The 57,339-nt window shown below is 69.6% G+C and carries 50 protein-coding genes (2 of these 50 cut by a window edge); 25 read left to right on the plus strand and 25 right to left on the minus strand.

Annotated features, from left to right (window positions below; genetic code table 11):
- The 10 genes from AB0M63_RS35955 to cimA all read left to right on the plus strand — a co-directional run.
- On the plus strand, nt 1–716 hold the 3' portion of the coding sequence (locus tag AB0M63_RS35955) for a hypothetical protein (RefSeq protein WP_355920799.1). The gene continues 355 nt to the left of window position 1, outside the view; only the last 716 of its 1,071 coding nucleotides appear in the window; its start codon lies off the left edge, out of view; the stop codon is at nt 714–716.
- Between the two features lie 15 nt (nt 717–731).
- On the plus strand, nt 732–2,033 hold the full coding sequence (locus AB0M63_RS35960; protein ID WP_366022303.1) for a lysine 2,3-aminomutase: 1,302 nt from the start codon (nt 732–734) through the stop codon (nt 2,031–2,033).
- A 1-nt stretch (nt 2,034) separates the two neighbouring features.
- Nucleotides 2,035–2,247 carry a hypothetical protein gene (locus AB0M63_RS35965; protein ID WP_366022305.1) on the plus strand — a complete coding sequence of 71 codons (213 nt, stop codon included), beginning with the start codon at nt 2,035–2,037 and terminating at the stop codon, nt 2,245–2,247.
- 301 nt (nt 2,248–2,548) lie between these two features.
- Entirely contained in the window at nt 2,549–3,253 is a 705-nt protein-coding gene (gene ureA / locus AB0M63_RS35970) for an urease subunit gamma (RefSeq protein WP_355920790.1), read from the plus strand.
- Nucleotides 3,254–3,566: 313 nt separating this feature from the next.
- Complete coding sequence (locus AB0M63_RS35975) at nt 3,567–5,276, plus strand: urease subunit alpha (RefSeq protein ID WP_366022306.1); 1,710 nt, start codon at nt 3,567–3,569, stop codon at nt 5,274–5,276.
- A 15-nt stretch (nt 5,277–5,291) separates the two neighbouring features.
- On the plus strand, nt 5,292–6,305 hold the full coding sequence (locus tag AB0M63_RS35980) for an agmatine deiminase family protein (RefSeq protein ID WP_366022307.1): 1,014 nt from the start codon (nt 5,292–5,294) through the stop codon (nt 6,303–6,305).
- 25 nt (nt 6,306–6,330) lie between these two features.
- Entirely contained in the window at nt 6,331–6,930 is a 600-nt protein-coding gene (locus tag AB0M63_RS35985; RefSeq protein ID WP_366022308.1) for a TetR/AcrR family transcriptional regulator, read from the plus strand.
- 115 nt (nt 6,931–7,045) lie between these two features.
- Nucleotides 7,046–7,327 (plus strand): hypothetical protein, encoded by a 282-nt coding sequence (locus AB0M63_RS35990; RefSeq protein WP_366022309.1) that lies wholly within the window; start codon nt 7,046–7,048, stop codon nt 7,325–7,327.
- 35 nt (nt 7,328–7,362) lie between these two features.
- A complete protein-coding gene (locus tag AB0M63_RS35995) occupies nt 7,363–8,625 on the plus strand; it encodes a hypothetical protein (RefSeq protein ID WP_366022310.1) in 1,263 nt (420 codons plus the stop codon).
- A gap of 333 nt (nt 8,626–8,958) precedes the next feature.
- Entirely contained in the window at nt 8,959–10,563 is a 1,605-nt protein-coding gene (gene cimA, locus AB0M63_RS36000) for a citramalate synthase (RefSeq protein ID WP_355920769.1), read from the plus strand.
- A 10-nt stretch (nt 10,564–10,573) separates the two neighbouring features.
- Here cimA and AB0M63_RS36005 read toward each other — a convergent pair whose 3' ends face one another.
- Complete coding sequence (locus tag AB0M63_RS36005) at nt 10,574–11,068, minus strand: hypothetical protein (RefSeq protein ID WP_366022311.1); 495 nt, start codon at nt 11,066–11,068, stop codon at nt 10,574–10,576.
- Nucleotides 11,069–11,075: 7 nt separating this feature from the next.
- Nucleotides 11,076–12,944, minus strand: coding sequence for a ricin-type beta-trefoil lectin domain protein (locus AB0M63_RS36010; protein ID WP_355920763.1), 1,869 nt, complete (start codon nt 12,942–12,944; stop codon nt 11,076–11,078).
- 133 nt (nt 12,945–13,077) lie between these two features.
- On the opposite strand from AB0M63_RS36010, the gene AB0M63_RS36015 reads away from it, so the two are divergent.
- Together AB0M63_RS36015 and AB0M63_RS36020 are read left to right on the plus strand one after the other, a co-directional pair.
- Nucleotides 13,078–16,089, plus strand: a complete 3,012-nt coding sequence (locus AB0M63_RS36015; protein ID WP_366022313.1) for a glycoside hydrolase family 3 N-terminal domain-containing protein — start codon at nt 13,078–13,080, stop codon at nt 16,087–16,089.
- Nucleotides 16,090–16,138: 49 nt separating this feature from the next.
- Nucleotides 16,139–17,485: a hypothetical protein gene (locus AB0M63_RS36020; RefSeq protein ID WP_366022314.1), complete on the plus strand. Its 1,347-nt coding sequence runs from the start codon at nt 16,139–16,141 to the stop codon at nt 17,483–17,485.
- A 14-nt stretch (nt 17,486–17,499) separates the two neighbouring features.
- On the opposite strand, the gene AB0M63_RS36025 is transcribed toward AB0M63_RS36020, so the two are convergent.
- Together AB0M63_RS36025 and AB0M63_RS36030 are read right to left on the minus strand one after the other, a co-directional pair.
- Nucleotides 17,500–18,237 (minus strand): class I SAM-dependent methyltransferase, encoded by a 738-nt coding sequence (locus tag AB0M63_RS36025; protein ID WP_366022315.1) that lies wholly within the window; start codon nt 18,235–18,237, stop codon nt 17,500–17,502.
- Nucleotides 18,238–18,377: 140 nt separating this feature from the next.
- Entirely contained in the window at nt 18,378–18,815 is a 438-nt protein-coding gene (locus AB0M63_RS36030; protein WP_355920751.1) for a MarR family transcriptional regulator, read from the minus strand.
- A gap of 107 nt (nt 18,816–18,922) precedes the next feature.
- Between AB0M63_RS36030 and AB0M63_RS36035 the strand changes: the two genes are divergently transcribed.
- Complete coding sequence (locus AB0M63_RS36035) at nt 18,923–19,939, plus strand: FUSC family protein (RefSeq protein WP_366022317.1); 1,017 nt, start codon at nt 18,923–18,925, stop codon at nt 19,937–19,939.
- On the opposite strand, the gene AB0M63_RS36040 is transcribed toward AB0M63_RS36035, so the two are convergent.
- Both AB0M63_RS36040 and AB0M63_RS36045 read right to left on the minus strand, forming a co-directional pair.
- Complete coding sequence (locus tag AB0M63_RS36040; protein WP_355920745.1) at nt 19,903–20,559, minus strand: response regulator transcription factor; 657 nt, start codon at nt 20,557–20,559, stop codon at nt 19,903–19,905. The genes AB0M63_RS36035 and AB0M63_RS36040 overlap by 37 nt on opposite strands.
- Nucleotides 20,556–21,743, minus strand: coding sequence for a sensor histidine kinase (locus AB0M63_RS36045; protein WP_355920742.1), 1,188 nt, complete (start codon nt 21,741–21,743; stop codon nt 20,556–20,558). The genes AB0M63_RS36040 and AB0M63_RS36045 overlap by 4 nt, the downstream gene beginning before the upstream one ends.
- Before the next feature lie 101 nt (nt 21,744–21,844).
- Here AB0M63_RS36045 and AB0M63_RS36050 point away from each other — a divergent pair, with 101 nt between their 5' ends.
- Genes AB0M63_RS36050 through AB0M63_RS36060 form a run of 3 tightly spaced genes read left to right on the plus strand, consistent with a single transcriptional unit; the run spans nt 21,845 to nt 25,109 of the window.
- Entirely contained in the window at nt 21,845–22,789 is a 945-nt protein-coding gene (locus tag AB0M63_RS36050) for an ATP-binding cassette domain-containing protein (protein ID WP_366022319.1), read from the plus strand.
- Nucleotides 22,789–24,327, plus strand: coding sequence for a hypothetical protein (locus tag AB0M63_RS36055; RefSeq protein WP_366022320.1), 1,539 nt, complete (start codon nt 22,789–22,791; stop codon nt 24,325–24,327). Before AB0M63_RS36050 ends, AB0M63_RS36055 begins: the two co-directional genes overlap by 1 nt.
- Nucleotides 24,324–25,109 (plus strand): ABC transporter permease, encoded by a 786-nt coding sequence (locus AB0M63_RS36060; RefSeq protein ID WP_366022321.1) that lies wholly within the window; start codon nt 24,324–24,326, stop codon nt 25,107–25,109. The genes AB0M63_RS36055 and AB0M63_RS36060 overlap by 4 nt, the downstream gene beginning before the upstream one ends.
- Here AB0M63_RS36060 and AB0M63_RS36065 read toward each other — a convergent pair.
- Both AB0M63_RS36065 and AB0M63_RS36070 read right to left on the minus strand, forming a co-directional pair.
- On the minus strand, nt 25,090–25,347 hold the full coding sequence (locus AB0M63_RS36065) for a DUF397 domain-containing protein (RefSeq protein WP_366022323.1): 258 nt from the start codon (nt 25,345–25,347) through the stop codon (nt 25,090–25,092). The genes AB0M63_RS36060 and AB0M63_RS36065 overlap by 20 nt on opposite strands.
- Complete coding sequence (locus tag AB0M63_RS36070; protein WP_366022325.1) at nt 25,347–26,165, minus strand: helix-turn-helix transcriptional regulator; 819 nt, start codon at nt 26,163–26,165, stop codon at nt 25,347–25,349. Before AB0M63_RS36070 ends, AB0M63_RS36065 begins: the two co-directional genes overlap by 1 nt.
- Before the next feature lie 112 nt (nt 26,166–26,277).
- Between AB0M63_RS36070 and AB0M63_RS36075 the strand changes: the two genes are divergently transcribed.
- Nucleotides 26,278–26,691: an ATP-binding protein gene (locus AB0M63_RS36075; protein WP_366022327.1), complete on the plus strand. Its 414-nt coding sequence runs from the start codon at nt 26,278–26,280 to the stop codon at nt 26,689–26,691.
- Between the two features lie 7 nt (nt 26,692–26,698).
- On the opposite strand, the gene AB0M63_RS36080 is transcribed toward AB0M63_RS36075, so the two are convergent.
- A complete protein-coding gene (locus tag AB0M63_RS36080; protein ID WP_366022329.1) occupies nt 26,699–27,322 on the minus strand; it encodes a LysE family translocator in 624 nt (207 codons plus the stop codon).
- 111 nt (nt 27,323–27,433) lie between these two features.
- Between AB0M63_RS36080 and AB0M63_RS36085 the strand changes: the two genes are divergently transcribed.
- Nucleotides 27,434–28,363, plus strand: a complete 930-nt coding sequence (locus AB0M63_RS36085) for a LysR family transcriptional regulator (RefSeq protein ID WP_366022330.1) — start codon at nt 27,434–27,436, stop codon at nt 28,361–28,363.
- Here AB0M63_RS36085 and AB0M63_RS36090 read toward each other — a convergent pair.
- The 6 genes from AB0M63_RS36090 to AB0M63_RS36115 all read right to left on the minus strand — a co-directional run bounded on the left by AB0M63_RS36090 (nt 28,338) and on the right by AB0M63_RS36115 (nt 35,911).
- A complete protein-coding gene (locus AB0M63_RS36090; RefSeq protein WP_366022332.1) occupies nt 28,338–29,039 on the minus strand; it encodes a toxin glutamine deamidase domain-containing protein in 702 nt (233 codons plus the stop codon). The two genes, AB0M63_RS36085 and AB0M63_RS36090, sit on opposite strands and share 26 nt — an antisense overlap.
- Nucleotides 29,039–30,127 carry an ADP-ribosylglycohydrolase family protein gene (locus tag AB0M63_RS36095; protein ID WP_366022461.1) on the minus strand — a complete coding sequence of 363 codons (1,089 nt, stop codon included), beginning with the start codon at nt 30,125–30,127 and terminating at the stop codon, nt 29,039–29,041. The genes AB0M63_RS36090 and AB0M63_RS36095 overlap by 1 nt, the downstream gene beginning before the upstream one ends.
- A 451-nt stretch (nt 30,128–30,578) precedes the next feature.
- Entirely contained in the window at nt 30,579–32,543 is a 1,965-nt protein-coding gene (locus AB0M63_RS36100; protein ID WP_366022333.1) for a putative T7SS-secreted protein, read from the minus strand.
- Nucleotides 32,543–33,202 carry a hypothetical protein gene (locus tag AB0M63_RS36105; protein WP_355920711.1) on the minus strand — a complete coding sequence of 220 codons (660 nt, stop codon included), beginning with the start codon at nt 33,200–33,202 and terminating at the stop codon, nt 32,543–32,545. The genes AB0M63_RS36100 and AB0M63_RS36105 overlap by 1 nt, the downstream gene beginning before the upstream one ends.
- Nucleotides 33,199–33,810 (minus strand): hypothetical protein, encoded by a 612-nt coding sequence (locus tag AB0M63_RS36110; protein ID WP_355920708.1) that lies wholly within the window; start codon nt 33,808–33,810, stop codon nt 33,199–33,201. Before AB0M63_RS36110 ends, AB0M63_RS36105 begins: the two co-directional genes overlap by 4 nt.
- 106 nt (nt 33,811–33,916) lie before the next feature.
- The gene (locus AB0M63_RS36115; RefSeq protein WP_366022335.1) at nt 33,917–35,911 is read right to left on the minus strand and encodes a tetratricopeptide repeat protein; all 1,995 of its coding nucleotides are present in this window, start codon (nt 35,909–35,911) and stop codon (nt 33,917–33,919) included.
- Nucleotides 35,912–36,142: 231 nt separating this feature from the next.
- Between AB0M63_RS36115 and AB0M63_RS36120 the strand changes: the two genes are divergently transcribed.
- Nucleotides 36,143–36,577 (plus strand): VOC family protein, encoded by a 435-nt coding sequence (locus tag AB0M63_RS36120; protein ID WP_355920702.1) that lies wholly within the window; start codon nt 36,143–36,145, stop codon nt 36,575–36,577.
- Between the two features lie 297 nt (nt 36,578–36,874).
- On the opposite strand, the gene AB0M63_RS36125 is transcribed toward AB0M63_RS36120, so the two are convergent.
- Nucleotides 36,875–37,483: a YceI family protein gene (locus AB0M63_RS36125; protein ID WP_366022336.1), complete on the minus strand. Its 609-nt coding sequence runs from the start codon at nt 37,481–37,483 to the stop codon at nt 36,875–36,877.
- 322 nt (nt 37,484–37,805) lie between these two features.
- On the opposite strand from AB0M63_RS36125, the gene AB0M63_RS36130 reads away from it, so the two are divergent.
- Together AB0M63_RS36130 and AB0M63_RS36135 are read left to right on the plus strand one after the other, a co-directional pair.
- Nucleotides 37,806–39,389 (plus strand): acyl-CoA carboxylase subunit beta, encoded by a 1,584-nt coding sequence (locus tag AB0M63_RS36130; protein ID WP_355925126.1) that lies wholly within the window; start codon nt 37,806–37,808, stop codon nt 39,387–39,389.
- A 35-nt stretch (nt 39,390–39,424) separates the two neighbouring features.
- Nucleotides 39,425–39,613: an acyl-CoA carboxylase subunit epsilon gene (locus AB0M63_RS36135; protein ID WP_355925123.1), complete on the plus strand. Its 189-nt coding sequence runs from the start codon at nt 39,425–39,427 to the stop codon at nt 39,611–39,613.
- A gap of 53 nt (nt 39,614–39,666) precedes the next feature.
- Here the strand turns inward: AB0M63_RS36135 and AB0M63_RS36140 are convergent, their stop codons facing one another.
- From AB0M63_RS36140 to AB0M63_RS36180, 9 genes are all read right to left on the minus strand, one after another.
- Nucleotides 39,667–42,765, minus strand: coding sequence for an NACHT domain-containing protein (locus tag AB0M63_RS36140; protein WP_366022338.1), 3,099 nt, complete (start codon nt 42,763–42,765; stop codon nt 39,667–39,669).
- A gap of 102 nt (nt 42,766–42,867) precedes the next feature.
- Nucleotides 42,868–43,449: an ATP/GTP-binding protein gene (locus tag AB0M63_RS36145; RefSeq protein WP_009314218.1), complete on the minus strand. Its 582-nt coding sequence runs from the start codon at nt 43,447–43,449 to the stop codon at nt 42,868–42,870.
- A complete protein-coding gene (locus AB0M63_RS36150) occupies nt 43,430–44,002 on the minus strand; it encodes a DUF742 domain-containing protein (RefSeq protein ID WP_355925118.1) in 573 nt (190 codons plus the stop codon). Before AB0M63_RS36150 ends, AB0M63_RS36145 begins: the two co-directional genes overlap by 20 nt.
- A 94-nt stretch (nt 44,003–44,096) precedes the next feature.
- Nucleotides 44,097–44,510 (minus strand): roadblock/LC7 domain-containing protein, encoded by a 414-nt coding sequence (locus tag AB0M63_RS36155; RefSeq protein ID WP_005479603.1) that lies wholly within the window; start codon nt 44,508–44,510, stop codon nt 44,097–44,099.
- A gap of 10 nt (nt 44,511–44,520) precedes the next feature.
- Nucleotides 44,521–47,826, minus strand: coding sequence for a nitrate- and nitrite sensing domain-containing protein (locus AB0M63_RS36160; RefSeq protein WP_366022340.1), 3,306 nt, complete (start codon nt 47,824–47,826; stop codon nt 44,521–44,523).
- A gap of 399 nt (nt 47,827–48,225) precedes the next feature.
- Nucleotides 48,226–48,801 carry an ATP/GTP-binding protein gene (locus tag AB0M63_RS36165; protein WP_006375318.1) on the minus strand — a complete coding sequence of 192 codons (576 nt, stop codon included), beginning with the start codon at nt 48,799–48,801 and terminating at the stop codon, nt 48,226–48,228.
- A complete protein-coding gene (locus AB0M63_RS36170; RefSeq protein ID WP_019058642.1) occupies nt 48,782–49,180 on the minus strand; it encodes a DUF742 domain-containing protein in 399 nt (132 codons plus the stop codon). The genes AB0M63_RS36165 and AB0M63_RS36170 overlap by 20 nt, the downstream gene beginning before the upstream one ends.
- Before the next feature lie 111 nt (nt 49,181–49,291).
- The gene (locus AB0M63_RS36175; RefSeq protein ID WP_005479910.1) at nt 49,292–49,705 is read right to left on the minus strand and encodes a roadblock/LC7 domain-containing protein; all 414 of its coding nucleotides are present in this window, start codon (nt 49,703–49,705) and stop codon (nt 49,292–49,294) included.
- A gap of 9 nt (nt 49,706–49,714) precedes the next feature.
- Nucleotides 49,715–53,608: a nitrate- and nitrite sensing domain-containing protein gene (locus tag AB0M63_RS36180; RefSeq protein WP_366022341.1), complete on the minus strand. Its 3,894-nt coding sequence runs from the start codon at nt 53,606–53,608 to the stop codon at nt 49,715–49,717.
- A gap of 572 nt (nt 53,609–54,180) precedes the next feature.
- Between AB0M63_RS36180 and AB0M63_RS36185 the strand changes: the two genes are divergently transcribed.
- From AB0M63_RS36185 to AB0M63_RS36200, 4 genes are all read left to right on the plus strand, one after another.
- Entirely contained in the window at nt 54,181–54,366 is a 186-nt protein-coding gene (locus AB0M63_RS36185) for a hypothetical protein (protein WP_355925110.1), read from the plus strand.
- Nucleotides 54,367–54,445: 79 nt separating this feature from the next.
- Nucleotides 54,446–55,222, plus strand: a complete 777-nt coding sequence (locus AB0M63_RS36190) for a fumarylacetoacetate hydrolase family protein (protein WP_355925108.1) — start codon at nt 54,446–54,448, stop codon at nt 55,220–55,222.
- Nucleotides 55,215–56,699 (plus strand): glutamate--tRNA ligase, encoded by a 1,485-nt coding sequence (gene gltX, locus AB0M63_RS36195; protein ID WP_366022342.1) that lies wholly within the window; start codon nt 55,215–55,217, stop codon nt 56,697–56,699. The genes AB0M63_RS36190 and gltX overlap by 8 nt, the downstream gene beginning before the upstream one ends.
- Before the next feature lie 113 nt (nt 56,700–56,812).
- On the plus strand, nt 56,813–57,339 hold the 5' portion of the coding sequence (locus AB0M63_RS36200) for a DUF4241 domain-containing protein (RefSeq protein ID WP_355925102.1). 133 nt of this gene lie beyond the right edge of the window; the window shows 527 of its 660 coding nt (coding positions 1–527); it begins with the start codon at nt 56,813–56,815; its stop codon lies beyond the right edge, outside the window.

Genomic DNA, 57,339 nt, shown 5'->3' on the forward strand with positions numbered 1-57,339 from the left:
CCGAGCGCCTCTTCCGCGGGGTCCGCTCGGCCACCGCACACGGCGCCCGGGTGCAGATCCTGCTCCTGGACCCCGACTCCCTCGCCGTGATCCTGCGCGGCCGTGAACTCGGCGAGCAGAGCGCCGACATCCGGCGCGACATCATGCGCAACCTGCGCACTCTCGACCGGTTCGCACAGCGGCTCGACGAGCACTCCCGGAGCCTGCTGGAAGTACGGCTGTGCTCGACCTCCCCCGGTGTCACCCTCTACCGCTGGGACGAGCGCTGTCTGGTCTCCTTCCTCACCGTCGGCCGACTCTCCGGCGAGGGCGTCCAGTTGGAGGTCGCCGTCCGTTCCCCGCTCGGCACCTTCGTCGAGCAGCGCTTCGACGAGCTGTGGCAGCAGGGCAAACCGATGGACCGCTTCACCCATCTGCCGGTGACCCTGGTCGACGCGGCCGACGGGAGACGGGAGTTCACCTGCCGCTTCGTCTACGTCGACGACCGCCTCTACGTCGAGGCCCCCGACCTCGTCACCTATCTGGCCCGCCGCCGCCTCGACCAACTCTCCGCGCACAGCGGGGCACTGAGCCGCAGCGAGGCGCACGAGGTCATCGTCGTGGACGACCGCAGCGAGCTGCACGGGCGGCTCATCCACCACTTCACGGAGAAGTACGATGCGCAGGCGGCGGCTTTCGTGGAACTACGGCCGCCTACGGTCCTGGTCACGGAATAGAGGGCCCCAGCACATATGAGTTCAGCGCACCACCCCCGTTTCCGCGCCTTCACGCCCCGTGACCTCGACGGTCTGCTCCAGCGCGTGTCCCTGTCGGCCGACGCCCGGCTCGCCCTCAGGGCGGTCTCCTCGGTCCTGCCCTTCCGTACGAACGCCTACGTCGTCGACGAGTTGATCGACTGGTCGGCGGTGCCGGACGACCCGATCTTCCGGCTCACGTTTCCGCAGGCCGGGATGTTGCCCGAGCCCGACCTCAAGCAGATGGCGGACCTGCTCTCCCAACAGGCGCCCAAGGCCGACGTGTTGCGCGCCGCCCACGAGATCCGGATGCGGCTCAACCCGCACCCCTCGGGCCAGCTCGACGCCAACGTGCCCACGCACGAGGGCGAACGCCTCGAAGGACTTCAGCACAAGTACCCCGAGACGGTGCTGATCTTCCCGCGCCAGGGCCAGACCTGCCACGCCTACTGCACCTACTGCTTCCGCTGGCCCCAGTTCGTCGGCGAGTCCGAACTCCGCATCGCCACCGACGACATCGCCACCACGTCCGCCTACCTCCGGGCCCACCCCGAGGTCACCAGCGCCCTGATCACGGGTGGCGACCCGCTGGTCATGAGCACCGACGTATTGAGCCGCTACGTCGACCCGCTCCTGGAGATCGACACGGTCCGCTCGATCCGCGTAGGTACCAAGTCGCTCGCCTTCTGGCCCTACCGCTTCACCACCGACCGGGACGCCGACGACCTGCTGCGCCTCTTCGAGAAGGTGGTGGCGAGCGGCCGTCATCTCGCCCTGATGGCGCACTTCACCCACCCGCAGGAGCTGCGCCCGCCCGTCGTCCGCGAGGCGATGCGCCGGGTGCGGGACACGGGCGCCGTCATCCGCTGCCAGGGTCCGCTGGTGGCCGGCATCAACGACAACGCCGAGGCCTGGGCCGAGTTGTGGGACGAGACGACCACGCTCGGCGCGGTGCCGTACTACCAGTTCGTGGAGCGCGACACCGGCCCTCAGGGCTACTTCGGCGTCCCGCTGGCCCGCGGCCACCGCATCTTCCGCGACGCTTACGCCCGCGTCTCCGGGCTGGCCCGCACGGTCCGCGGCCCGGTCATGTCGGCCATGCCCGGCAAGGTCTGCGTCGACGGCATCGCGGAGATCGCCGGTGAGAAGGTCTTCGTCCTGCACCTGATCCAGGCCCGCGACCCATCCTTGGTGGACCGACCGTTCTTCGCGGCCTACGACGAGAGCGCGACGTGGTTCACCGATCTGAAGCCCGCGTTCGGAGCGAGTGAGTTCCTTCCGGGCCTGGAGGTGGGCTGACATGAACAACTCGCCGACCCGGCCGGTGGCGACCGCCGCATGGCTCCTCGTGGCAGTGCTTTTCTCGCTGGTCGTCGCGCTGTTGGCGATGCTGCTGAAAGTGAGCGACGGCCAGGGCATGAGTCTGAGGGCGGCCGTGCCGACGGCGGCTGTCGCCTTCGCGGGCACCATGGCGTTGTTGGTGCCCACGCTCAGCGCAGTGGGACTTCTGTAGCGCCGATATCGGTCCCGGCACGGTCGGCGGCGGCGTCCGTGCCGGGTGTCGTCTTCGTCGTGAGCGCCAGGTACACGGCCCTGCCCACCGCCCCGACAACAAGAAGACGAGGTCGCACGGACCACCGGTGCGTTCCTCGTCGGGGATGTGTCGACTCCGCGCTGTCCTATCGGCATGGTGGGTCACCTCACTATTAGAGCGACGCTCAATGTGAGCCGGGAGGGTGTGGAGGGTGTGACGCGTCAACCTTCCCGCAAACGGGTTTGCCATTTAGAGTAGTGTTCTAAAGGAGGGATCCGGAATGAGACTGACCCCCACGGAACGCGACCGGCTGCTGCTGTTCTCGGCCGCCGAGCTGGCCCGCGCCCGCAAGGCGCGCGGCCTCCGGCTCAACGTGCCCGAGGCCACCGCACTCATCGCGGACACCGTCTGCGAGGCCGCCCGGGACGGGCACCGGCTCGCGGAGGCGATCGAGGCGGCGCGTTCCGTGCTCGGCCCCGACGACGTGCTGCCGGGTGTCGCCGATGTCGTCACCGAGGTGCATGTCGAGGCCGTCTTCGACGACGGCTCACGCCTCGCGGTGGTCTCCGACCCCATCGGCGGCGGACTCGGCGGCGACGCCCCGGGAGCCCTCCTCCCCGGCCCCGCGCACACCGAGCCCGAGCCGGTCCTCCGGCTCACGGTCACCAACACCGCGACCGTGCCCGTCTCCGTGACCTCTCACTTCCACTTCTTCGAGGCCAACCCACGCCTGGACTTCGACCGCGCGACCGCCTACGGGATGCGGCTGGCGGTGCCCGCCGGTTCCTCGGTGCGGTTCGGGCCGGGGGAGTCGGCGGAGGTCGGCCTGCTCCCGATCGGCGGCGCCCGAATCGCCATCGGCTTCGCCGGCCTCGTCGACGGCCCACTGGACGCGCCGGGCGCCCGCACGGAGGCACTGCGTCGCGCTGCCGCGTGCGGCTACCGGGGCGTCGGCGACGTAGACCCCGAGAAGGCCGACCGATGAGCCGCCCTGCCGAAGCTTGTGGGTTCACTCCATACGAGTACGGCGTCGTGCACGGCCCTCGTGTTCGCCTGGGCGGCTGGGGCCTGGCTGTTCGCGAAGGGGGGATGTGGCGGTCCGCTGTGTGCGGCTGTGTTGCTGCCGGTGCTGCCGGTGCTGCCGGTGCTGCCGGTGCTGCCGGTGCTGCCGGTGCTGCCGGTGGTGCCGGTGGCCAGGGCGCCGAGGCCGTGAGTCGTCTCGCCGAAGAGGCACCGCGCCGCGCAGCCGACTGCTGTTATGTGGCCGTCGGCGACATCCGTGACCAGGAGGCCAACCGATGAGCCGCCCTGGAGGCCACCCCGCCGAAGCGCGTCGGCTCACCCCGTACGAGTACGCGGCCGCGCACGGTCCCCGCGCCGGCGACCGCATCCGGCTCGGTGACTCGGGCCTGACCGTCCGCGTCGAGTCCGACTCTCAGCGCTACGGCGACGAGTTCCTCGCCGGCTTCGGCAAGACCGCTCGCGACGGGCTGCACCTCAAGGCCGCCGCCGTGCGGGAGACCTGTGATGTGGTCGTCAGCAATGTGGTCGTGATCGATGCCGTGCAGGGGATCCGCAAGGTGTCCATCGGGATCCGGGAAGGCCGGATCTGCTCCGTCGGGCGGGCCGGGAATCCCGACACCCTCGACGGGGTCGATGTCGTCGTCGGTACCGGGACCTCGATCGTGTCCGGCGAGGGGCTCATCGCCACGGCCGGTGCGGTGGACACGCACGTCCACCTGCTGTCGCCGCGGATCATGGAGGCCTCGCTCGCCTCCGGGGTCACCACGATCATCGGGCAGGAGTTCGGCCCGGTGTGGGGCGTCGGTGTCAACTCGCCCTGGGCGCTGCGCCACGCGTTCAACGCCTTCGACGCCTGGCCGGTCAACATCGGCTTCCTCGGGCGGGGTTCGTCCTCGCACGGCGCCCCGCTGGTCGAGGCTCTCGCCGAAGGGGGTGCCTCCGGTTTCAAGGTGCACGAGGACATGGGCGCACATACACGGGCGTTGGACACCGCCCTCCGTGTCGCCGAGGAACACGACGTCCAAGTGGCCCTGCACAGCGACGGGTTGAACGAGTGCCTGTCGGTCGAGGACACCCTGCGAGTGCTGGAGGGCCGGACGATCCACGCCTTCCACATCGAGGGCTGCGGCGGCGGACACGTGCCGAACGTGTTGAAAATGGCGGGAGTTCCGAATGTCATCGGCTCCTCCACCAATCCCACTCTCCCCTTCGGCCGGGACGCCGTCGCCGAGCACTACGGCATGATCGTCTCCGTCCACGACCTGAAGACCGACCTGCCCGGCGACGCCGCGATGGCCCGCGACCGTATCCGCGCCGGCACGATGGGCGCCGAGGACGTGCTGCACGACCTGGGCGCGATCGGCATCACCTCGTCCGACGCGCAGGGCATGGGCCGGGCCGGCGAGACCGTCCGCCGTACGTTCGCGATGGCCGGCAAGATGAAGGCCGAACTCGGCGCCCCGGACGACCACGACAACGAACGCGTCCTGCGCTACATCGCCAAGCTGACCATCAACCCCGCCATCGCACACGGCCTTTCGCACGAGGTGGGGTCGATCGAGGTCGGCAAACTGGCCGACCTTGTGCTCTGGCGGCCCGAGTACTTCGGCGCCAAACCGCAGCTCGTCCTCAAGTCGGGCTTCCCGGCCTACGGCGTGGTCGGCGACCCCAACGCGGCCACCGACACCTGCGAACCCCTCGTCCTGGGCCCGCAGTTCGGCGCGCACGGCACGACACCCGCCGACATCTCCGTGGCCTTCGTCGCGCAGGCCGCCCTCGACCAGGGCAACGACTCGATGCCGACTCGCCGCCGCCGCGTGGCAGTTCGCGGAACGCGCGGCATCGGCCCCGCCGACCTGCGCCTCAACTCCCGTACCGGAGCGGTCGATGTCGACGAACGCACCGGCCTGGTCACCCTCGACGGCGAACCCCTGCGCTCCGAACCGGCCGAGTCCGTCGCCCTCAACCGCCTCTACTTCCTCTAGGACCTGGGACTTCTGATGAGCTTCCGTATGCCCCCGGAATGGGCCCCGCACGAGCGCACCTGGATGGCCTGGCCAGGACCCAACCCGACCTTCTCCGACGACCAGGAACTGGCTCAGGCCCGTACCGCCTGGGCGTCCGTGGCCCGTGCCGTGCGCCGCTTCGAGCCGGTGACGATGGTGCACGGGCCGGGCCAGGGCGAGCTCGCGCGCGAACTGCTCGGCCCGGAGGTCGAGTTGGTCGAACGCGAGCTGGACGACGCGTGGATGCGGGACATCGGCCCCACGTTCGTCACCGACGGCCGTGAACTGGCCGCCGTGGACTGGGTGTTCAACGGCTGGGGCGCCCAGGACTGGGCCCGCTGGGAACACGACTCCAAGATCGCCCGCCAGGTCGCGGACCTGACCGGGGTGCCGGTGCTGAGCAGTCCCCTGGTCAACGAGGGCGGCGCGATCCACGTCGACGGCGAGGGCACCGTCCTGCTCACCGAGACGGTCCAGCTCGGCGCCGCCCGCAACCCCGGCTGGACACGCGAACGGGTCGAGGCGGAGATTCACGCCAAACTCGGTACCACCAAGGCCATTTGGCTCCCGCACGGCCTCAGCGGCGACTACGGCGTCTACGGCACCCAGGGCCACGTCGACATCGTCGCCGCCTTCGCCGCACCCGGCACCGTACTGGTCCACACCCAACGCGACCCGGCCCATCCGGACCACGCCCGCTCCCAGGAGTACCTCGCTCTCCTGCGCGCCGAGACCGACGCCAAGGGCCGCCCCCTGGAGGTCGTGGAGGTCCCTGCCCCCACGGTCCTGGAGACCGAGGGCCACTGGGTCGACTACTCCTACATCAACCACTACCTCTGCAACGGCGGGGTCGTGCTCTGCGCCTTCGACGACCCGAACGACGAGATCGCGGCCGGGATCTTCCGACGCCTCTTCCCCGAGCGGGCGGTGACCCTGGTGGACGCCCGTACGATCTTCGCGGGCGGTGGCGGCATCCACTGCATCACCCAGCAGCAGCCGAAGGTCTGAGGACCCGGGGAGAGAGGGACGGGCGATGGCCGGTGTACGCAAGAACGCCCCGCCGCGCGAGGACGTGCTCGCGGCCGCCATGCGCATGATCGCCGAACGTGGTCTGGAGCAGCTCACCATGGCGGCGCTCGGCCGCGAGGTCGGCATGAGCAGCGGCCACCTCCTCTACTACTTCCACTCCAAGGACGAACTGCTCCTCCAGACCCTGGAGTGGAGCGAGGGCAGACTCGGTGCCGAGCGGGGACGGTTGCTCACTCGCTCCGCCTCCGCCCGCAAACGCCTCGACGCGTACGTCGACCTGTACGTCCCCGACGGCCACCGCGACCCGCACTGGACCCTGTGGCTGGAGGTCTGGAACCGCTCACAGAACGCCGACGACGAGGCTCGCGACCGACAGGCCGCCATCGAGGGCATCTGGCACCGCGACCTCGTCGCCCTGATCGCGGAGGGCGTCTCGCGCCGCGAGTTCCGTCCCGTCGACCCCGACCGTTTCGCCGCCCGCCTCCGCGCCCTCCTCGACGGCTTCTCCATCCATGTGGCGATCGGCCTGCGGGGCACGGACCGGGCGCAAGTTCTCGGCCACGTACGGGAGTTCATCGGCGAGGGGCTCCTCGCGGACGTATGACCTTCGACCCCGGTTGTACGCAAAAAGGCCGATTGACCCCATCGTCGGTGGTGCGTTTGCCTCGGAGGAAGCCCGCGGCGCAGGGCCGGGGGAGAAGCGTCAACTGGGGGACCGCATGGGGGAGAGCCACGCGTCGAGACGCGCGGCCGTAGGAGCGGCACTCGCTGTCCTGCTCGGTCTGTCCGTGCCGCAGACCGCGTCGGCGGCGCCCGGCAACCATGGCGACGACATCCGGCGGATCAGCACCGCCGCCGACGGCACCCAGGCGGACGGCGCCTCCGGCGCCGCGTCGGTCACTCCGAACGGCCGCTTCGTCGCCTTCCGCTCCTCGGCGACCAACCTCTTCCCGCGCGACACCAACGGGGTCCCGGACGTGTTCGTCGGCCGTATCCACTGACCGGCCACACCACAGCCACACCACAGGGGGAACAGATGATGGACATCAGAGCACGTGCCGCGCTGGCCACCGCCCTCGTCACCGCCGCGGTGACCCTGGCGGGCAGCACGGCGAGCGCAGCGCCGGACCTCCCGTACACCGAGCGCGCCAGTGTCGACCAGGGCGGGGGCCAGTTGACCGAGGCGTCGTCCGGGCCCGCCGCGACGGACCTGGGCGTCGTGTTCACCTCGAACGGGGCCGCGTACGGCGGGGACACCAACGGGCTGTCCGACGTGTACTACCGGAACTCGGTCGGGACGAGCGCGGTCAGCTACTCGGCGCGGCCCGGCGGTGGCATGGGCGACGGCCGCTCCTACGCGCCGTCGGCCTGTTCCACCGGCCGTTTCGTCGCCTTCGTCTCCGAGGCCGCCGACCTGACGACGACCCCGCGCGAGGACCACGAACCGCTGATCTACCTCCGCAACCGGAGCGTCGGCAAGATCAGCGCCATCCCGCGCACCTACCAGGGCGTGCCCTTCACATCGATGGGACAGCCGGCGATCAGCTTCGACTGCCAGTGGGTCGCGTTCGTGGCCACCCTGCCCTCCACGCCCGACCACGTGGCCCAGCCGACCGTCTACCGCTATCGCGTCTACGACGGTTCGGTCACGCCGGTCAGCCAGGCCTCCGAGGACGGCTCGCGCGCCGCCGGCCGGCCCTCGATCAGCGCCGACGGGCGGTACATCGCCTACCAGTACGCCATCCCGCACCCGGGCGGACCAGCCGACGACAGCGACATCTACGTCCGCGACATGGACACCGGGACCCTGGAGAAGGCCTCCGTGGCACGGGACGGCGGACCCGCGAACCGTGAGTCCACCGGACCGTCGATCAGCGCCGACGGCCGCACCGTGGCCTTCGACTCGTACGCCTCCAACCTCACCCGCGGCGACACCAACGGCAGCGCCAACGTGTTCGTCCGCGACCTCGACCAGGGCCGCACCCGACTGATCAAGGGCAAGGGCAGGGGAGCCTTCACCTACGGCGCCTCGCTCGCGGCGGACGGGCTCAAGGTCGCCTACGAGTCCGGACGCCTCGCCGATCCGGACGCGCCGCGCCAGGTCTGGCTCGCCGACCTCACGGCCGGCACGGCACAGCTCGTCAGCGCGAACGCCCTGGGCGGCCCGGGCGACGGCTCGTCCACGAGTCCGTCCGTCCAGCCGGACGGACTGGCGGTCTCCTTCCAGTCGTACGCCGACGACCTGGTCGCCGACGACACCAACGGCACGGTCGACGTGTTCGTACGACACATCGGCTGACACCTGGGCTGACACCTGGGCTGAACAGCACACTGTTCGCATCATGAGACGGACGGTGAGCACGGGTGCGGTCTGTGCCAGACTGCCCCCGTGCTCTCGTTCGCCACGATTATTGGCAGCAGGCGCGCCGGTCCGCAGTGACCGCCACGTACGACCAGGTACGGGCGGCCATCGTCGTCCTCGACCCGCGCGCAGACCTCTCGCACCCGCGAGGGGTTTTTCGCTTTTCTGGCCCACCTTCAGCCGGGAGCGCAGCGCGAGGGATCATTGGGGGACGGTGGAACCGGTCATTCCGGTACAGACCGAGATCCAGATCCTCAGGAGCCGAACACCATGACGGAAACCAGCGAACTCGACGATTCGTTCCACGTCTTCGACACGACCCTGCGTGACGGCGCGCAGCGGGAGGGCATCAACCTCACCGTCGCGGACAAGCTGGCCATCGCACGGCACCTGGACGACTTCGGCGTCGGCTTCATCGAGGGCGGCTGGCCGGGCGCCAACCCGCGGGACACCGAGTTCTTCGCCCGCGCCCAGCAGGAGATCGACTTCAAGCACGCCACCCTCGTGGCCTTCGGCTCCACCCGCCGGGCGAACGCCAAGGCTTCCGAGGACCCGCAGGTCAAGGCGCTGCTCGACTCCGGCGCCCCGGTGATCACGCTGGTCGCGAAGTCCCACGACCGGCATGTCGAGCTGGCGCTGCGCACCACGCTGGACGAGAACCTGGAGATGGTCCGCGACACGGTGTCGTACCTCGTGTCCCAGGGCCGCCGGGTCTTCATCGACTGCGAGCACTTCTTCGACGGGTACCGGGCCAACCCCGAGTACGCGAAGGCCGTCGTGCGCACCGCCGCCGAGGCCGGCGCCTCCGTCGTCGTCCTCTGCGACACCAACGGCGGCATGCTCCCCGCGCAGGTACAGGCGGTCGTCGCGACCGTGCTCGCCGACACCGGCGCCCGGCTCGGCATCCACGCCCAGGACGACACCGGCTGCGCGGTCGCCAACACCCTCGCCGCCGTCGACGCGGGCGCGACCCACGTCCAGTGCACGGCCAACGGCTACGGCGAGCGTGTCGGCAACTCCAACCTGTTCCCCGTGGTCGCGGCCCTGGAGCTGAAGTACGGCAAGAAGGTCCTCCCCGAGGGCGCGCTGCGCGAGATGACCCGTATCTCGCACGCCATCGCCGAGGTCGTCAACCTCACCCCGGCCACCCACCAGCCGTACGTCGGCGTCTCGGCCTTCGCGCACAAGGGCGGCCTGCACGCCTCCGCGATCAAGGTCGACCCTGCGCTGTACCAGCACATCGAGCCCGAAGAGGTCGGCAACACCATGCGGATGCTGGTGTCCGACATGGCCGGCCGCGCCTCGATCGAGCTCAAGGGCAAGGAACTCGGCATCGACCTCGGCGGTGACCGCGAACTGGTCGGCCGGGTCGTCGAGCGGGTCAAGGAGCGCGAGCTCAAGGGCTACACCTTCGAGGCGGCCGACGCGTCCTTCGAACTCCTCCTCCGCGCCGAGGTCGAGGGCAAGGCCCGCAGCTACTTCCAGGTCGAGTCCTGGCGCGCGATCGTCGAGGACCGCCCCGACGGCAGCCACGCCAACGAGGCCACGGTCAAGCTCTACGCCAAGGGCGAGCGCATCGTCGCCACCGCCGAGGGCAACGGCCCGGTCAACGCCCTGGACCGCGCCCTCCGCGTCGCCCTGGAGAAGATCTACCCCCAGCTCGCCAAGCTCGACCTCGTCGACTACAAGGTCCGCATCCTGGAAGGCGTCCACGGCACGTCCTCCACGACCCGCGTCCTGATCTCCACGTCCGACGGCGCGGGCGAGTGGTCGACGGTGGGCGTCGCGGAGAACGTGATCGCCGCGTCCTGGCAGGCGTTGGAGGACGCGTACACCTACGGTCTGTTGCGCGCGGGCGTCGAACCCGCCAAGTAGGTCTCGGCTCTCAGCAGGAGTCCTCGGCGAGCTTCTCGAACTCGCCGAGGCTCATCGCCCGGTCGTCGGCCCACACTTGGCCGGGTTTCAGCGCGGTGATCTTCTCGGTGGAGAAGGCGGCGATCCCGTTGTACGAGTCGCCGGTGATGTAGTGCCCGAAGCTCAGCACGTAGTGGTGCTTCGGCAGGAGCCGCTGCTCGCCCCGGTGCCGGGCCTGCCAGGTGGCCGGCGGCGAGAACAGCGCGAACTCCGCGTCCCCGCTCAGCTTCTCCTTCCGCACGTCCCACCCCGTGGTGACCGGCCCCTCCTCGGCACCCCCGGCCCACCCGTCGAGCGACGGGGACTGGTAGTCGTCGTCCCCGCACGGCCGGATCAGGGCGTACGGCATTCCGTCGGCCCCGAGCCGCACCCCGGCCAGCGGCAGATCGACGGCAGCGCACCCGCTCAACACCAACGCACCGGCGACCGTGCCCAGCACGGCCGCCGCCCCCCGAGTACGTTTCATAACTCCCCTATTGAAGATGCCACTTCTGGTTCGCGGCCCCCGTGCACGTCCAGATCTGTGCCCGTGCCCCGTTCGCCGACGAATTGCCGGTCACATCAAGGCACTTGTCGGCCGCCGTATTCACCACATCACCGGTGGCCGAGTTGTACGACCACTGTTGCGCACCGCTTCCATTGCAGTCGTACAACTGCACCTTCGCCCCGTCCGCAGTCGAGGCCGACGTCACGTCGAGGCACTTGCCGAGCGCCCGCACCGAGCCGTCGGTCCCCACGGTCCACTGCTGCGCGGTCGAGCCGTTGCAGTCGTAGAGCTGTACGGCCGTGCCGTTGGTGGTCGAACCCCCGGCCACGTCGAGGCACTTGCTCGCGAGGCCGACGAACGCGCCGGTCTGGCTGCCGCCGCCGGACTGTGTCCCCGACCAGGTGAAGGTGGCGGACGTCTTGCCGGGGAGGGAGTAAGTCGCGTGCTGGCCGCCCCAGTTGATGGTGACGGTCTTCGCGGTGGACGCGTCGTTGTAGGCGATCAGGGCCTTCGATCCGTCCGGGTTGCGCCAGGCCACGTTGGGCACGTTGGTGGACGCCGTGGACGCGATCCGCTGGGCGCCCGGCCGGACGAACTTCGTGAGCTGGCCCATCGTGTAGTACTCGACCGTGTAGTCCACCGTGCCGCTCGCGCCGTCGCCGTTGTGCACGGTGATCAGGCCCGTGCAGGTGCCGCAACCCCCGTTGTGCGGGCCCATGTTCTGGTCCACCGCGAGGGACCACTTGGTCACCGACTTCGCCCAGTTGCGGGTGTAGTCGATGATGTTGTTCATGTCCTCGCGCTGCTGGTTGGCGATCCAGGTGCCGCCGGAGTGCTCGGTGCCGAAGGCGTCCAGCGTCGGGTACTGGTTGTGCACGGTGGTCTGCTTGGTGACGTCACCGCCGTAGCCGTGCCAGGCGATCCCGCCGAAGTTCGGGTTCGAGCGGACCGCCGCGTCGTCCACGGTCGAGGCCGCGTAGGAGTCGTAGACGTCCCAGTTCCAGTCGTGCGCGAGCACCTTCGTGGTCAGGCCGGACGCGTTGAGCTTGGGCAGCAGCTCGCTCTTCGTGAAGTAGGCGAGCCCGGACGCGTTCCAGCTCATCGACGGATAGCCGGAGCAGCACGTCGGCTCGTTCTGGACGGTCACGTACGACACCGGAACGCCCTGGTCCTTGTACGCCTGGAGGTACTTGACGAAGTAGTTGGCGTAGGCGCCGTAGTCCTCGGACTTCAGCCAGCCGCCGTTGAGCGAGCCGCTGTCCTTCATCCAGGCGGGTGCCGTCCATGGCGAGGCCATGACAGTCAGAGAGGGGTTGAGGCTGAGCGCCTGCTTGGTCAGCGGCACGACGTCCGCGAGGTCGTGCGCGATCGAGAAGGAGTTGAGGTTGGGGTCGGTCTGGCCGGCCGCGACGTCGTCGTACGAATAGCCGTACCGCGCGAGGTCCGAGGCGCCCATCGGATTGCGCAGGAACGACAGGCCGATGCCGTCGGTCGGCGAGAACAGTTTGGTCATGGTCGCGTTCCGGGTCGCCGTCGACAGCGCCCCGCTGCTGTTCATCAGCCAGGCGGCCGTGTCCGTGAAGGACGCGCCGCCGCCGGTGAAGGTCTGATAGCGGGTGTTCTCGTCGACGGTGATGTTCTCGCCGCTGCCGCCCGTCCCGGACGAGAAGGCGAACGGGGCCTGCGCCTGGAGGCCGCGGGTGACATGGCGTCCGGCGGCGTCGTCGGTGGTGGTGAGCCAGGCGGTGACCTGTTCACCGGCCGCGTGTGCGGGGGGTACGGCCGCGGTGAAGCCGGCCACGGAGAGCAGTCCGGCGAGCAGCAGCCGGGCCGTGCGGGGGGTTCTCCTGGACATGGTTGCGTTAGCCCTTCCTGACGAGACGTCTTGACGGGTCTTCGGGCCGTTAGTTAACTCACGGCGTGATCTAAGTCATGAGTGAACTGTGCGAACCAGAGTGAACCAGAGCCCCAGAGCCGAGGGAAGGTCCATGCCAAGAACCGCCCTGCTCGTTTCCACCGCCCTGTGCGCCGTGCTGCTGTCACCGGCCGCCGTGTCCCAGGCGGCGGCCGCCGCCGACCCAGCCCCCACCCCTGTCGACCGCTTCGAGGGCGAGGTGCCCTTCGCGAGCCAGCCCGCCGAGGGCATCTTCACCTGGGGCGGCGACACCGACGACCCGCCCCAACTCGCCCTCACCGCGAGACCCGACGCCCCCGAGGGCGACAAGGTACTGACCGGCACCTACGACATCAGCGGCTACGGCGGCTTCACCCACGACTACGCCGCGACCGAGCCCGGCCACGACTGGTCCGCCCACCAGGGCATCCGGTTCTGGTGGGACGGCCAGAACAACGGCAAGAAGACCAACTTCGAGATCAAGGACGGCGGCACCAACGGCGAGGCCTCCGAGCTGTGGACGACGTCCTTCACGGACGACTTCACCGGCTGGAAGCAGATCGAGATCCCGTTCGCGGACTTCGTCTACCGCACCGACTACCAGCCCGTCGGCGGTATCGACCACGTCCTCGGTCTCACCCAGATGTGGGGCTACGCGGTCACCCTCCCGGTCGGAGTGCACGGCCAATTCGCCATGGACGAAGTCGAGTTGTACGGCAAGGCCGACCAGTCCCTGCGCGCGAACGTCACCACCGACTCCGCCGTCTACCCGGTGAAGGAGGGCAGCACGGCCACCGTCAAGGTCACCGTCGCCACCACCGGCGCCGTCCCGCTCGACGACCCGGTGACCGTCGCCTACGCCTCCGACGGCGGCACCGCCACCTCCGGCAAGGACTACACCCCGGTCTCCGGCACCCTCACCTTCCCCGCGGGCACCGCGTCCGGCACCACGCAGACCGTCAAGGTCCGCACCCTCAAGGACAGGTCCGCCGAGAACGCCGAGACGATCCCGCTGAAGCTCACGGTCACCGGCGCCAAGGCCCCGACCGAGACCCCGCAGGTCGTCGTCGACGCGCACGGACTGCCGTACCTGGACAGCAAGTTGCCGATCAAGAAGCGCGTCGCCGACCTGGTGAAGCGCATGTCGCTGGAGGAGAAGGCCGGGCAGATGACCCAGGCCGAGCGCGGCGGTGTGGGCACCGGCGGTGACATCGCCACCTACGACCTCGGCTCGCTGCTCTCCGGCGGCGGCTCGACCCCGACGCCCAACACGGCCGCGGCCTGGGCGCAGATGATCGACTCGTTCCAACTCCGGGCGCAGGCAACGCGGTTCCAGATCCCGCTGATCTACGGCGTCGACGCCGTGCACGGCCACAACAACTTGGCCGGCGCCACGATCATGCCGCACAACATCGGCATCGGTGCCACCCGCGACCCTCAACTCGCCGAGAAGACAGGCACAGTGACGGCCAGCGAGGTCCGCGCGACCGGCGTCCCCTGGGACTTCGCACCCTGCCTCTGCGTCACCCGTGACGAACGCTGGGGCCGCTCCTACGAGTCCTTCGGCGAGGACCCGGCGCTCGTCCAGTCCATGGAGACCATGATCCAGGGCCTTCAAGGCGCCGCGAACGGCAAGCAGTTGAAGGACGACGACAAGGTCCTCGCCACCGCCAAGCACTTCGTCGGCGACGGCGGCACCGCGTACGGCTCCTCCACGACGGGCACGTACACCATCGACCAGGGCGTCACCACCGTCACCCGCCAGCAGCTCGAAGCCATCCACCTGGCCCCGTACCAGACGGCCGTCGACCGGGGCATCGGCACGGTCATGCCGTCCTACTCCTCGCTCGACATCGTCGGCGACGGCCTGGGCCCGGTGAAGATGCACGCCCGCGCCGACATGATCAACGGCGTCCTCAAGAACCGCATGGGCTTCGACGGCTTCGTCATCAGCGACTGGAACGCCATCGACCAACTCCCCGGCGACTACGCCTCGCACGTCGACACGGCGGTCAACGCGGGCGTCGACATGATGATGGTTCCGTACAGCTACAAGGACTTCACCTCGACGCTCATCGCCGAGGTGAAGGCGGGCCACGTCAGCCAGAAGCGGATCGACGACGCCGTATCGCGCATCCTCACCCAGAAGTTCAAGCTCGGTCTCTTCGAGAAGCCGTACGCCGACACGAGCAACGCGGCCGAGATCGGCTCGACTTCGCACCGGGCCGTGGCACGGCAGGCGGCGGCCGAGTCGCAGGTGCTGCTGAAGAACGCGGGGAGTGTCCTTCCGCTGAAGAAGTCGCAGAAGGTCTACGTCGCCGGGTCCAACGCCGACGACCTCGGCAACCAGACCGGCGGCTGGACCATCACCTGGCAGGGCGCGTCCGGCACCAACACCACCGGCACGACCATCCTCCAGGGCATGAAGAACGCCGGCGGTGACGTCACCTACTCCAAGGACGCCTCCGCCCCGACCAGCGGCTACGACGTCGGTGTGGTCGTCGTCGGCGAGACCCCGTACGCCGAGGGCGTCGGCGATGTCGGCAACGGCAACGACCTCACCCTCACCCCGGCCGACCAAGCGGCCGTGGACAAGGTGTGCGCGGCGATGAAGTGCGCGGTGCTGATCGTCTCCGGGCGCCCGCAGCTCATCGGCGGCCAACTCCCGAAGATCGACGCCCTGGTCGCCTCCTGGTTGCCCGGCACGGAGGGCGACGGCGTGGCCGACGTCCTCTACGGCAAGCGCTCCTTCACCGGTCAACTCCCGGTCACCTGGCCGAAGTCGGAGGCCCAACTGCCGATCAACGTCGGCGACACGACGTACGATCCGCAGTTCCCGTACGGCTGGGGCCTGACGACCGTGAAGAAGACGCCGACGGGCGGCTCGTCCACCCTGAGGGCACTGGAGGCCGCCGCGGGGAAGACCCGGTCGGCGGCGACGGGCAAGGCGATCGTCACCGAGGCGCGGCTGATCGTCCAGCAGAAGGTGGGCCAGAACATCACGGCGGCGGTCTCGAAGCCGTTCGCCGACGCGGACCATCTGCTGCTGACCGGTAAGTACGCGGCGGCCGTCAAGAAGCTGGAGGAGGCCTACCGGGCGGCCTAGCCGACCGCCACGAATGACCAGCTCGGGAGGCTTCGGGTAGCGTCGAATCATGAAGGCCGTGATCCGGACCCGAAGCCTCCCCGGGCTGCTGCTGGCCCTGCTGCTCGCCACCCTGACCATGGCGTCCCCGGCCGCCGCGGACACCGGCGTCTCGGCGATCGGCCAGGCCCTGCGCAAGGGCCCCGTCTATGTCGACCCGGGTACGTCCTCCCTGTCGTCCGCCGATGCCGACGCCCTCGCGCAGCGGATCAAGAAGGCCGACAAGCCGGTGTTCGTCGCGGTCCTGCCCGCCGACTACCCGACGGCGAACCTCTTCACCAACCTCCGCACCGCGACCGGCGTCACCGGCCTCTACGCGATCCGCCTCGGCGACCGTTTCGACGCCCGCGCCGACTCCTCGGTGCTGTCCAACAACGCCGTGAAGAACCTGGTCGCCAGCGTCCAGGGCGAGGACGCGAAGACCCAGCTCGACGACTTCACCGACCGCGCCCTCGCCAACATGGGCGGCTCGGCACCCGCGTCCTGGGGTTCTTCCTCGTCCTCGGACGGAGTCTCCGGCACGGCGCTGATCGTCGCGGCCGGTGTCCTGGTGGCCGGTGGCGCGGGGGCGTACACCCTGGTCCGGCGCAGCCGTCGCCGCCGCGAGGAGGAGCAGCGGGCCGCGCTGGAGAAGCTGCGGGTGGTGGTCGACGAGGACATCACCGCGTTCGGCGAGGAACTGGACCGCCTCGACTTCCACCCGGCGGAACCGGCCGCCGACGACGCGATGCGCGCCGACTACGAGCGCGCCCTCGACGCCTATGAACAGGCCAAGTCGTACATGGCGGCGGCGACGAAACCCGAGGACGTCCGGTCCGTCACCCAGGCCCTGGAGGACGGCCGCTTCTCGCTCGCGCAGCTCGCCGCCCGCCGCGAGGGCCGCCCGCTGCCCGAGCGCCGGGCCCCGTGCTTCTTCGACCCGCGCCACGGCCCCTCGGTCGCCGACGCCACCTGGACCCCGGCCGGTGGAGCACCCCGTTCGGTCCCGGTCTGCGCGGCCGACCAGGCCCGCCTCGCCGACGGCCACGACCCGATGATCCGCGAGGTCGACACGGACTACGGCCGCCGCCCCTACTGGGACGCGGGTCCGGCCTACGGCCCCTGGGCGGGCGGCTACTTCGGCGGCGGCCTCCTCCCCGGCCTCCTCGTCGGCACCCTGCTGGGCAGCATGATGTCCACCCCGTCCTACGCGTCCGACTACGGCACCGGCTACGGCGACTTCGGCAGCGGGGGCTACGACGGCGGGGACGTGTCCGGGGCGGACTTCGACCCCGGGGACTTCGGCGGCGGGTTCGACGGCGGGGGCTTCGGCGGAGGGGACGGGGGAGGCGGCGGGGACTTCGGCGGGGGTTTCTGAACCGCCGCGCAAGGTCACGCCTTCAGGGCGATGAGCTGGTACAGCGGGTCCGGGCGTGCCGTGTCCTGGTCCGGAAGCTCCGCGAGCCGTCGGTGTACGTCGGTCACCTGGTCAGCAGTCGCGTGCGAGCACCAGGGGATGTGGCCCGCCTCGATCACCTCCCGCCATCTGCGCGGGCTGCGGCCTTGCCCCGTTCCGGGGAAGACGGTCCGCGCTGCGAGACCCAGCCCATGCTCTGCCGCCCAATCAAGCACCTGGGCGGAATCATCGGGGACCCGGGGCGCGTACTGGCGCCGCAACTCCGCCGTGACCTGGGCGATGTCGCTGTCCTCGACGAAGTACGCGTCGTCTTTGTCGACGGTGGTGATCAGCACTCCGCCGGGCCGCAACACCCTGACCGCCTCGGCCAACACCGATGCGGGGTCCGGCAACAGATGCAGCAACCACACGATCACGACGGCGTCTACCCCGTCCGACACGAACGGCAGCCGCATGGCGTCGCCGCGCACGACACTCCCCGGAATCCGCTGCCCGGCAAGCCGCAGCATCCCGGGTGAACGGTCGACGCCCACCACCACCCGCTCCGGACGCAGCAGCCTTCTGGTCACCATGCCCGTGCCGCAGGCGATGTCCAGGATCGAGCAAGGCCCTTGGGGCAGCAGCAGTTCCACCGCGTCTGCCGCGGCCCGGGCTCTCGGTTCACCGCCTCGGGACGCGTCGTAGTTCCGGGCCTCGTAGTCGTAGTCGATCACCCGCCCATCCTGTCCGAGGGTCCGCCGCGTAGCGCGCGTTCTACAGCCATCTTCAGAGCAACGCTGAGGCCCCGCGCCGGGTGCTTCCACCACTCGATCATCGGCCCGCTCACCCTCAAGGCAGAGGCTGAAACTCAAGCTCAGACCTCCGGCCCTTCGGAATCCGCCAGCCGCTCCATCACGGCCGCCGCCAGCATCAGCAGCCCGCGCTCCGTCTCGCTGAGCGATGTCAGAGCAGCCTCCAGCCACACATCGCGCTCGGCCATGTCCAGCTCCAGCGCCCGCCGCCCCTCCGCCGACAGTGTGAGCACGGACTGGCGCCGGTCCACCGCGCTCGGCTCCCGCTCGATCAGCCCCTCCGCCTCCAGTTCGGCGAAGACCCGGGTGAGCGACTGCGGCCGCTGCCGCTCGGCCGCCGCGACCTCGCCGGGAGTCGCCGACCGGTGCCGGTACAGATGCCCGAGCACGATCAACTGGTTCGGAGTGAGCCGGCCCTCCCCGCCGCGCTCCTGCCGCAGTCGCCGGTTCAGCCGTACGACACCACGTCGGATCCGGGCGGCTTCGGAGAGATCGTCCATGGCAGATATCGTACGCGAATACTTACTATCCACAGCCTGTGGATCCCCGTACTGTATGAATAGTGACCGCAAAACTAATACGTAACGCGTACGAAGCTGGCCTGACGATGACCGCCGTGCTGCTCTGCTGGGGCACAGCCCTCTGGCTGGAAGGTGTCGCGGGCCTGCACACCGATGTGCTGGTTCTCGCGGTCGCGCTGAGCCTCACCCTGTCCTCCTCCCAGCGGACCGCCGATACTCGCCGCAGGCTGACCGCGCTCGGCGTGCTGCCCGTCACGGCCGGTGCCTCGATCTTTCTCGGCCGGCTGCTCGCCTCCCACTACGTGCTCGGCGCCGCCGTCTACACGGCGGGCATGGCGTTCGCCATCTGGATCCGTCGCTACGGCCCCGCCGCCACCAAGGCCGGCACCCTGCTGGCCCTCCCGCTCGTGGCCCTGCTCGTCGTACCCGGCCCCGCGCTGCCGCCCAAAGCCCAGAGCGAGCTGGTCACTTGGGGCTGGTCGGCGCTGATCGGGGCGCTGGCGTGCGGCGTGGTGTGGCTGGTGCAGGGGCTGGGGGACCGGTTCGGGCCCTGGCGCACCGAGCCCGCCCCCGAACAGCCGCCGCGCCGGTACCGCCTCCACCCCCGCCCCAGCACCCGCATGGCCCTCCAGATGGCGGCCGGGATCGCCGCCGCCTTCGCCCTCGGGCATCTCCTCTTCGCCGACCACTGGCCGTGGGTGGTCCTCACCGCGTACGTCGCCGCGAGCGGCAACCGCGGCCGAACGGACGTACTGCGCAAGGGAATCGAGCGGCTCGCCGGGGCCTCCGTGGGCACGCTGCTGGCCGCGGGTGTCGAGGCCCTCGGCATCACCGGCGACGCCTCCGTGGCGCTGATGTTCGCCGTCCTCACGGTCGCGCTGTGGCTGCGCCCCCTCAACTACGCCTACTGGGCGACCGGTATGACCTGCGCCCTGGCCCTCCTCCTCGGCTACTTCGGGCAGGACACCCTGCACCTGCTGCCCACCCGCCTCGAAGGGATCGCGGTCGGCGCGGTGCTGTCGGTGGCGTCGGCGTGGTGGGTGCTGCCGGTGCAGCGCGCCCGCCGTCAGCCCGTCCGGGGCACCACGAGTCCCGTCTCGTAGGCCATCACCACGGCCTGCGTACGATCGCGCAGCCCCAGCTTGGACAGGATGCGGCTGACGTGCGTCTTCACGGTCTCCTCGCCGACATGCAGCCGTCCGGCGAGTTCGGGGTTCGACAGGCCCTCGGCGAGCAGCCGCAGCACATCGGTCTCGCGCGGGGTGAGCACGTCCAGCGTGCCCTGGGTGGGCGCTTTAGGCCGCAGCCGCGCGAACTCGGCGATCAGCCGCCGGGTGATGCCGGGCGCGAGCAGCGCCTCACCGGCGGCGACGACCCGGACCGCCTCGAAGAGCCGCTCGGCCGTAACGTCCTTGAGCAGGAACCCGCTGGCACCGGCGGCCAGCGCGTCGTAGACATGCTCGTCGAGGTCGAAGGTGGTCAGCACCAACACCCGTGGCGCGTGCGGCCCTTGGAGCCGCGCGGTGGCCTCGATGCCGTCCATGACCGGCATGCGTACGTCCATCAGCACCACGTCGGGCAGGTGCTCCCGGCAGACACTCACCGCCTCGGCGCCGTCGCGGGCCGTGCCGACGACCGCGAAGTCGCCCTGAGTGGCGAGGAGTCCGGCGTATCCGACCCGGACCAGCTCGTGGTCGTCGGCGACGACGATACGGATGGTCATGCCTCCTCCGCGGGCTTGACGGGCAGCCGTGCCTCGACGAGGAAACCGCCGCCGGGAGCGGGCCCGGTGAGCAGCGTGCCCCCGACGGTGGCGGCCCGCTCGCGCATCCCCAGCAGACCGTGGCCCGCGCCGTCGGACGCGGGCCCGGGACCGTTGTCCCGCACCCGCACCGCCAAGTCCTCGTCCCCGTAACGGAGTTCCACGTCCACGGCGGCACCGGGCGCGTGTCGGCGGGCGTTGGTGAGGGCCTCCTGGACGATCCGGTACGCGGTGACCTCGATGCCGGGGTCGAGCGGGGTGATGGGGCCGCTGACGATGAGCCGGGTACGGGAACCGGCCGCGTCCCGGGACGCGTCGACGAGTTCCATCAGCTGACCGAGGCCGGGCTGGGGGCGCCGCTGGACCCCCGTGTCCGCGTCCTCCCGCAGCACGCCCAGCAACCGCCGCATCTCGGTGAGCGCGGTGCGCGCGGTGTCGCCGATGGCGAGCAGCCGGGTGGCGCCCTCGGCCGGAAGGCCGGGCGTGGTGAGCCGGGCGGTCTCCGCCTGGACGGCGATCATCGAGATGTGATGCGCGACGACGTCGTGCAACTCCCGTGCGATACGCGCCCGTTCACCCCGGGCGGCATGCTCCAGGAGAGTGTCCGCGAAGGCCTGTTCGGTCACGCTGTGGGCCAGTGCGGTGCTGCGCACCTGGTGGGCGATGCCGGTGGCCGCGGCGGCGGAGGCGAGCGTCGCCACGAGCACCGCGACGATCCGGGTCGGGCCCTCGCGGCTGCCGAGCGCGATCACGACGTACGGCAGGACGAGCAGCCCGCCGAGCCGGGTGGCGCCGGTCCGGCCCAGCACGTACACGCACACCAGTTGGGCCACCACTCCGCCCGCGGTGAGCTCTCCGAAGGGCACCAGCGAGAGCACGCAGGAGGCGCTGAGCGCGAGGGCCGCGCAGCTCCGGGCGAGACGCTCGGTCCCGAGGACGAAGGCGAGGGGCAGGGTGGAGGAGAGGGCGAGCAGCAGCAGGGCGGCGAAACCACCGGCCAAGTCGGTGCCCCGGACGAGGACTTCGGAGACGGCGAGCACACCGAGGGCGCCGAGGGCGACCCGCACGACCAGGGCACGAGTGCCGGCTTCGGCGGTCCGCCACCGGGACGTCACCGCCCGCACACCCGCACTCCTGTCACCCACTCCGTCATTGTGCAGACCCCCTTCCCCGGCGGCGTCCCCCTCGCGAGGGACCCCTCCCGCGTGACGACGCGCGGCACCGGCCGCCCCTAGCCTCCCTCACCATGAGCGACGCAACCATCGAAGTCCGCGAGCTACGCAAGCGGTTCGGCCGGACCCTCGCGGTCGACGGCCTCTCCTTCACGGTCGAGCCCGGCACGGTGACCGGCTTCGTCGGGCCCAACGGCGCGGGCAAGTCCACCACCATGCGATCCCTGCTCGGCCTGGACACTCCCGACGAGGGCCAGGCGCTGATCGGCGGACGCCCCTACCAGGCCCTGCGCACCCCGCTGTTGGAGGTCGGCGCCCTCCTGGACGCCGCCGCCCTGCACCCCGCCCGCCGGGGCCGCGACCACCTCCGCTGGCTGGCGCACTCCCACGGCCTGCCGATGCGGCGGGTGGACGAGGTCCTCGAACAGGTCGGCATGGTGGACGCGTCCCGTCGTCGGGCCGGCGGCTACTCCCTCGGCATGCGCCAACGCCTCGGCATCGCCGCCGCGTTGCTCGGCGACCCGCCGATCCTCCTCCTCGACGAACCGGTCAACGGCCTGGACCCCGAGGGCATCCAGTGGATCCGCACCCTCCTGCGCCACCTCGCCTCCGAGGGCCGCGCGATCCTGGTCTCCAGCCACCTGATGAGCGAACTCGAAGACACCGCCGACCACTTGGTGGTCATCGGCCGGGGCCGCCTGATCGCCGACACGGCGGTCGCCGACCTCCTCGCGGCGGCCTCCGGCGACCGGGTGCGCCTGCGCACGAGCAGCCGTACGGAAGCCATGGAACTCCTCGCCAGGGAGGGCGGCACGGTGGCCGTCACCGACCGCGACACCCTCACCGTCACCGGCCTCCCCGCCGAACGGATCGTGGAACTGCTGGCCGCCTCCCGGGTCCCCTTCGCCGAAGTGGGCGCGCACCGGGCGACGTTGGAGGAGGCGTACATGGAACTCACCCGGGACGCGGTCGAGTTCACATCGGCGGCGGCGACGGGGACGGACGAGGTGACCCGGTGATGACGACGACACCCACGAGGACGACGACGCCGTACCGCTCGGCGCTGCACCCCGCCCGCGCGGGCTTCCTACGGCTCCTGCGCGCGGAGTGGACGAAGTTCTGGACGGTGCGGGCCTGGCTGCTGGTGCTGGCGGTGGCGGCCGTGGTCACCGTCGTGGTCTGTGAGCTGGGCGCGAGCGGCTCCAGCACGAGCGGCGGCCCCCCGGTCGTGACGGGCCCGGGCGGCGAGGTCGTCAACGACGCCTTCCGCTTCAACCACCGCCCGCTGACCGGCGACGGCACCGTCACGGCCCGGGTCACCGGGCTGAAGAGCACCGACGGCAAGGCGCTGGAACCCTGGGCGAAGGCCGGGATCATCGTCAAGTCGAGCCTGAAGCAGGGCTCTTCGTACGCGGCGGTGATGGCGACCCCCGGCCACGGCGTCCGCCTCCAGTGGAACTTCACCCACGACAAGTCGGGCCCGAGCAGCGACCTGACGCAGGCCCCGCAGTGGCTCCGCCTGAAGAGGGCGGGCGACACCCTGACCGCCTACGAGTCGGTGGACGGTCGGCAATGGAACCGCGTCGGCACGGTACGGCTCGACGGGCTGCCCACGACGGTCCAGGTGGGCTTGTTCCTGGGAACCCCCAACCACCAGGTCGTCCGCCGCTCCTTCGGCGGTTCGAGCGAGACCGCGGGCAGCGGCGAGGCCACCGGCACCTTCGACCACCTCACCCTCCAGGGCAAGTCCACCGACAGCACCTGGACGGCCACGGACATCGGCGGCCCCGCCCTCAACGGCTCACCGGACAACAGGCGTCCGGGCACGACGACGGTCACGCCGGCCGGCACCTACACCCTCACCGGCCGGGGAGACATCGCCCCCGACGAGACCATCCCCGACATCGTCCAGATGAGCTTCCAGGGAATCTTCGTCGGCCTCCTCTTCATGGTCGCCCTGGGCACGCTCTTCGTGACGACGGAATACAAACGGGGCCTGATCCGTACGACGTTCACGGCGACGCCGTCCCGGCTGAAGGTGCTGGCGGCGAAGGCGACGGTGATCGGCGCGATCACCTTCACAACAGGCTTGCTGGCCACGGCGGTCGGCTTCACGCTGGCCCAACGCGCCCTGCACTCCAACGGCTTCAAGCCCCCCGAGTACCCCGACTTCTCCCTCCTGGATCACCCGGCCCTGCGGGCGGTGGTGGGCAGCGCAGTACTGCTCTCCCTGGTCGCGGTCCTGGCCCTGTCGCTGGGGGTGGTGCTGCGCAACAGCGCCGGCACGATCGCCACGCTCGTGGTCCTGGTGATCCTCCCGCAGATCCTGTCCTTCGCCCTCCCGCTCGGCGTGGCGCAGTGGCTGCTACGGGTGACCCCGGCGGCGGCCTTCGCCGTCCAGCAGGGCGTGACGTACTACCCGCAGGTCCAGCACAACTGCCTACCGGAGGCGGGCTGTTACCCCCTCTCCCCGTACAACGGCCTGGCGGTACTGGTGGCCTACGCGGCGGCGGCACTCCTGCTCGCGGCATGGACGGTCCGCAGGAGGGACGCATGAGGCATCTGCACGCCGAGTGGACCAAACTCCGTACGCTGCCCAGCACTTGGTGGCTCCTCGCGGCAACCTTCGCGCTGACGCTGGCGCTGGGCGCGGCGGCGGTCTCGTCGGTGACGACCATGGTGTGCCCGTCCCCGACGGACTGCCACGAGGACACGGTCAAACTGAGCCTCACCGGCATCCAGTTGAGCCAGGCGACCTGCCTGGTCCTGGGCGTCCTGTCGATGGGCGCGGAGTACGCCACGGGCACGATCCGCGCGACGCTCACGGCGATGCCGGGGAGGTGGCGGGTGCTGGCGGCGAAGTCGGCGGTACTGGCACTGCTCACGGGGGTGGCGGGAGCACTGGGAGTGCTGTCTTCCCTGGGCCTCGCCCGCCTGATCCTCCCGGCGAACAACTTCAAGGCGTCGACGGGCTACCCACTCCCGACCTTGACGGACGGCGCGACCCTCCGAGCGACGGCGGGCTCGGTACTACTCCTGATCCTCGTCACGCTCCTGGGCCTGTCCCTGGCGACCCTGCTCCGCGACACGGCAGGCTCGATCACCCTCGGCCTGGCCATCCTCTACGTCGTCCCGGTCCTGTCCCACCTCTTCAACTCCCCGACCTGGCAACACCGTTTGCAACGCTGGGCCCCGATGCCGGCGGCCCTGTCCATCCAGTCGACCAAGAACCTGGACGTGCTGGCGATCGGCCCGTGGCCGGGGCTGGGGGTGCTGGCGGCTTACGCGGTGGGGTTGTTGGGGGTGGGAGGGATGTTGTTCAAACTGCGGGACGCGTGACTTCGCCGAGGAAACCGGTCCATGCGGTGGGGGAGACGGTGAGGATTGGACCGACGGGGTTGGCCTTGGAGTCACGGATGTGGATGGCGGAGGGGTGGGCGGCTACTTCGAGGCAGTCGCCGCCTTCGCTGCCGCTGTAGGTGGACTTCCGCCAGGCGTAGGCGACTTCGAGGCAGTTGCCGCCCTCGCTGCCGCTGTAGCTGGACTTGAACCACGCCAGCGCGTCCATGGTGTTCATCAGTCTCCTAGCAGTCTCTCCAAGAGGCGCGCACTCTCGTCAGGAGTGAGGGCCTGAGACCGCAGCATTCCATACTTGTGGTGATAGTCGCTGACCTCGTCGGGATCATCGACGAGAAAGCTGGCGCGCTGTACCTCCAGCCAGACCAGGCGCTCGTGGTGGGGGGTCTCCAGCAGCACCATAGGACCGTCGAGACAGGCGTGCGGCGTCCGGTCCATGGGCATGACCTGCATACCCATGTTCACCGGTTCGGTGAAGTCCAGGATCTGACGGATCTGGGCCCGCATTACCTCCGGGCCGCCGACCTGCCTCCGCAGAACGCTCTCCTCGATGATGAAGTGGCCCACGGGCGGTTGCTCACGCTGCCAGATCAACTGCCGTTCCATCCGGTTGTCCACCCACTGCTCAGCCGTCTCGTCCCCGAGCCGTGGATACCGGTATCCGAAGACGGCGCGACAGTAGTCCCTGGTCTGAAGAAGCCCAGGAACCACCAGACTCTGATACGACAGGATGCTGAGCGCTTCCTGCTCATTGTCGGCCAACCCCTGAGCGAACTCCGGCATCCGTTCCCGCACCGGCAGCTTCCTGAGCAGCGCCACCAACGCCCCGCCCGTCCCGAGCAGTTCGTCGAACTCACCGGCCCGGTCCTCCAGGAGCGGAAGCCGTCCCTGCTCAATGGACCTGATGGTGTCCACGTGCAGGCTGGCGATCTCGGCGAACTGCTCCTGAGTGAGCCGCGCCTTCTTCCGGTAGTGAGCTACAAGCCCGCCGACCGCTGCCCAAACCCCGACCTTCTTAGGCCTCTTCGCCGATTGCATGCGTGTCCCTTTCCCCCGCGCACACCCGAAGTCGTCGTAGTGAGGTCGTAGCAATGAAAACTACGACCTCACTCACTGACCCACGATAGTGACTGCCTGTGACAGTGGCCCCATGAACGAACAACTCCAACAGGGCCACACCCGCGAGGCGTTCTACCGCCGCGACCGCAGATCGATCGCCCTGGCCCGCGACTTCACCCGAGAGACCCTCACGTCCTGGTCCGTCACGGCCCGCATGGATGACGCGCTGCTCTGCGTAAGCGAGTTGACGACGAACGCGATCCTCCACGGCGCACCACCGGGCCGAGGCTTCGCCCTCCACCTCTCCCTGCACCCCGACGGAGTTCTCCGCGTCGAGGTCCACGACAGCGGCACGCACGAACTCCGCAAGGTCCGCACCCCGTACAAGCAGTTGGACGCGGACAGCGGCCGGGGCCTGATGCTGGTCGCCGCGTTCGCGGACAAGTGGGGGGTGGGGGAGCGGGAGTTGGGGAAGGTGGTGTGGTGCGAGTTCGGGCTGGGATGACTAGGCGTCACACGCCTCCCGCCACCGCCACTCCAAGCACCAACAGCACCGCGCCCGTCACGATGCTCAGCCACCGCCGTACCGCAGGGCGGGTCACCAACGCGCGCCCCTTGCTCACGGCCCAGGTGAACAGCAGGTACCAGCAGGCGTTGACCAGCCCCCACAGCACCCCGAGGGCGATGGTCGTGAGCAGGACGGGTCCGCGGGCCGTGACGAACTGGGGCAGTACGGAGACCGCGAAGACACCGGCCTTGGGGTTGCCGAGATTCGTACCGAGTCCCGCCGCGTACGAGGTCCACCAACTCGTCGGCCCCGTCGGGGAGTTCGCGGGCGACTCGGGGTCCGTCCGGCGGGCTGCCTGGAGCGTGCTGACGCCGAGGACGATCAGGACGAGGCCGCCCGCCACCCGTACGACCGTGTAGGCGGCGGGGTTGGCCAGCAGGACCGCGGACAGCCCGGCCGCCGCAGCGGTGGACCAGAGCACCAGTCCCGTGGCGTTCCCGGTGATGGCCGCCCGCGCCGGGCGGAGACCGCCCTCCAGGGTCTGCCGGATCATGAACGCCTGCCCCGCCCCCGGCAGCATCGCCAGCAGCCAGGTCGTGATCACGAAGAGGGGGAGATGGGTGGGCACGTCGACCGGCCTTTCCGCGGGGACTTCCTTGCCTGTTCTGTCCGACCAGGCTGGCGCGAGCGCGGCGTATAGAGAAGGCGATGATTGTCGACCCGGCATTAAGATTATTGAATGCAGGACCCCGGACAGCTCCGTTTGCTCGCCCTGATCGAACGCCATGGCTCCCTCGCGGCGGCCGCCCAGGCGCTCGGCCTCACCCCGGCGGCCGTGACGCAGCAGGTGGCCAGGGCGGAGCGCGACTGGCAGGCGCCGCTGGTCCTGCGCGGACCGCGTGGTGCGGCGCTCACCCCCGCGGGCAGCCTCCTAGCCCGGCACGGACAGGTCATCGACGAGCAACTGGCCCAGGCGACAACGGAGTTGGCCGGTCTGCTCGGGCACCTGTCGCTGCGTCTGAGAGTCGGAGCCTTCCAGGCCCCGTCGGTGCACCTGCTCCCGCCCGCGCTGACGGCGCTGCGCCACCGGCATCCGGACGCCGATGTGTCCGTGGAGGACCTGCAGTCCGAACACGGAGTGGAGGAGGTCGCCGCGGGCCGGCTCGATCTCGCGGTGATCGCGTCCTGGGACAAGCTTCCCGATCCGCCACCGCGAGTCACCGTCGAGACTCTGCTGCTCGACCCGATGGTCGTCGTACTCCCCGACGACCATCCGCTGGCCGCCCGGCACCCCGTCGGCGCCCCGATCCGCCTGGAGGAGCTGCGCGACGAGTCATGGGTGACCATCCTGGCCGGTCACGCGGCCCGCGAGCAGTTCGACCGGGGCGTCGCCGACGCCGGTTTCACCCCGAGGATCAGATTCCAGACCGCCTCGTACGCCGTCGCCCAGGCCCTCGTCGGCACCGGCATCGGCGTCGCCCTCGTCTCCCGCCTGGCCCTGACCGACGTCCCCGGCACCACCCACCGCGAACTCGCCCACCCCCGACCGCACCGCCGACTGCACGTGGTCACCGCGACCGAGACCTCCCTCACGCCCCTGGTGAACGTCTTCGTGACCCTCCTGCGCGATGTCGCGGAACGGATCACCGAGAACTGGGCGGAGGAGTAGGGCTCAGGGCTCGTAGGAGAACCAGTTCCCGCACCGATTCCGTGTCGAGCCGGGCCAGGGCGGCGGTGACCCCGTCCAGGAACACGGCCTGGCCCCGGTTGTTGTGGGCGTAGACAAGGTTCCCGGTGACTTCCTGCCCATCGGCCTCCCGCCGTACCCAGACCACACCACGCGTGTCCGGTCCCGGTTCCCGGACGGCCCGGACGACGTCGCTCCAGTCGTCCACGGGTACGGGTGCGAAGCGTGGAAGGTAACGCCGTCTCAGCCGGCTCCACCAGCCGGGCGCCTCATGGAACGGCTGCCAGGGCAGGGCGACCGACGGGTTGCCGTCGATCATGGAGTGGACGGAGGCGACACAACCCCGCGCGTTGATACGGCGGTTCTGGCCGGTGACCCGGTGAGCGGCCGCCTCCGGCGGTACCGGTTCCATGTCCGCGAGGGGTGCGGCCGAGGCCGGGTGGAAGGGATGGCCGCCGATCTTGGGGACCACCACGGAGGCCGCCAGCATCGGTGTGCGGGGAAAGCCGGGCTGGGGCCGGGTGCGGCAGGCCATCAGCCAGGCGGTGTCCGTCTCCCGTACGGGTCGCGGCACGGCGAGCTCGACGAGCCCGCCGTAGAGCTGGTCCAGCCACGCCGTCGCCCGCTCGGCAGGGGCCGTAGAAGCGGCGGACGCCATCAGGCCGCGTTGTCCCATACGGCGGCCAGCGCGCTGATCCGGTCCTTGTACTCCAGGGCCTCGCGCCACTCCGGTACCCAGTACAGAAGGCCGTGTTTGGCTCCCGCGAAGGCTCCAGCCAGAGCCGCGATCGAGTCGGAGTCGCCGGACGAGTGGGAGGCGCGCATCACCGATGCGCGTGCGTTGCCGCGGACGACCAGGAAGCAGTACAGGGCCGTGGCGAGGGCCTCCTCGGCGACCCAGCCGGCGCCGACCGCCTCGGACGGGTCCCGTTCCGGGTCCATGGCGTTCAGCGCGACCTCTGTCGTGTCCAGGGCGCGCAGGCACTCGTCCCAGCCGAAGGCGATGAAGGCCTGGGGGTCCGGGGCGCCCGCCTTCGCGGACAGATCGCCCAGCCAGTCGGCGTGGTACGTGTGGCGGGACTCCTGTGCGTAGGCGCGGAGGCGGGGGAGGAGGTCGGCGAGGGGGCAGTCATGCGCCAGGAGCCAGGTGGCGTGGGCGGTGAGGTCGCTTGCCGCCAGCGCGGTGGGGTGGCCGTGGGTCAGGGCCGCCTGCAACTGGGCGATTCCAGCCCGCTGTTCGGCGCTCAGGCCGGGGATGAGACCGACCGGCGTGACGCGCATGTTGGCGCCGCAGCCCTTGGAGCCGAGGACGGTGGCGTCCTGCCAGCGCAGGCCGCGTTCCAGGTCGGTGCAGGCGGTGAGGCAGGTCTGGCCGGGGGCGCGGTTGTTGTCGGGGTCGCGCAGCCAGGCCACGAAGTGCTTGCGCAGGGTGGCTTCGACCGTGGCCGGGGTGAGGGCAGTGGCAGCTGCGGCCGCGTCTCGGGTCCCTCGGATCCTTCGGGTTCCGGGGGCGGGGGCACCGGCGCCGCTCGCTTCCACCAGCGCTTCGCCGACGGCCAGGGCCATCTGTGTGTCGTCACTGACCCGGACGATGTCACCTTCGGAAAGCGGCAGGCCCATCTCGCGCCACGGACCGAACTTCGCGGTGATCTGCGCCATGTTCAGGAACTCGGTGGGGTAGCCCATGGCGTCGCCGATGGCCAGACCGAAGAGGGAGGCGGCAGCGGCCCTTCCGACGCGTTCCACAAGGGGGTGGCCCGCGAGTTCTTTCAGTGCCTGCAAGCTCGCAGCCTCGGCAAGGGAACCCTGGACAATGTGCGAGGAGTTGGCAGAAGGCCACTGCTCGACAAGCTCGGTCACTGCCTGGGACGGCGTGAGCCCGCGGACCTTGGCCGCATCAAGCCGACTCGTCCATACGGCGCCCTTGTTGACGCCTTCGTCGCCTCTCTTCCTGATCGGGACCCAACTCGCCGCCTCGTCCTCGTCGTTGAACCACAAGTAGCCGAGCAGGTCGTTTTGGTTGTCGGCCACAGCCACGTAGCGCACGGGACCGCTGGTCCGGAACGCGTAGCGTGGCGGCCCCCCGGAGACGATCAGACCCGCCCCGTCGTCCTCGTGCAGTCGAGGATTGGTCGTTCGCTTGACGAAACGGGGCTTGGCGTCATGGTCGGAGTTCATCTTGGCTTTCCTTCTTCTGCTACTTCGGCAGTACGTTGCCGTAGATGTGCCACTGGCCGTTTTCCAGGAAGGCGCGAGTTACCTCATACGAGGTACCGCGTCCGAGGAGCAGCTCCCGCTCACCCATACCGAACGTGCCGACATTCTCCACCCATAGTGCCGGAGTTCCAGCAGGGACCCGGAGGTGCAAAATGCCTTCCTTGTTCGCGAATGCGGGCACGGCGCCGTTGTCGCCGAGCGAGGTGGACATGTAGCCCTCGTCTGTGATCGTTCTGCCAACGAGCTGGGAGGGTGCATTGGCGCCCAGGTGGCCGACGCCTTGTCCGCGGACCACTGTGAGGTCCTGCGGCACCGGGGTTCCGGCCAGTGCCTTGTCCGTGTTCTCGATATTACGGAGCACGTCCGGAGTGCCCAGGTCGGCGTTGCCGCGGAGGTATCCGTTCATTTCCTGGTAGGTGGCGTTTTTTGGATTCGGCTCACCCAAGTCGTTCGTATAGTCCAAGAGCGACTTCTTTGTTGATTCGGGGAGGCTGTCTGCGTATTCGTTCCAGACGTCCCTCCCGTATGAAATTGCCGCGTCCGTGTCCGGGAACCTGTGCGCCCCGTCATACAGCTCACCAGAGGCCGTCGCGTGCTTCTGCTCGGTGCCGAGGTCGGCGAAATCCTCGTCGGAGAGTTTCCGGGCGCCCTGGTTGAGGTCGTCGAGCGACGGATGCTGGTCCTCCAGGAACCTCTGCGCCATCCCGGACTCCACCGTGTCCGCGTGGACACCCGCCTCGCCGAGATCCTCGCCGTAGCGCACCCCCTTGGACGCCAGATTCGTCGCGGCACCCTCCGCGCCCTCCTCCATGGCCAGCCGCAGCCCGCCCTTGGCCAGGCCCACGCCCTTGGTGCCGACGAGTTCGGGGATGAGGCGGCCGACGAACTCGGAGGGGTCCTTCTTGAAGCCGTCGACGGCGGCCTGCAGGGCGCGTTCGGGGTGGGCGGCGGTGGAGACCAGACCGGAGAGCGTCATGCTGACGTTCTGGTAGTACGCGGCCGGGTGCGTGAGGGCGTACGGATCCATCGGGTTGAGGCCGCGGGCGAAGTTGAGCAGGCCCGCGGTGCCCTTGAGAGCGCCCCCGACCACATGGGCGAGTTCCATGTGGTAGGCCTGAAAACCGTCGGCGACATCGTCCCCGATCCGGTCCAGCGGCGGCGGCTCGGCCGGAGCGTGGGCGAGGGCCGCCTTGATGGCGGCGGCGGCCTTGGCCGACGCCTCGTTACGGCCCCGGCGCGCGTCCGCGAGGATGTCCGCCGCCCTGTCGATGTCGGCCTTGCCCGCGGACTCGTCGAAGGGCTCGGGCTTCGGGCCGGGGTCCTCACCGGCCAGGGCCTTGACGTTGTAGGCGCCGACCTTCTTGTTGTACGCGTCGGCCGCGTCCTTGTAGGCCTTCTCGCCCCGCTTGTAGCGGTCGATGGCCTCCTGCGCCTTGCCCTGGGCCCACTTGATGGTGTCGGCGTACGAGTCCAGAGCCTTCGCCGCGTCCTCGCAGGCGTCGGCGGCCTGCAGCCACTTGGTGGGGTGCATCTCGAACTTCGCACGGAAGGCGTCCCCGGCCTCGCCCGTCCACCCCGATGAGCCGACCTTCTTCATGCCCTGCCCGACATGGTCGAAGGCGGTGTAGAAGTCCTTCAGATGCTTGGCGCTCTCCCGGACCTTGTCGGGGTTGCCGTGCACCAGCTCGGTCGGGTCCTCGGTGTGGCCAAGACCCTGTTCGCTGGGGGTGGCGCCCAGATCGGCGGCCAGGTGGTCGCCCGCGCTGTGGACCCAGTCACCGGCCTTGTCCAGACCGACGTAGTCGAGGCCGTCGCCCAGCTTGTCGCTGGTGTAGTCGATGGCCTCGCCGAGTTTCTCCTTGCCCGAGTCGACGAGGTCCTCGCCGGCCTCAAGCCCTCTGTTGAGGCCGTCCTTGATCCCGCTGACGAGATCACCGATGCCCATCAGCCCGCGTCCCCGCCCTGCTGCTGTTGCGCGGCCTTGGCGCGTTCCTCGGCGGAGGGACCGAAGGTGCTGTCGAGCCACTTCTCGTACTCGGCGTCGGACACCCCGGCCGCGCTGTGCAGGTTCTCCGGGTTCAGACCCATCGGGCCCAGCGTGGAGGAGGTCATCACATCGCGGCCCGCGTCCTTCCAGCCCTGCTCGACGTTGGCGTTCGCCTTGTCCCACGACTCGGCGCTGAAGTCCGTGTTGCCGCTGTAGATCCCGGACTTGTAGATGTCGCCCCAGCCCTCCCGGGTGACCTCGTCCTCGGTCGCGTACGGGTTGCCGATGGCCGCGTTCGCGACGACCTTGAAGGTCCCCTCGACGTACTGCTCGGTCTCGTAATAGGTGCCCGCCGACAGTCCGACGCCCTGCGCGAACTTGTTCCCCTCGTTGATCAGCGTGCGCACGCCCCACTCCCAGCGGGTGCAGAACGAGTCGAAGGCGTCGGTCACATCGTCCGTGCCCAGCTCAAGCCCGGTCAGACCGATGTCGCTGAAGCCGCGCCCCGCCCCGGCCACGCCGACCATGCCCAGTTCCTTGAGCTCACCGAGCGCCTCGGTCAGCCCCTTCGTGATGAGCTCCAGACCCTCTGCCTTCAGGTCCTCGCCGCCGCTCATGCCACACCCCCCGTGGTGTCGTCATCGACATCGATCGCCGCCGCGTCCGGCACGATCCCTCGCACCGGCGGGAACACCATCCCGTCCGGCCCGTCCGCACAGTCCAGCGCCACCCCGCACGGCACCCCCGCCGCGGGCACCGCCACGTCCAGCAGGCGGGCACCGAGGATCGACTGGTACGTCCACTCGCGGGCGTACGCGCCGCGTGCCTGGGCGTAGCGGGCCAGGGCCTGTTCGTCGGAGAACGCGAGGATGAACCGGATGCCGTTCAAGTCCGCGGTGAGCAGCCCACGTTCCTCGTCCGGCCCGGGCCCGTCCCCGAGCGGAACCAGGACCGCCGTACGCCGGAACTCGTCCAGCAACTCTGCGAAGGCGCGCTTGCGCGCTGCCACCTCGGGATCCTCGGGTGGTCCCGCGTCCCGCGGTGCCTTCGGTGCTTCGGCCGGCTCCGCGGGGGCGTTCGGTTTCAGCCAGTCCGGTGTGGCCGCTGCGGAGGGTGTGGACGCATCCGCGTCGCCCCGCCCCGGTGCAGCCATGTCCGCGTAATCAGCGAACGGCGACCGTCGGCTCTGCTCGGGCAGCGGAAAACTCCCCCCGTTGTCAGCCATGCCCGGCATCATCACACCCCAGCGTTCCCGGCTGCAACGCGAGCTGCCATGGGGCACATTCAGACACACGACCTCCACCGAGCGACAACGTCGAGTTCGCCGTGGGCTATGGCTGAGCGTTCTGCCGGGCCGCCTCTCGGAGCGCGGCGATGTTGCCCTCTTCGAGAGCGAGGTCCTCACTGGCGCCGAGGGATACCCACCAGTCCCGGGCTCGGGTGAAGGCCACGAGAGCCTGGCTGTGCAACCCGAGCTCTGCCCAGGTCAGCCCAAGATCTCTCCAGGCCTTGGCCCTGCCGTGCCAGTTGCCGAGTTCGGCGCACAGTCCCAGTCCGCGAGTGAACGCGGTCACGGCTTCCGCGTGGCGCCCCAGAGCGCGGAGGGTGATACCAAGACGGATCTGAGCTGCTGACTCGCCGTCCTTGTCGCCGAGTTCCACGAGCGTGACGAGGGCTTCTTTCAATGCGTCGTACGACTCGTCCAGGCGACCCGACACTGCCAGCACGCCGCCGAGGTTCTGACGCGTGATGGCCGCTTGACGCCGCATGCCCAACTCTGCGTAGATGCGCATGCTTTGGTTGTATGCATCGATCGTGTCGTCGTGCCGACCCAGCGCGCTCAGGGTGAGCCCGAGGTTGTTCCACGTCATGGCCAGGCCCTCGCGCTCGCCGAGCGATGCGTAAAGGTGCAGCGCTCTTCGGTGGGCGGCCTCCGAGTCGGTGAATCGCTCCAAGAAGTGCAGGGCGCTGCCGAGACAGCTGTGTGCCAGGGCCTCGCCCCTGGCGTGCCCGGCCTTGCGGGCGGCCTCGCAGGCAGCCGTCGCCGTGATGCCCCAGTCGTCGAAGGCCCGTAGCTGCTTGAGATAACTTTCCAGGGTCAGGGCGAGCCACATGGCCGCCTGGAGCTGCTCCTGGTCTTCGGTATCGGTCCACTGAGTGGCGGCCAGCAGCCCGGTGCGCTCGTCGTCGAACCATTGCAGGGCATGTTCGCGGTCGTCGAAGAGCGGGAGGGGCGCCTGGTCGGGGCGCCGGTCGATGTACGCCTTGGCCGACAACGCCACTTGGGAGTAGTAGCCCAGCAGACGCTTACGACCCTCGGCCGCTTCGTCCCGTACGCCCGGCTCGTCGGCGACGATCCGGGCGTAGAGGCGTACGAGGTCGTGCATCCGCCAGCGCCGGTCACCCGGGACCGCGGTGAGAAGCGAGACGGCGGTCAGTTCCTCAAGGAGCGGTTCCAGTTGCTCCGGGACCAGGCCGGTCAGGTTGGCCGCCGGTCCGATCCCGATGCTGTCCCCGGGCGCCTGCCCCAACAGCCGGAAAACCCGAGCCAGTTCAGGCTCCAGCCGCGCATACATCACATCGAACACGGGCCGCAGGCTCAACTCCTTCCCGTACTGATCGACACCCCGCGCCGACAACGCCCGCACCCGGTCGCTCGCCGCCTGCAACTCACCGACCAGCGTGGAAACCGGCCGCTGCCGACGCCGCCGCAGCAACGCGGAGACGATCAGCAGCGCAAGCGGCAAGTGCCCGCACAGAGCGCCGAGTTGACGTACCGCCTCCGGCTCCTCCGCGACCCGGCGATCCCCGGGGTCGTACCGCCGAAGGGACCGATCCACCAGTTCCCGCGACGCGTCCGGCGTCAACCCCGTCACGCCGAACTGCCGTACAGGGAGGGAGTCCTGGACCTCCCGCGAGGTCACCAGCACCCGGTGCCCGACCCCTTCTCCCGGCAGCAGCGGAGCGATCTGCGCCGGGTCGGACGCGTTGTCGAGGAGGATCAACACGGGCTCGCGGGAGCTCAACTCGGCCCGGTAGCACGCGTACTGCTCATCCGCCGTAGGTGGCAGATCCGTGTCAGCGACCCCCAGCGCCCGCAACAACGCCAGCACCGCCTGATCCGCCGTCACCGGAACCTCGTCGTATCCCCGCAGATCGACGAAGAGCGCACCCCCGGCAAACCACCCCCGTTCCCGCGCCGCATGCGCCACGGACAACGCGAGGGCCGTCTTGCCGACACCGCCCAGCCCCGCGACGGCGGAGATGACGACGGACTCGGAACCCTCGCCCACCCCGGGATCCAGCGCGCCCAGCAACTCGGCCACTTCCTCCTCGCGGCCCGTGAAGACGGCCGGGGCGGCAGGCAGAGCGGACAGGGCGGTGGGCGAGGGGGCCGCACGAGGGGACCCCGCCCTCCCGGTGACCGGCCCGTGGAACGTACTGCCCCGGAAGTCGAAGTGATCCCTGTATTGCCTGTGTTCCCCGCCGTCGCTGCTCACTGGCTCCGCCCGTTCGTCCACCACACAGCAGTTTCCGGTGACCACTATGGTGGACGGATGCCGTCGATCAAGAAGTTCCAGGTCACCTTCGACTGCGCGGAACCGGAGCGCGTCGCCCGCTTCTGGTGCGAGGTGCTCGGGTACGTCGTGCCGCCGCCCCCGGAGGGGTACGAGACGTGGGCCGACTACGAGCGCACACTGCCGGCCGAGAGCCAGGGCGCGGGGTTCGTCTGTATGGATCCCACAGGGGTCGGCCCGCGCATGTACTTCCAGCGCGTTCCCGAGGGCAAGGTCGTCAAGAACCGGGTGCATCTCGACGTGCGGGTCGGCACCGGGCTCGTGGGTGAGGAGCGGCTCGCCGCGCTTGAGGCCGAGTGCGTACGCCTGGAGGCGCTCGGCGCCGTGCGCGGGAAACTGCTGATCGCCGACGAGTACAACGAGTCCTGCCAGAACATGCAGGACATCGAGGGCAACGAGTTCTGCCTCGACTGAGGACCGAGGACCGAGAGCTGAGGACCGAGAGAGCTGATGGTGCTCAGGGGTGAGGTCGCGATTGCGTGCGCTCGGTGTCGCCCGGCCCACCGGCACCGCGCTGGGGCTGCTTCGCACTGCCGATCCTCTACGGCGACCGGCTCGTCGGGAAGCTCGACGTCACCGCGGACCGCATGGCCGGCGTGCTCCTGGTGAACGCCGTCCACAGGACGTGGAGTTCAGCAGGAGCATCGCCGATGCCGTGGAGGCCGAGATCGATGATCTGGCCGGATGGCTCGACCTCAGGCGTTCCTGACGTCAGGCGCTCTTGATCGCCGAGATGTCGAAGTTCAGCTTGATCTTGTCGGAGACGAGGACGCCACCGGTCTCCAGGGCCGCGTTCCAGGTGATGCCCCACTCGGAGCGCTTGATCTCGGCCTTGCCCTCGAAGCCGACGCGCTCGTTGCCGAACGGGTCCTTCGCGGCGCCGTTGAACTCCAGGTCGATGGTGAGCGGCTTGGTGGTGCCGAGGATCTCCAGGTCACCGGTGATGCGGTAGTCGTCGCCGCCGAGGGCCTCCGCGGAGGTGGAGCGGAACGTCATCGTCGGGAACTCGTCGATCTTGAAGAAGTCGGCGCTCTTGAGGTGACCGTCGCGGTCCGGCGAACCCGTGTCGATGCTGTCCATCTTCACGTCGAAGGACGCGGTGGACTTGGCGGGGTCCGAACCGTCCAGGTGCAGCGTGCCGGAGAAGTCGAGGAACTTGCCCTTGACGTTGGTGACCATGGCGTGCCGGGCGACGAAACCGAGCGTGGTGTGCGACGGGTCGATGGTGTACTCGCCGGTCAGCGCGGCCAGGTCGGAGTTGACGGCGGCGGGCGCCGAGGTGGTGTCGGTGTCGTCGTTCTTGCGGCCGAAGATGCCCATGACGTGCTCCTGGAAGAGAGGGGACGGTTCTGTTGAATGTTCAACGAGTCCAACACGAAGGACCGTAGACCTATTCCATTCAATCTTCAACATCATTCGCAGGGGTACCGCGAGATTCACCCTGGAGATGGCAGTGTCGTGTCTGAATGTGAGGTGGCTCTCAGCTGTCGCCTTTGTGTGACCTCTACAACCGGCACGCCCGCTGGCCAGTCGGAACGGCTGCATGCCGGTGAGGTTCTGTTCAGGGGTACCAGGAAAACGGGTCCGAGACTGTGCAGAGTCGACGGCGCACTTTCCTCGGTGTCCTTCGTAGGGTCGGTACATGACCGTTTTGGATGAGGCGCCGGGTGAGCCGACGGACGCGCGCGGGCGAGTGGCCGAACTGCACGAGATCCGTGCGGCGGCGCTGGCCGGCCCGAGTGAGAAGGCGACCGAGGCGCAGCACGCCAAGGGGAAGCTGACCGGCCGGGAGCGCATCGACCTGCTCCTCGACCCCGGGTCCTTCCGCGAGGTCGAGCAACTGCGCCGACACCGCGCCGTCGGCTTCGGCCTGGAGGCCAAGAAGCCGTACACCGACGGTGTCATCACCGGCTGGGGCACGGTCGAGGGCCGGACGGTTTTCGTCTACGCGCACGACTTCCGGATCTTCGGTGGCGCACTGGGCGAGGCCCACGCCACCAAGATCCACAAGATCATGGACATGGCCATCGCGGCCGGTGCCCCGCTCGTGTCGCTCAACGACGGCGCGGGCGCCCGTATCCAGGAGGGCGTCTCCGCCCTCGCCGGCTACGGCGGCATCTTCCAGCGCAACACCAAGGCGTCCGGTGTCATCCCGCAGATCAGCGTGATGCTCGGCCCGTGCGCGGGCGGCGCGGCCTACAGCCCCGCCCTCACCGACTTCGTCTTCATGGTCCGCGAGACCTCGCAGATGTTCATCACCGGCCCGGACGTCGTCAAGGCGGTGACGGGCGAGGAGATCACCCAGAACGGCCTCGGCGGCGCCGACGTCCACGCCGAGACCTCGGGTGTCTGCCACTTCGCCTACGACGACGAGGAGACCTGCCTCGCCGAGGTGCGCTACCTCCTGTCGATGCTCCCGCAGAACAACCGCGAGAACCCGCCCCGCGCGGATTCGAGCGACGAGGCCGAGCGCCGCTCGGACATCCTGCTGGACCTGGTCCCGGCCGACGGCAACCGGCCGTACGACATGGCGAAGGTCATCGAGGAGATCGTCGACGACGGCGACTACCTGGAGATCCACGAGCGCTGGGCCCGCAACATCATCTGCGCGCTGGCCCGCCTCGACGGCCAGGTCGTCGGCATCGTCGCCAACCAGCCGCAGACCCTGGCCGGCGTCCTGGACATCGAGGCGAGCGAAAAAGCTGCGCGCTTTGTCCAGATGTGTGACGCTTTTAACATTCCGATCGTTACGTTCCTGGATGTTCCGGGGTTCCTCCCCGGTGTCGACCAGGAGCACGGCGGAATCATCCGGCACGGAGCGAAGCTGCTCTACGCGTACTGCAACGCCACCGTGCCGAGGATTTCGCTCATCCTCCGCAAGGCGTACGGAGGTGCCTACATCGTCATGGACAGCCAGTCCATCGGCGCCGACCTCACCTACGCCTGGCCCACCAACGAGATCGCCGTGATGGGCGCCGAAGGTGCCGCCAACGTCATCTTCCGCCGCCAGATCGCCGACGCCGAGGACCCCGAGGCGATGCGGACGCGCATGGTCAAGGAGTACAAGTCCGAGTTGATGCACCCGTACTACGCGGCCGAGCGCGGACTCGTCGACGACGTCATCGACCCCGCCGAGACCCGCGAAGTACTCATCAAGTCGCTGGCGATGCTGCACACCAAGCACGCGGACCTTCCCTCGCGTAAGCACGGCAACCCCCCGCAGTAATCCCGCGGAAACCTCTCTCACGGAGACTGAGACCTATGAGCACCCCTGACATTCGTGTCGAGAAGGGCCACGCCGAGCCCGAGGAAGTCGCCGCCATCACGGCGATCCTGCTGGCTCGCGCGGCGGCTGCCCCCACGACTGAGTCCCACCGTCCCCTGCCCAAGGCCGGCTGGCGCCGGCTGGAGCGCGAGGGGGGCTTTCGGGCTCCGCACAGCTGGCACTGAGCTCCTTTCGGCGCGTTCACGGCCCTACTCTCCTGCGGGAGGGTGGGGCCGTTTCAGTTGACGGTGAGGTTCTTGACCGGGAGGTCGAGGGTGGTGATGGGGGTGCCGTCGGGAGTCCAGCAGGACGATATCTCCAGCGAGTCGAGGAAACCGAGGTCGCGGTAGGCGCTGGAGTCTCCGGGCAGGACGCAGCGATGAAGCGTGAGCGTGCTCAGTTCGGCAGGCAGAGGCCCACGTGCTGTCAGCCAGTTCAGCAGGTCGATGTCGCGGAGGGTGAGGTCTTCGAGCCCGGTCATGGTGGAGACGCTGCTCAGGCCACGCGGCGTACATGTGGTCTCGGTCCCCAGAAGAAGGTTACTGACATCGGGGAAGTTGCTCAGAGCGGCCAGTTCACTGCTCTCGCTCAGCTCGTAGAGGTTCAGCCACGACACGGCCGGCCCAAGACGCAGACGGTCGAGGTCGGCCGTACCCTCGTGGCCGAGGCTCAGGTAGAAGAGGTTCGTCAAGTTCTCCACGGATTCGAGCCCGTGCAGCTTTCCTCGCCCCAATACCGTGAACAGTTGCAGCTGCGGGTGAGCCGTCAGCACGGAGAGGTACCCGGGGCCACAGAGGTTGTAGACCGACAGATTCTCCACGGGTGGGAGCTGGTCCACGGCAGCGAGCGTCGAGAGCGGGTAGAGGATTGACAGCGTCCTGACGGACCTCAGCCGAGTCGCCGCGCGCCACTGCTGGGAGTGCGTGAGCTTGACCTGGTGTCCCTTCTGTAACGGCAGCCCGGCCAGCACCTCCTCGCCGTAGGCGTCCGCGTCGAAGTACGCCCAGGCTTCGATGATTTCGTCGATCACGTAGGGGCGCCGGTCCTCCGCGTACGTCACCATCAACGCCAGCGCCTCATCGCCCCCGATCATCGCCACGGTCCGTACCGTCTGTATCGCGGCCTTCTCCGTCAACTCGCCCAGCGAACGCGGCAACCGCCGCAGCAGGCTCGGCCCCACCGCCGCCAGAGCCGGCGCGTCCGTGGGCCGACGAGCCGGGAGCAGCGCTGACATCGCTCCGTCCAGCCGCCCCGCAAGCTCATCCGAAACCGACGGCATCGTCTCCTGACACGAAGCAGCGAGCAGCCGCAACGCCCGTGCGTGCCGGGGCTCCGTCTCCACGCGGTCGAGGATGCCGTCCAACAGCTCGTGCCGCTGGCGCGAGTTGGCGTGCCCGGCGGCCATGATGATCGTCTCGCGCCACAGGTCCAGATGAGCCCGCCCGACCAGATTGCCGATCCGGTCCTCGTCCGTGGCCTCCTCGGCGGCCAGATACTCCTGGAAGGTCCGGTGGACGAAGTCGAGGCGACCCTCGGCGGGGGAGCGGAGGATGCCTGAGCGGTCCCTCAGCTGTTCGAGGACCTGGTGACCGTCCTGAACCTCCAGGTGCCGCATTCCCAAGAGCTTCGAGGTCACATGCACGGCCGCCTGATCCAACCCGATCTCGCTGCGGTTGTTGTCCGACAGCCGCCACGCCAGATCCCGCAGCACGACCAGCTTGTCGCCCAGACTCAGCTTGCTGTCCAGCGCGCTCGGTACGTTCCGGTCGGCGTCGCGGTCGTGGACCAGGGTGTGGAGGGCGTTGCGGTACAACTCCATGCGGTCCCGGGGGAGTTGGCTGCCCCGGTTCAGGTGCATCGCGCAGAGCATGGCGGCGAGCAGCGGGGTGCCCGCCAGGGACTGGAGATGGGCGCGGTCCTTGAGGCTGTTGAGGAGGGACTGTTCGTAGCGCGGCAACTCGTCGACAGCGCAGGGGAGTTCGTCGCCCAGTTCGCGGACGGCCTGATGCCACTGCCGTACGAACGCGGCCAGGTCCGGGGGCGTCATCCGGTCCAGGTGGAGCGCGGTGAAGTCCTCCCGGCGGAGCCAGTCCGCTCCGGCGGCGGTGGGACGCGAGGTCACCACGACCCGTATGCCGGCGTATGTCCCGAGCAGCTTGCGCAGCCAGTCCCGTACCGAGCGGCGCTCGGAGCCGAGGAGTTCGTCGACTCCATCCACCAGCAACAGGACCTTGTTGTCCCGCAGTTGGCGTTCCACCCACCCCTTCGGCATGATCCCGGTGATGTTCCCGGCGACACCGTCCAGCAGTTCCTCGGGCTTCTTGGGGAGCGGACGGCCGCTGTACTCGCGGAGCTTGACGAAGACCGGTGTGAGGCCGTTCCAGTCGGCGAGTTCGGCGGTGAAGGCGCCCCGCGCCGCCGTGATCGCCAGCCAGCGCAGCAGCGTGGTCTTGCCGGAGCCGGCCTCGCCGCGCAGCAGCACCCGGGAGGCGCCGCCGAGCGCCGACTCCACCCGCATGCCGGAGCTCTCGGCCCCGAACTCCTCCCAGCCGCTCAGATCGGGCCTCAGGGGCAGTGCGCGGACGGCCCTGCGCCGCGAGCCGTCGTCGCCGGTGGCGCGCAGGCTGACGTAGGCCACCGAGAGCCGGACCTGAGCGGCGGCGCGGTCGGACGTACGGCGGAACAGCTCCACCTCGTCGAGGTTGTTGCTGACCAACTCCATGTACCAGCGGCGGAATTCCTGGTCCCGGTCGCTGCCGTCCGGGGCGAACAGCGAACGGTCGGGGAGCCGTTCGAGGACGCGGGCGACCCTGTCGCTCAACGCGCTGGTGCGGGCGAGCAGTTCGGTCAGGGTCCGCTCCTCGAAGACCGGCAGGGTCCGCACGATGCTGACGTAGTACTCGCAGCATTCGGTGAAGAGGAGTTCGTAGAGGCGGGTCTCCGGTTCGCTGAGGCCTACCGGTGGACTCACCGATGCCGTGATGCGGCGGATCAGTTCGGCCGGTTGCGCGTCGGCCGCCAACACCGCCTCGTCCGACAGGTCCGCGCGTGCGAACGTGTCGCACACGCCGTTGAGGGCCGCCTCCCGGCCGTTCTCGTCGAGGCCGCGGAACTCCTGGGCCAGGAACGGTTCGATCCGCGCCGCGACCGTGTCGGCCATCTCCTCGAACTGGCGCCGGACGCTGCGCTGTTGGCGCAGACCCGGCACCCGTACGAGGACGAGATCCTCCATCGACAGCCGGCGCTCCTGCTCCCGCCGCTTGCCCCCGAGCCACATCTGCGCCGCCGTGTTCGCCACGGTCGTCCCCAGACGCAGTGCCGCCGCCTCCGCGCTCATTTCCGTCCCCCTCGCCGGACCCAAGAGCGTTCATTGTGGCAGCGGGGTACGACAAAGGGGCCCTCTCCGGCAGGAAAGGACCCCTCGGCACAAGTGAGTTGGCTACCGCAGGCGGGCCATCAGTGCGTGCTCGACCAGCGTGATCAGAGCCGACTTGGCGTCCGCGCGGTGGCGGGCATCGGTCGTGATGATCGGGGTGTCCGGGCCGATCTGCAGGGCCTCGCGGACCTCGTCGGGGTTGTACGGCTGCTGGCCGTCGAAGCCGTTGAGGGCGATGACGAAGGGGAGACCCGAGTTCTCGAAGTAGTCGACCGCGGGGAAGCAGTCGGCGAGACGGCGGGTGTCCACGAGCACGATCGCGCCGATCGCGCCGCGCACCAGGTCGTCCCACATGAACCAGAAGCGGTCCTGGCCGGGGGTGCCGAACAGGTACAGGATCAGGTCCTGGTCCAGGGTGATGCGTCCGAAGTCCATGGCGACCGTGGTGGTCGTCTTGTCTCCGGTGTGGGTGAGGTCGTCGATGCCGGCCGATGCCGACGTCATCACAGCCTCGGTACGCAGCGGGTTGATCTCCGAGACGGCCCCGACGAACGTGGTCTTGCCCACGCCGAAGCCACCCGCCACCACGATCTTCGCCGAGGTGGTGGAGCGGGAAGGACCGCCGCTAGAGCTTGCGAAGTCCACTGAGCACCCTTTCGAGCAGTGTCACATCTGGCTGGCCGCCGGCGTTCTCGTCGCCGCCGGGCTGATGAATGGCGACCAGGCCCGCCTCCGCCAAGTCGGCGACGAGGATCCTGGCCACACCGAGAGGGATCGTCAGGAGGGCCGAGATCTCGGCCACCGACTTGATCTCCCGGCAGAGGTTGCAGATCCGCTGATGCTCGGGCAACTGGCCCTGCATCTGGTGCGGCTGCGCGGTGGTGTGCACCAGCGCCTCGATGGCGAGCTGGTAGCGCGGGCGGGTCCGGCCACCGGTCATGGCGTACGGACGCACCAAGGGGTTGTTCGCCGCCCCCGCGGGCGCGGCTTCGGGGGAACGGCGGTGCGGCTGCACGGGCTGGATGCGCGGCGCCGGCGGCTGGTCGTACGGCGACGGACCGGGGCCCTGCGGGTACGGCTGGCGGCGCGGGGACGGCGAGGAGGGGAAGTTGTACCGGTTCTGGGAACCGTCGCCCTGCCCCTGGCCGGGGCCGTACGACCAGTTGCCCGAAGACGAACCGCCTGGGGGTGTTGCCACTTTCTCCTCCTCCGACTGTGCCGGGCACCCATCAATGTGGAGCCGCGTCCCGAAACCTTATGGCCTCGGGACGCCAAAACGCACCGTCCGTCTGTTAGTTGAGAAGGCTCCCCTGGAGCTCTGCTCGAAGGTCCGGGGTCAGGACCGTACCCGCACGGTCCACCAGAAGGGCCATCTCGTACCCAATGAGGCCGATGTCCGCCTCGGGGTGTGCGAGCACCGCGAGCGAGGAACCGTCGGATACGGACATGATGAAGAGGAATCCCCGCTCCATCTCCACAACCGTCTGGTTCACGCTGCCGCCCTCGAAGATGCGCGAGGCACCGGCGGTGAGGGAGGTCAGACCCGACGCGACGGCCGCCAACTGGTCGGCACGGTCACGCGGGAAACCTTCGGACATCGCCAGAAGGAGTCCGTCGGCGGAGACCACCACCGTGTGGGACACACCGGGGGTGTTGTCCACGAAGTTGGTGATCAACCAGTTCAGGTTCTGCGCCGCCTGGCTCATCGGGCTCACACTAACGCTCCTGGTTGTAGGTGCTGTCGGGGCCGAAGCCCTGACCGTTCGTTTCACTACCTGCGCTGCGTCCCCGCTGAACCCCGCGACGCAGGTTGCTCAGCCTGCCCCGGATGTCCTCGGGAGCGCGGGAGACCTGTGGGCCGCCCTGGGGGGTGCTCTCGGCGGTGCCCTCGACCAGGTTGGCCTTGGGTACCCGCCGCGGCAGGCCGGAGGAGGTGACCCCGCCCGCCTTCGGCTTCTTCAGCGCCGACGCCTGCTGCCAGCGCTCGTCGTTCGCCGACCGCCAGTCCACGGTTCCGGTGGTGCCGTTGGCACTGCCGTTGCCGTTGCCGTTCGCGGTGCCGTTCGCCGCGCCGAACATGTTGGTCTTGCTCTCCGGCGCGGAGGTCGACGGCTCCCGGTGCGCGGGCTGCGCACCGCCTGAGCCGTTCGCGGCCGAACCGCGGCGCGGCAGGCCGGCGTCGGTCAGCGCGTGCACGGCGGAGGGGGCCGGTCCCGGTCCCGGACGGTCGAAGCCTACGTGGTCCCGCTCACTCACGTCAGCGGCCTGCGTGGACTCCGCTTCCGGAGCGTACTGGTCCGGGTACCCGTTGCGGTAACCGTCCTGCTGCGGCCAGTCGTCCTGGTAGGACGGCTCTTCGAAGGCCGGATAAGTCTCCGGGGCCGCGGAGTGCGCCGACGCGTGCTCCTCCTGGACCGGCTCCGCGTACCCGGGCTCCGGGTAACCGCCGTTCGACGGGAAGGAGTCGGCGAAGGTGTCGTTCTGCGGCAGCCCGCCGTTCGGCGCGAAGTACTGCTCGTCGTACGCGGGCTGCTGCGGCTCGTCGTACGCCGTCTGCTGCTGCTCCTCGTACGCCGGCTGGCCGGTGTACCCGGTCGGCTGCTCCTGGTAGCCCTGCTGTCCGTTGCCGTACGGCTGCTGCTGCGGGTCGTCGAACTCCGGGTAGTCGCCCGCTTCGAGCTCCTGGCCCGGCTTCTGGGACTCCAGGGCCGCCCGGCGCTCCTCGCGCATCAGCGAGCGGCCGACCGGGTCGAGCTCGCGGATGTCGTCCGGCACCTCGGAGTAGCGGGTGTCGTCGAAGCCCAGCTCGGCTGCCGTGCGCATGGGGGCGTGGTTGAAGTCCTCGCCCTGGAACTGCTGCTGCGGCTGCTCCGGCATGATCTGCGAGACGGTGAACTCGTCGCGCTGGAGCTGCTGTTCGCCACCGCCACCGTGGGTGATCGCGTCCGGCAGCATGACCAGCGAGGTCGTACCGGCCTGCTCGCCCGAGGGGCGGAGCTGGACGCGGATGCCGTGCCGGTCGGAGAGCCGGCCGACCACGAACAGGCCCATGCGCTGGGAGATCGCGACATCCACGGTCGGCGGGTTGGCCAGCTTGTGGTTGATGTCCGCGAAGTCTTCGGCGGTGAGGCCGATGCCCTTGTCGTGGATCTCGATCATGACGCGGCCGTCGGGGAGACGGGTCGCGGTGACGCGGACCTTGGTCTGCGGCGAGGAGAACGTGGTGGCGTTCTCCAGCAGCTCGGCGAGCAGGTGCACGAGGTCGGTCACGGCGCGGCCGTGGATCTCGGCCTCCGGGACGCCCGACAGCTCGATGCGCTCGTACTGCTCCACCTCGGAGGAGGCGGCGCGCAGCACGTCGACCAGCGGGACCGGCTGGTCCCAGCGGCGGCCGGGCTCCTCGCCGGCGAGGACCAGGAGGTTCTCGCCGTTGCGGCGCATACGGGTCGCGAGGTGGTCCAGGCGGAAGAGGTTCTCCAGCTGGTCCGGGTCGGCCTCGTTGTTCTCCAGGTCGGTGATCAGGGTCAGTTGGCCCTCGATCAGCGACTGGTTGCGGCGCGAGAGGTTGGTGAAGATCGCGTTGATGTTGCCCCGCAGGAGGGCCTGCTCGGCGGCCAGTCGTACGGCCTCGCGGTGGACCTGGTCGAAGGCCCGGGCGACTTCGCCGATCTCGTCCGTGGTGGTGATGGGGATCGGCTGGACGCGGGTGTCGACGCGGCCGGGGTCGGTGCGCGAGAGCTGGTCGACCAGCATCGGCAGCCGCTGCTCGGCGATGCCGAAGGCGGCGTTGCGGAGCTGGCGCATCGCGCGGCTCATCTGGCGGGCCACCATGCCGGCCAGGATGAACGCGGCGAGCAGCGCGACCACGACGGCGGCACCGGTGATGATCGCCGACTGCTTGGCGTCGTCGGCGATGCCGGCGGCCTCGGTCACCGCGTTGTCGGCGAGATCGAACTCGATCTTGTGATACGCGTTGTACTGGAGGGTGGTCACCGCCCACCAGTTCTGCGCGGTGACGCCCTTCGTGGCGAGGGCCTCGCGGTAGGAGGGGTCGGTGCCCTGGAGCTGCCCGAGGTAGGTGACCATGGTGGTCGGGTTGGCCGGCGGGGCCACGTAGTTGGGGTCCTTGGCCTTGGCCTGCTGGACCATGGCGGCGCCGTCGGTGGTCATCTTCGCCTGGGCCGCCGTGAGCTTGTCGGCGTCCTCCTGGGTGCCACCGCCGGTGTACTCCTCGACGGCGATGCGCTGGAGATAGGCGTACGACGTGAGGGCGACGCGCTGGCTGGCCAGGTTGCTGTCGTCGGGACCCGGCTTGACCAGCATGTGCATGCCGATCGAGCGGTCCAGCGACAGGGCGGCCTTGGTCAGCGAGATCGCGTAGACGGTACGGCCGTAGCTGGTGATGTTGCCGGTGCCGAGACCGAGTTCGTTGGCGAACTCCATCAGGGGGTGGGCGATCTCCGTGTAGCCCTCTTCGGTCTGCACACCGCTGAGCTTGGTGGTGTAGGCGGCCGCGCGCAGCGACTGGAGGTTGGGCTCCTCGGCGCGGAAGAGCTTCAGGCGCCGCTTCAGACCCGCGGTCTGCGGCATGTTCTGCGCGGCGGCGTCGAAGGCGTCGGCGGCCGCGTCGGTCTTCTTGCGGACCGCGGTGACCGTCGCCTTGTCGTTGCCCAGCAGCAGGGGAGCGGCACTGCTGTCGCGCTCCACGTACAGCGCGTCGCCGTAACTGAGGGCGGCCTGCACCAGCCGGGCGGTCTTCTCCGCGTCCTCCGCGTTCTGCCAGGTGTCGATCGAGCTCTTCACCTGGAAGCCGCCCATGACGAGGCCGACCACCACGGGTATGAGCAGGATCGCGTTCAGCCGGGTCGGCACCCGCCAGTTCCGCGGGGAGAGACGGCCGCCGCTCGGAGCGGGTGGCGCCGTCGGCTCCGAGCCTGGCACAGGGGCGGGCGCCGCTCCGCGCGGCGGCGGGGTGAAGTTGCCCCGGGCCGACGGCTCGGGACCGTTCTTGCTTCGCCTCACTCGACCAACAACCTTCCGGCGGTCGGCACCTATCGTCGTGCCGCAGTGTCTCAAGCCCGTCAACAACCTCTGAGTATCAGTACGTCGTTGACTATTGGGCAGTTCAGGCATTCCAGCACGTCAGCATGCGCGATTCCAAACAGTCGGAACCGCTGATTCCGAGTGATGTAAGCCCCAGATAAATCGGTCATAAAGAGCGAGCCCCGTCAAAAGACGGGGCTTTGCTAGCGCAGTGGCACCGGATGACCGCGACGCGTGGCGGTACCACCGGATTCCTCTGCCGAAACGTTATGAACACCGGGGCCGACCGTGTCAAAGGCCACAGCCGGCTCCGGGACATCTACGACAACTACCGTATGGCGCTGCCGACTTGAACACTGCTTCGGGCCTGTCCGGAAGCTACCGCAGCCGAGCCATGAGTGCGTGCTCGACCAGCGTGATCAGCGCACTCTTGGCGTCCGAGCGGTGCCGGGCGTCCGTCGTGATGATCGGTGCGTCCGGACCGATCTGCAGCGCCTCGCGTACCTCTTCGGGGTTGTACGGCTGGTGGCCGTCGAAACCGTTGAGGGCTATGACGAAGGGCAGCCCGCTGTTCTCGAAGTAGTCGACCGCGGGGAAGCAGTCGGCGAGACGGCGGGTGTCCACCAGGACGACGGCGCCGATCGCGCCGCGCACCAGGTCGTCCCACATGAACCAGAAGCGGTCCTGACCCGGCGTACCGAAGAGGTAGAGGATCAGGTCCTGGTCCAGGGTGATACGGCCGAAGTCCATGGCCACCGTGGTGGTGGTCTTGTCCCCGGTGTGGGTGAGGTCGTCGATGCCCGCGCTCGCGGACGTCATGACGGCCTCCGTGCGCAGCGGGTTGATCTCCGAGACGGCACCCACGAACGTGGTCTTGCCGACGCCGAAGCCACCCGCCACCACGATCTTCGCGGAGGTGGTCGCCCGCCCTCCGTCAGAGCTTGCGAAGTCCACTGAGCACCCTTTCGAGCAGCGTCACGTCCGGAGCGCCGCCGTTGTTCTCGTCGCCGCCCGGCTGGTGGATGGCCACCAGTCCGGCCTCGGCGAGGTCCGCGACGAGGATCCTGGCCACGCCGAGGGGCATGGCGAGGAGCGCCGACACCTCCGCGACCGACTTGACCTCGCGGCACAGGTGGCAGATGCGCTGGTGCTCAGGAAGCAGTCCCATCAGCGCTGCCGGATCGGCCGTGGTGCTGATCAGGGCCTCTATGGCGAGCTGGTAGCGCGGCCGGGTCCGGCCGCCGGTCATCGCATAAGGACGTACCAGCGGCTGGTCGCCCTCGTCCCCGTACGGCTCGGCGTACGGATCATGAGAGGCGGTGGGCGGGGTCATGAATCCTCCGGGCGGGACAGCAAGTCGGTCGGGCTAGCCGTCTGACAGGGCCGGTGGGGGGATTGTGGCGGCCGGACGGTGATTTGGTGAGACGGGTGGTGCCGGGGCCGGTCAGTGAAGCAGACTGCCCTGGAGTTCGGCGCGCAGGTCCGGGGTGAGGACCGCCCCCGCACGGTCGACGAGCAGTGCCATCTCGTACCCGACAAGGCCGATGTCGCACTCGGGGTGTGCGAGCACTGCCAGGGACGAGCCGTCCGAGACGGACATGAGGAAGAGGAAACCCCGCTCCATCTCCACGACCGTCTGTGCCACGTCGCCGCCCTCGAAGATCCGGGACGCCCCGGCCGTCAGTGAGGTGAGCCCGGAGGCCACGGCCGCGAGCTGGTCGGCGCGGTCGCGCGGGAACCCTTCCGACATCGCCAGAAGGAGTCCGTCGGCAGACACGACGACGGTGTGGGACACACCCGGGGTGTTGTCCACGAAGTTGGTTATCAACCAGTTGAGGTTCTGTGCCGCCTGGCTCATCTGGCTCAACTAACGCTCCTGCTGGTGAGTGGGGCTGGGGAAGCTGCCGGTCTGGCCGGTACCCGTACCGGCCTGGCGGCCCTGTGCGATGCCCCGACGGAGATTGGTCAGCCGGCCGCGTACGTCGTCAGGCGCACGGGAGACCTGCGGACCGGTTTGGTGCTGTTGCTGCTGAGCCGTGCCCGGGACGAGGTTCGCCCTGGGCACCCGGCGCGGCAGGCCGGAGGTGGTGACGCCGCCCGCGGCCGGTTGCCTGACACGCTCTGCCTGCCGAACGAGGTCGTCGTTCGGCGAACTGCGCCAGGTACCGCCCGTGGAACGCTGGGGGGGTGTCGCCGGAGCCTGCGGTGCCTGCGGCTGGGCGGAAGCGGAGCCGTTGCTCTGGGAGGAGCCGTTGCTCTGCTGTTCCGCCTGCTGGCCGTGGAACCAGTTGGTCTCCAGCGTGTCGTACAGCGGCGTCCTGCCGTCACCGGGACCCGTGGCAGGCGGCAACGCCTCGGGCTCCTGGCGGGTGGGACGCTGCGGGGCGGGCGGCCGCGGGGCGCCGAAGTCGGCGCCGTTGCGGTTCCCGTTGACCTGCGGCCGCTCGAACTGCCCGCTGTTCGCGGGGTTCTGACGGCTCGGCAGATTGTGCTGACCGGTGGACCCGTTGTCAAAGCCCGGCGTCGCGAACTGACCCGTGGAGCTGGGGTCGTAGGACTGCGGGACGGCGAACTGTCCCGTGTTGGCCGGATTGGACGGGTTGTTGGCCGCGCCGTTCGGACCGCTCGGCGGAGTGCCGAAGACGTCCGAGCGGACGAACTGGCCGCCGTTCTGCGGGGAGTTGGCACCGGGGCGCGGGGTGTCGAAGTCCGGCCGCGGGAACGAACCGGTGTCCTGCGGCGAGCCGTTCGCGCCGGGCCGGGGGAACGACCCGGTGTCCTGGCGTCCGTTGGCACCCGGCCGCGGGAACGACCCCGTGTCCTGGGATCCGTTGGCCCCGGGGCGCGGGAAGGAGCCGGTGTCCTGCGGTCCGCGCGGGAACTGCGCGTCGGGGCGCGGGATCGCCGGCATCTCCGTCGTGGCCGCGGGGCCCTGACGGTCGTCGATGCGCGGCATCCGGGAGGTCTGCTCGGCGTCCCGCTCGTCGTGGCCGCGCGGGGCGTCGAGGTTGCCGCGGCCCAGCGGGGGCTGCGCGTTCTCGTCGCTCCAGCTCGGGCGCTGGTTGCCACCCGGCAGCTCGGCCCGCGCGCCACCGCGCGGCGGGAGCTGCGGCTGACGTCCGCGTCGGCGGCCACCACCGCGGGGCGGCTCGGGCTCGTCGCCGCCCGTCCGCTGCGGCGGCACCGGGTTGCCCTGCGGCGGCATCCCGCCGAAGGCGTCCTGGCGGCCGTCGCCGAAGCCCTGCTGCGCACCGGGACCGGCGGCCTGGAGGCCCTGCGGGGCACCGGGCGCCTGGCCGCCGAAGACACCGGAGCCGCTCGAACGGCCCTGCGGCGCCGAGGGGCCCTGCGGGCCACGCGCACCGCCCGGACCACCGGGACGTCCGCCGCCCGCACCGGGCAGCGCGGCCCGCGGGCCCTGACCGGCACCGACCTGGCCGCGCGGAGCGGCCCCGGCACCGAGAAGTCCACCGTTGCCACCGCCGGAGGCACCCGCGCCGAGGGCGGAGCCGCCCTGGCCGTTGCCCCGGCGGGCCGCACCGGCACCGGCCGCGGCAGCCGCCGCGGCGGAACCGACGGCGGCCTGGCCGGGCTTGCCCGGAGCGGGCTTCTTGCCACCCTGGGCGACGTCGACGGGGAGCATGACCAGCGCGGTCGTACCACCGGAGTCGGAGGGGCGGAGCTGGATGCGGATGCCGTGGCGCTGCGAGAGGCGGCCGACCACGAACAGACCCATGCGGCGGGAGACCGAGACGTCCACGGTGGGCGGCGAGGCGAGCCGCTCGTTGATCGCCGCGAGGTCCTCGGGGGAGAGGCCGATGCCGGTGTCGTGGATCTCGATCAGGACGCGGCCGTCGGGCAGCGCGTGACCGGTGACCTTGACCTTGGTCTGGGGCGAGGAGAACGAGGTCGCGTTCTCCAGCAGCTCGGCGAGGAGGTGCACGAGGTCGTTGACCACACGGCCGGCCACTTCGGTGGTCGGCACGGAGGCCAGCTCGATGCGCTCGTACTGCTCCACCTCGGAGGCGGCGGCGCGCAGCACGTCGACCAGCGGGACCGGGCGGGTCCAGCGGCGGCCGGGCTCTTCACCGGCGAGGACCAGGAGGTTCTCACCGTTACGGCGCATACGGGTCGCGAGGTGGTCGAGCTTGAAGAGCGAGGAGAGCTGGTCCGGGTCGGCCTCGCGCGACTCCAGTTCGGAGATGAGCGAGAGCTGACGCTGGATGAGGCCCTGCGAGCGGCGCGAGAGGTTGGTGAACATCGCGTTGACGTTGCCCCGCAGAAGGGCCTGCTCGGCGGCGAGGCGGACGGCCTCGCGGTGCACGTCGTCGAAGGCCGCGGCCACCTGGCCGATCTCGTCCCGGGAGTGCACACCGACCGACTCCACGGACGTGTCGACGTCCTGCGGGTCGGACTCGGAGAGCTGCTTGACCAGCTCGGGCAGGCGGTCCTGGGCGACCTTGTTGGCGGTCTCCTGGAGGCGGCGCAGCGAGCGGATCATGGACCGGGCGATGACGAAGGCGCCGACGAGGGAGACACCGAGCACGAGCAGGATCAGCGCACCGGAGATGATCGCCTCGCGTTCGGAGGCGGAGCGCAGCTCGCGGGCCTTCTGCTCCATGTCCTCCAGGAGCGAGTGCTCGATCTTCTTCATCTGCTCGATCTTGGTCGAGCTGTCGTCCACCCAGTCCTTGTAGGACCGCTTGTCCAGCGAGGCCAGGCCGTTGCTGTTGTCGAGGACACGCTGTGCGTAGGTGTCCGCCGACTCGATGATCGGGTTGCTGTCCTCGATCGGCTGGATGAGCTCCTCGGCGCCCTGGTCGCCGTAGATGTTGCGGAAGATGGCGAGCTCGGACTTCTCGCTCTCCAGGGCGGAGTCGGCGTACAGCCGGTCGTTGTCGGAGAGCTTGCCCTGCTGCGTGTTGTTGTTCGGCAGCGCGGCCGCGATCACGGCGCGCTGGACCGAGGAGAACTCCTTGGCGGAGGAGAAGGCCGCCAGGGCGCGGGTGCGCTGGATCATCTCCGGGTTGCTGGTGGCCTCCGCCATGTCCTGCGAGAGGTCGAGCAACTGGGTGATCAGCCGGTGGTAGGCGTCGACCGTCTGCGTCGAGTTGTTCTTCGACTGGTACGCCGTCTTGCGGATCTTGTCGAGGTTGTCCAGCTCGGTGGCGAGGCCGACCAGGCTCTCCCGGACGCCCTGGAGGTTGCCGCTCTTGCTGGCGCTGTCCACCTCTTCCGAGGCGTTGATGAAGTTGTCCTTGGCGCGGTCGGTCTTCTCCTCGTAGCCCTTGACCTCGTAGTCGGTGGACTTGCCACCGTGCGCCAGGGGACCGGCCGACATGTCGCGCTCGTCCTGGAGCGCGGTGGCCAGCGCGGTGGCCTGCTTGGTCATGTCCGTCAGCAGCTTCATGTTGTCGAGCTGCTGGATGTCGGTCATGGAGTCGCTGATGCGCAGGGCGCCCAGCGAGGTGGCCGCGACCACGGGGAGCGCGAGCAGCGACACCAGGCGCGTGGAGATGCGCCAGTTCCGCAGGGCGACGCGGGGGCCGGGTCCGGCCGGGCCCGCCGGCGGCTTCACCGGGGGCGGGGGAGTCGGGGTTGCGGACACACCAGGGCGCCCGGGGGCTCCACCGTCGCCTGACGGGGCCGGGCCCGGGTTCTGGGCGTGCTGGGGCGAGGAGCTGCCGGTCTTGGGGCCAGCCCCGCCATGCGGCTCCGGCTCCGCCGAAGCACTGCCATCCCTCTTGAAACGTCCCTGCACTAGCGTCGCAACCTCTGGACCAGGCGCCCCTCCGCGCGAACGGAAGGACGGTGTCGGCGTCTTAGGGAGCGCCCTGAACGCGCCCCCCAGTGTGTGGTCGTGAGTGACCGGCGCTGCTCCCCCTTCCGCCGCCCCTGGCGCTGCGTTGCGCCCTCTGCGCGCCGGGCTGATTCTGCGGCGGTCCGTGGAATTCCAGCACAGTGCCGGATCTCCAACAAGGCCCGTAGGCCAGGCTGTGACCTGTGTGACACCCCGTGAGGACAGTGTCACGAGACGTAGAAAGCTATTCACCCCAAAGTGGGCATATCCCCACGATCCCGCTGGGCATGGGATGTGCCCCAGTCGCCATGATCAGGAGCGGAATAGCAGCTTCAGGCAGTCAATGTCCGTTTCGTTGAGGTGAGTTGGGGGACCGAATTGGCCGTTTTGCCCGCGCGGTGGTGAGCAAACTCACACGCGGATCATGGGCTCTTCGCGCCTTCGGCCGGGAATTGCATGTTTAGCCTGACGCTTTACATGAGGGCACAACCTGTCAACCACCCACCCATGGACGACGAGGGTCGAGTACAACAGTGAAGACGACGATGATGTTCCGCAACATTGCCAACCCGCGACGCACCACGCTGGCGCACCTCTCGGACGCCGACGCCCTGCAGACGCCGGAGCAGCAGGAACACTCGCTCGACCTGCCGGCCCAGACCGCCAACCCGCGCCGCACGATCCTCGACGAGATCCCGGTCACCGCCGCCGCGGAGTAATTGCGCGCGGAGGCGCCCCCGCACCGCGTTAGCCTGGAGCGTCAGACTCCAGCCGGTCAGTGAGGGGCGCCAGGATCCCGTGCGTATCGCCAGATTCTCCATCGACGGGAATGTCGCCTTCGGCGCGGTCGAGGGCGACCGCCCGGACGAGCTCGTCCTCGACATCATCAAGGGCATCCCGTTCGCGGACTTCGAACTCTCCGGCACGAAGGTCCCCCTGAGCAAGGTCCGCCTCCTGCCCCCGGTGCTCCCGAACAAGGTCGTCGCCTACGGCCGCAACTACGCCGAGCACGCCCGGGAGCTGGGCAACGAGGTGCCGGACGCCCCCTTCGCCTTCTTCAAGCCGTCCACCTCGGTGATCGGCCCCGGCGACGACATCCAGTACCCCTCCTTCACCGAGGACCTCCACCACGAGGCCGAACTGGCCGTCGTCATCGGCCGGATGTGCCGCGAGGTCCCGCGCGAGCGCGTCAAGGACGTCATCCTCGGCTACACCTGCGCCAACGACATCACCGCGCGGGACGTCCAGAAGCGCGAGAAGCAGTGGGCCAGGGCCAAGGGCTTCGACACCTCCTGCCCGCTCGGCCCCTGGGTGGAGACGGACCTCGACCCGAGCGACCTCACCGTCCAGCTCACGGTCAACGGGCAGCAGCGGCAGCTCGGCCGCACCAGCGAGATGATCCACTCGATCGAGGACCTGATCGTCAACATCACCGAGGCCATGACGCTGCTCCCCGGCGACGTGATCCTCACGGGCACCCCGGCAGGCGTCGGACCGCTCACCGTCGGCGACGAGGTCGCCGTCACCATCGAAGGCATCGGCACTCTCACCAACAAGGTTGTCAAGCGTGGCTAGCGCACCCGCCTCCCCCGTCCGCGTCCGTTTCTGCCCCTCGCCGACCGGCAACCCGCACGTCGGCCTGGTCCGCACCGCCCTGTTCAACTGGGCGTTCGCCCGGCACCACCAGGGCACGCTCGTCTTCCGCATCGAGGACACCGACGCGGCCCGCGACTCCGAGGAGTCCTACGGCCAACTCCTCGACGCGATGCGCTGGTTGGGCTTCGACTGGGACGAGGGCCCGGAGATCGGCGGCCCGCACGCGCCGTACCGCCAGTCGCAGCGCATGGACATCTACAAGGACGTCGCGCAGAAGCTCCAGGACGCCGGCCGCGCCTACCACTGCTACTGCTCCACCGAGGAGCTGGACGCCCGCCGCGCCGCCGCCCGCGCGGCCGGGAAGCCGTCCGGCTACGACGGCCACTGCCGCGACCTGAGCGCAGAGCAGGTCGAGGCCTACAAGGCCGAGGGCCGGGCCCCGATCGTCCGTTTCCGGATGCCCGACGAGACGATCACCTTCACGGACCTGGTCCGCGGCGAGATCACGTATCTTCCGGAGAACGTCCCGGACTACGGCATCGTGCGTGCCAACGGCGCGCCCCTCTACACGCTCGTCAACCCGGTCGACGACGCCCTGATGGAGATCACCCACGTCCTGCGCGGCGAGGACCTGCTCTCCTCCACCCCGCGCCAGATCGCCCTCTACAAGGCGCTGACCGACCTGGGCATCGCGAAGTCCGTGCCCTCCTTCGGCCACCTGCCGTACGTGATGGGCGAGGGCAACAAGAAGCTCTCCAAGCGCGACCCCGAGTCCTCGCTCAACCTCTACCGGGAGCGCGGCTTCCTGCCCGAGGGACTGCTCAACTACCTTTCGCTGCTCGGCTGGTCGCTCTCGGCCGACCGGGACGTCTTCGCGATCGACGAGATGGTCGCGGCCTTCGACATCGCGGACGTCAACCCCAACCCGGCCCGCTTCGACCTGAAGAAGTGCGAGTCGATCAACGGCGACCACATCCGGCTGCTCGACGTGAAGGACTTCACGGAGCGCTGCGCCCCGTGGCTGAAGGCCCCGTTCGCCCCCTGGGCGCCGGAGGACTTCGACGAGGCCAAGTGGCAGGCGATCGCGCCGCACGCGCAGACGCGTCTGAAGGTCCTCTCCGAGATCACGGACAACGTCGACTTCCTGTTCCTGCCCGAGCCCGTCCAGGACGAGGCGTCCTGGACGAAGGCCATGAAGGAGGGCTCGGACGCCCTTCTCCGTACGGCCCGGGAGAAGCTGGAGTCGGCGGACTGGACCTCGCCCGAGTCCCTCAAGGAGGCCGTCCTGGCCGCCGGTGAGACCCACGGCCTCAAGCTCGGCAAGGCCCAGGCCCCGGTCCGCGTCGCGGTCACCGGCCGCACGGTCGGCCTGCCGCTCTTCGAGTCCCTGGAGATCCTCGGCAAGGAGAAGACCCTGGCCCGGATCGACGCGGCCCTCGCCAGGCTGGCCGCGTAAGGCACCCGCGCGTGAAGGGGCGGCGGCCGTGAAGGGCCGCCGCCCCTTCGGCGTTGTCAGTGCGGGGCGTTAGGGTTCCGGATCATTGAAGATCGTCCCTGAGAGGCGCCCGCATGCCGATGACCGCTCGTGACTACACCTGGCTGTTCACGCCCGGCAGCACGTTCACGGAGGACGAGACCGGCACGGTCGGCGTGATCCACCTCGTGGACGGCGGCCAACTGTGGCTGCCCACCGGCCAGGTGGTGGCCTGCGACCCGTTCGTCGGCCTCGGCCACGGCGAGGCCGAGCCCTTCACCGTCGCCGTCGCCCCCGGCCACTACCGCGTCGAGGCAGCCGTCGCCACCCTCACCCAGCCCGACGAACCCCCCTCCGACGACCCCCACCTCCGCGTCGCCGCCGCCCGCCTGGTCATACGCGACGAACCCACCACCACCTGGGAACTCGCCCTCCAGCCCGGCCAGGACCTCGCCGAACTCACCGAGGACGAGTTCTACGGCTACGGCGTGGACGCCGGCACGGGCGCGTTCTACGACGCCTCCGTGGACGGCTCGTTCCCCGACTGCGAGGGCGATGAGGGCCCGCTGTGGGACGCCTTCGAGCAGCACAAGTGGGCCCCCGGCCCGCACCTGATCACCGC

Origin of the sequence: Streptomyces sp. NPDC051576 (assembly GCF_040681835.1) — a bacterium.
In the GTDB taxonomy this organism is placed as follows: Bacteria; Actinomycetota; Actinomycetes; order Streptomycetales; family Streptomycetaceae; genus Streptomyces.

Bases quoted from the DNA above. Each gene is read 5' to 3' on its own strand.
- AB0M63_RS35960 (WP_366022303.1), top strand. From the start codon at position 732: ATGAGTTCAGCGCACCACCCCCGTTTCCGCGCCTTCACGCCCCGTGAC.
- AB0M63_RS35965 (WP_366022305.1), top strand. From the start codon at position 2,035: ATGAACAACTCGCCGACCCGGCCGGTGGCGACCGCCGCATGGCTCCTC.
- ureA (WP_355920790.1), top strand. From the start codon at position 2,549: ATGAGACTGACCCCCACGGAACGCGACCGGCTGCTGCTGTTCTCGGCC.
- AB0M63_RS35975 (WP_366022306.1), top strand. From the start codon at position 3,567: ATGAGCCGCCCTGGAGGCCACCCCGCCGAAGCGCGTCGGCTCACCCCG.
- AB0M63_RS35980 (WP_366022307.1), top strand. From the start codon at position 5,292: ATGAGCTTCCGTATGCCCCCGGAATGGGCCCCGCACGAGCGCACCTGG.
- AB0M63_RS35985 (WP_366022308.1), top strand. From the start codon at position 6,331: ATGGCCGGTGTACGCAAGAACGCCCCGCCGCGCGAGGACGTGCTCGCG.
- AB0M63_RS35990 (WP_366022309.1), top strand. From the start codon at position 7,046: ATGGGGGAGAGCCACGCGTCGAGACGCGCGGCCGTAGGAGCGGCACTC.
- AB0M63_RS35995 (WP_366022310.1), top strand. From the start codon at position 7,363: ATGATGGACATCAGAGCACGTGCCGCGCTGGCCACCGCCCTCGTCACC.
- cimA (WP_355920769.1), top strand. From the start codon at position 8,959: ATGACGGAAACCAGCGAACTCGACGATTCGTTCCACGTCTTCGACACG.
- AB0M63_RS36005 (WP_366022311.1), bottom strand. From the start codon at position 11,068: ATGAAACGTACTCGGGGGGCGGCGGCCGTGCTGGGCACGGTCGCCGGT.
- AB0M63_RS36010 (WP_355920763.1), bottom strand. From the start codon at position 12,944: ATGTCCAGGAGAACCCCCCGCACGGCCCGGCTGCTGCTCGCCGGACTG.
- AB0M63_RS36015 (WP_366022313.1), top strand. From the start codon at position 13,078: ATGCCAAGAACCGCCCTGCTCGTTTCCACCGCCCTGTGCGCCGTGCTG.
- AB0M63_RS36020 (WP_366022314.1), top strand. From the start codon at position 16,139: ATGAAGGCCGTGATCCGGACCCGAAGCCTCCCCGGGCTGCTGCTGGCC.
- AB0M63_RS36030 (WP_355920751.1), bottom strand. From the start codon at position 18,815: ATGGACGATCTCTCCGAAGCCGCCCGGATCCGACGTGGTGTCGTACGG.
- AB0M63_RS36035 (WP_366022317.1), top strand. From the start codon at position 18,923: ATGACCGCCGTGCTGCTCTGCTGGGGCACAGCCCTCTGGCTGGAAGGT.
- AB0M63_RS36040 (WP_355920745.1), bottom strand. From the start codon at position 20,559: ATGACCATCCGTATCGTCGTCGCCGACGACCACGAGCTGGTCCGGGTC.
- AB0M63_RS36050 (WP_366022319.1), top strand. From the start codon at position 21,845: ATGAGCGACGCAACCATCGAAGTCCGCGAGCTACGCAAGCGGTTCGGC.
- AB0M63_RS36055 (WP_366022320.1), top strand. From the start codon at position 22,789: ATGACGACGACACCCACGAGGACGACGACGCCGTACCGCTCGGCGCTG.
- AB0M63_RS36060 (WP_366022321.1), top strand. From the start codon at position 24,324: ATGAGGCATCTGCACGCCGAGTGGACCAAACTCCGTACGCTGCCCAGC.
- AB0M63_RS36065 (WP_366022323.1), bottom strand. From the start codon at position 25,347: ATGAACACCATGGACGCGCTGGCGTGGTTCAAGTCCAGCTACAGCGGC.
- AB0M63_RS36070 (WP_366022325.1), bottom strand. From the start codon at position 26,165: ATGCAATCGGCGAAGAGGCCTAAGAAGGTCGGGGTTTGGGCAGCGGTC.
- AB0M63_RS36075 (WP_366022327.1), top strand. From the start codon at position 26,278: ATGAACGAACAACTCCAACAGGGCCACACCCGCGAGGCGTTCTACCGC.
- AB0M63_RS36085 (WP_366022330.1), top strand. From the start codon at position 27,434: ATGCAGGACCCCGGACAGCTCCGTTTGCTCGCCCTGATCGAACGCCAT.
- AB0M63_RS36090 (WP_366022332.1), bottom strand. From the start codon at position 29,039: ATGGCGTCCGCCGCTTCTACGGCCCCTGCCGAGCGGGCGACGGCGTGG.
- AB0M63_RS36100 (WP_366022333.1), bottom strand. From the start codon at position 32,543: ATGGGCATCGGTGATCTCGTCAGCGGGATCAAGGACGGCCTCAACAGA.
- AB0M63_RS36105 (WP_355920711.1), bottom strand. From the start codon at position 33,202: ATGAGCGGCGGCGAGGACCTGAAGGCAGAGGGTCTGGAGCTCATCACG.
- AB0M63_RS36110 (WP_355920708.1), bottom strand. From the start codon at position 33,810: ATGGCTGACAACGGGGGGAGTTTTCCGCTGCCCGAGCAGAGCCGACGG.
- AB0M63_RS36120 (WP_355920702.1), top strand. From the start codon at position 36,143: ATGCCGTCGATCAAGAAGTTCCAGGTCACCTTCGACTGCGCGGAACCG.
- AB0M63_RS36125 (WP_366022336.1), bottom strand. From the start codon at position 37,483: ATGGGCATCTTCGGCCGCAAGAACGACGACACCGACACCACCTCGGCG.
- AB0M63_RS36130 (WP_355925126.1), top strand. From the start codon at position 37,806: ATGACCGTTTTGGATGAGGCGCCGGGTGAGCCGACGGACGCGCGCGGG.
- AB0M63_RS36135 (WP_355925123.1), top strand. From the start codon at position 39,425: ATGAGCACCCCTGACATTCGTGTCGAGAAGGGCCACGCCGAGCCCGAG.
- AB0M63_RS36140 (WP_366022338.1), bottom strand. From the start codon at position 42,765: ATGAGCGCGGAGGCGGCGGCACTGCGTCTGGGGACGACCGTGGCGAAC.
- AB0M63_RS36155 (WP_005479603.1), bottom strand. From the start codon at position 44,510: ATGAGCCAGGCGGCGCAGAACCTGAACTGGTTGATCACCAACTTCGTG.
- AB0M63_RS36170 (WP_019058642.1), bottom strand. From the start codon at position 49,180: ATGACCCCGCCCACCGCCTCTCATGATCCGTACGCCGAGCCGTACGGG.
- AB0M63_RS36175 (WP_005479910.1), bottom strand. From the start codon at position 49,705: ATGAGCCAGGCGGCACAGAACCTCAACTGGTTGATAACCAACTTCGTG.